General features: G+C 46.1%; 47 protein-coding genes (1 of these 47 running past the window's edge). 7 read left to right on the forward strand and 40 right to left on the reverse strand.

Annotated features, from left to right (window positions below):
• Positions 1 to 42: 42 nt before the first annotated feature.
• The 8 genes from GPL15_RS01250 to GPL15_RS01285 form a co-directional block, all read right to left on the reverse strand.
• Positions 43 to 1044: a reverse transcriptase family protein gene (locus GPL15_RS01250; RefSeq protein ID WP_215695213.1), complete on the reverse strand. Its 1002-nt coding sequence runs from the start codon at positions 1042 to 1044 to the stop codon at positions 43 to 45.
• Between the two features lie 279 nt (positions 1045 to 1323).
• The gene (locus GPL15_RS01255) at positions 1324 to 2382 is read right to left on the reverse strand and encodes an N-acetylmuramoyl-L-alanine amidase family protein (RefSeq protein ID WP_215695214.1); all 1059 of its coding nucleotides are present in this window, start codon (positions 2380 to 2382) and stop codon (positions 1324 to 1326) included.
• 135 nt (positions 2383 to 2517) lie between these two features.
• Positions 2518 to 3426, reverse strand: a complete 909-nt coding sequence (locus tag GPL15_RS01260; protein WP_215695215.1) for a D-isomer specific 2-hydroxyacid dehydrogenase family protein — start codon at positions 3424 to 3426, stop codon at positions 2518 to 2520.
• A 132-nt stretch (positions 3427 to 3558) separates the two neighbouring features.
• The gene (locus GPL15_RS01265) at positions 3559 to 4344 is read right to left on the reverse strand and encodes an aspartate dehydrogenase domain-containing protein (protein ID WP_215695216.1); all 786 of its coding nucleotides are present in this window, start codon (positions 4342 to 4344) and stop codon (positions 3559 to 3561) included.
• Between the two features lie 137 nt (positions 4345 to 4481).
• Positions 4482 to 5384 (reverse strand): DMT family transporter, encoded by a 903-nt coding sequence (locus GPL15_RS01270; RefSeq protein ID WP_252198022.1) that lies wholly within the window; start codon positions 5382 to 5384, stop codon positions 4482 to 4484.
• A gap of 106 nt (positions 5385 to 5490) precedes the next feature.
• On the reverse strand, positions 5491 to 7359 hold the full coding sequence (locus tag GPL15_RS01275; protein ID WP_215695217.1) for an AIPR family protein: 1869 nt from the start codon (positions 7357 to 7359) through the stop codon (positions 5491 to 5493).
• A 204-nt stretch (positions 7360 to 7563) separates the two neighbouring features.
• Positions 7564 to 8622 carry a Gfo/Idh/MocA family oxidoreductase gene (locus tag GPL15_RS01280; RefSeq protein WP_215695218.1) on the reverse strand — a complete coding sequence of 353 codons (1059 nt, stop codon included), beginning with the start codon at positions 8620 to 8622 and terminating at the stop codon, positions 7564 to 7566.
• A gap of 116 nt (positions 8623 to 8738) precedes the next feature.
• Positions 8739 to 9221 (reverse strand): low molecular weight protein-tyrosine-phosphatase, encoded by a 483-nt coding sequence (locus GPL15_RS01285; protein ID WP_215695219.1) that lies wholly within the window; start codon positions 9219 to 9221, stop codon positions 8739 to 8741.
• A gap of 170 nt (positions 9222 to 9391) precedes the next feature.
• On the opposite strand from GPL15_RS01285, the gene GPL15_RS27225 reads away from it, so the two are divergent.
• The 3 genes from GPL15_RS27225 to GPL15_RS27235 all read left to right on the forward strand — a co-directional run bounded on the left by GPL15_RS27225 (position 9392) and on the right by GPL15_RS27235 (position 10522).
• Positions 9392 to 9469, forward strand: coding sequence for a putative holin-like toxin (locus tag GPL15_RS27225; RefSeq protein WP_227030990.1), 78 nt, complete (start codon positions 9392 to 9394; stop codon positions 9467 to 9469).
• A gap of 471 nt (positions 9470 to 9940) precedes the next feature.
• Positions 9941 to 9991, forward strand: coding sequence for a hypothetical protein (locus GPL15_RS27230; RefSeq protein ID WP_233460676.1), 51 nt, complete (start codon positions 9941 to 9943; stop codon positions 9989 to 9991).
• A gap of 417 nt (positions 9992 to 10408) precedes the next feature.
• Positions 10409 to 10522: a putative holin-like toxin gene (locus GPL15_RS27235; RefSeq protein WP_275950446.1), complete on the forward strand. Its 114-nt coding sequence runs from the start codon at positions 10409 to 10411 to the stop codon at positions 10520 to 10522.
• 258 nt (positions 10523 to 10780) lie between these two features.
• On the opposite strand, the gene GPL15_RS01290 is transcribed toward GPL15_RS27235, so the two are convergent.
• From GPL15_RS01290 to GPL15_RS01395, 22 genes are all read right to left on the reverse strand, one after another.
• On the reverse strand, positions 10781 to 13294 hold the full coding sequence (locus GPL15_RS01290; protein WP_215695220.1) for a tetratricopeptide repeat protein: 2514 nt from the start codon (positions 13292 to 13294) through the stop codon (positions 10781 to 10783).
• A gap of 12 nt (positions 13295 to 13306) precedes the next feature.
• Positions 13307 to 14455, reverse strand: a complete 1149-nt coding sequence (locus GPL15_RS01295) for a hypothetical protein (protein ID WP_215695221.1) — start codon at positions 14453 to 14455, stop codon at positions 13307 to 13309.
• 61 nt (positions 14456 to 14516) lie between these two features.
• A complete protein-coding gene (locus GPL15_RS01300; RefSeq protein ID WP_215695222.1) occupies positions 14517 to 14795 on the reverse strand; it encodes an HD domain-containing protein in 279 nt (92 codons plus the stop codon).
• Positions 14796 to 15340: 545 nt separating this feature from the next.
• Positions 15341 to 17200, reverse strand: a complete 1860-nt coding sequence (locus tag GPL15_RS01305; protein ID WP_215695223.1) for a zinc ribbon domain-containing protein — start codon at positions 17198 to 17200, stop codon at positions 15341 to 15343.
• A 368-nt stretch (positions 17201 to 17568) separates the two neighbouring features.
• On the reverse strand, positions 17569 to 18555 hold the full coding sequence (locus GPL15_RS01310) for a D-isomer specific 2-hydroxyacid dehydrogenase family protein (RefSeq protein ID WP_215695224.1): 987 nt from the start codon (positions 18553 to 18555) through the stop codon (positions 17569 to 17571).
• Positions 18556 to 18558: 3 nt separating this feature from the next.
• Positions 18559 to 19260, reverse strand: coding sequence for an RraA family protein (locus GPL15_RS01315; protein ID WP_215695225.1), 702 nt, complete (start codon positions 19258 to 19260; stop codon positions 18559 to 18561).
• 25 nt (positions 19261 to 19285) lie between these two features.
• Positions 19286 to 20584 carry a sodium/glutamate symporter gene (locus GPL15_RS01320; protein ID WP_215695226.1) on the reverse strand — a complete coding sequence of 433 codons (1299 nt, stop codon included), beginning with the start codon at positions 20582 to 20584 and terminating at the stop codon, positions 19286 to 19288.
• 18 nt (positions 20585 to 20602) lie between these two features.
• On the reverse strand, positions 20603 to 21526 hold the full coding sequence (locus tag GPL15_RS01325) for a hydroxyacid dehydrogenase (protein WP_215695227.1): 924 nt from the start codon (positions 21524 to 21526) through the stop codon (positions 20603 to 20605).
• A gap of 263 nt (positions 21527 to 21789) precedes the next feature.
• Positions 21790 to 22650: a MurR/RpiR family transcriptional regulator gene (locus GPL15_RS01330; RefSeq protein ID WP_215695228.1), complete on the reverse strand. Its 861-nt coding sequence runs from the start codon at positions 22648 to 22650 to the stop codon at positions 21790 to 21792.
• Positions 22651 to 22804: 154 nt separating this feature from the next.
• A complete protein-coding gene (locus GPL15_RS01335; protein WP_252198030.1) occupies positions 22805 to 24166 on the reverse strand; it encodes an MATE family efflux transporter in 1362 nt (453 codons plus the stop codon).
• A 43-nt stretch (positions 24167 to 24209) separates the two neighbouring features.
• The gene (locus GPL15_RS01340; protein ID WP_215695230.1) at positions 24210 to 25628 is read right to left on the reverse strand and encodes a sulfatase-like hydrolase/transferase; all 1419 of its coding nucleotides are present in this window, start codon (positions 25626 to 25628) and stop codon (positions 24210 to 24212) included.
• The gene (locus GPL15_RS01345) at positions 25625 to 26536 is read right to left on the reverse strand and encodes a hypothetical protein (RefSeq protein WP_215695231.1); all 912 of its coding nucleotides are present in this window, start codon (positions 26534 to 26536) and stop codon (positions 25625 to 25627) included. The genes GPL15_RS01340 and GPL15_RS01345 overlap by 4 nt, the downstream gene beginning before the upstream one ends.
• The gene (locus GPL15_RS01350) at positions 26506 to 26874 is read right to left on the reverse strand and encodes a D-glucuronyl C5-epimerase family protein (protein ID WP_215695232.1); all 369 of its coding nucleotides are present in this window, start codon (positions 26872 to 26874) and stop codon (positions 26506 to 26508) included. Before GPL15_RS01350 ends, GPL15_RS01345 begins: the two co-directional genes overlap by 31 nt.
• Positions 26875 to 26897: 23 nt before the next feature.
• Complete coding sequence (locus GPL15_RS01355) at positions 26898 to 28307, reverse strand: alpha-glucosidase/alpha-galactosidase (RefSeq protein ID WP_275950447.1); 1410 nt, start codon at positions 28305 to 28307, stop codon at positions 26898 to 26900.
• Entirely contained in the window at positions 28276 to 29187 is a 912-nt protein-coding gene (locus GPL15_RS01360) for an HAD hydrolase-like protein (RefSeq protein WP_215695233.1), read from the reverse strand. Before GPL15_RS01360 ends, GPL15_RS01355 begins: the two co-directional genes overlap by 32 nt.
• Positions 29184 to 30059: a carbohydrate ABC transporter permease gene (locus GPL15_RS01365; RefSeq protein ID WP_215695234.1), complete on the reverse strand. Its 876-nt coding sequence runs from the start codon at positions 30057 to 30059 to the stop codon at positions 29184 to 29186. The genes GPL15_RS01360 and GPL15_RS01365 overlap by 4 nt, the downstream gene beginning before the upstream one ends.
• 11 nt (positions 30060 to 30070) lie before the next feature.
• A complete protein-coding gene (locus tag GPL15_RS01370; RefSeq protein WP_215695235.1) occupies positions 30071 to 30985 on the reverse strand; it encodes an ABC transporter permease subunit in 915 nt (304 codons plus the stop codon).
• Between the two features lie 3 nt (positions 30986 to 30988).
• The gene (locus GPL15_RS01375; RefSeq protein WP_215695236.1) at positions 30989 to 33310 is read right to left on the reverse strand and encodes a helix-turn-helix domain-containing protein; all 2322 of its coding nucleotides are present in this window, start codon (positions 33308 to 33310) and stop codon (positions 30989 to 30991) included.
• Positions 33311 to 33344: 34 nt separating this feature from the next.
• Complete coding sequence (locus GPL15_RS01380) at positions 33345 to 34904, reverse strand: extracellular solute-binding protein (protein WP_215695237.1); 1560 nt, start codon at positions 34902 to 34904, stop codon at positions 33345 to 33347.
• A gap of 128 nt (positions 34905 to 35032) precedes the next feature.
• On the reverse strand, positions 35033 to 36172 hold the full coding sequence (locus GPL15_RS01385; protein WP_215695238.1) for a uroporphyrinogen decarboxylase family protein: 1140 nt from the start codon (positions 36170 to 36172) through the stop codon (positions 35033 to 35035).
• Positions 36162 to 38321 carry a GH92 family glycosyl hydrolase gene (locus GPL15_RS01390; protein WP_215695239.1) on the reverse strand — a complete coding sequence of 720 codons (2160 nt, stop codon included), beginning with the start codon at positions 38319 to 38321 and terminating at the stop codon, positions 36162 to 36164. The genes GPL15_RS01385 and GPL15_RS01390 overlap by 11 nt, the downstream gene beginning before the upstream one ends.
• Positions 38308 to 40413 carry a beta-galactosidase gene (locus GPL15_RS01395; RefSeq protein ID WP_215695240.1) on the reverse strand — a complete coding sequence of 702 codons (2106 nt, stop codon included), beginning with the start codon at positions 40411 to 40413 and terminating at the stop codon, positions 38308 to 38310. Before GPL15_RS01395 ends, GPL15_RS01390 begins: the two co-directional genes overlap by 14 nt.
• Positions 40414 to 40620: 207 nt before the next feature.
• On the opposite strand from GPL15_RS01395, the gene GPL15_RS01400 reads away from it, so the two are divergent.
• The 3 genes from GPL15_RS01400 to GPL15_RS01410 are packed head-to-tail and all read left to right on the forward strand — an operon-like array spanning position 40621 to position 41993.
• Positions 40621 to 40866, forward strand: coding sequence for a permease of phosphate ABC transporter (locus GPL15_RS01400; RefSeq protein WP_215695241.1), 246 nt, complete (start codon positions 40621 to 40623; stop codon positions 40864 to 40866).
• Complete coding sequence (locus tag GPL15_RS01405) at positions 40863 to 41093, forward strand: hypothetical protein (RefSeq protein WP_215695242.1); 231 nt, start codon at positions 40863 to 40865, stop codon at positions 41091 to 41093. Before GPL15_RS01400 ends, GPL15_RS01405 begins: the two co-directional genes overlap by 4 nt.
• Before the next feature lie 21 nt (positions 41094 to 41114).
• Positions 41115 to 41993, forward strand: a complete 879-nt coding sequence (locus tag GPL15_RS01410; protein WP_215695243.1) for a DMT family transporter — start codon at positions 41115 to 41117, stop codon at positions 41991 to 41993.
• A gap of 30 nt (positions 41994 to 42023) precedes the next feature.
• On the opposite strand, the gene GPL15_RS01415 is transcribed toward GPL15_RS01410, so the two are convergent.
• The 5 genes from GPL15_RS01415 to GPL15_RS01435 form a co-directional block, all read right to left on the reverse strand.
• Positions 42024 to 42791: a response regulator gene (locus GPL15_RS01415; protein WP_215695244.1), complete on the reverse strand. Its 768-nt coding sequence runs from the start codon at positions 42789 to 42791 to the stop codon at positions 42024 to 42026.
• Positions 42784 to 44550, reverse strand: coding sequence for a sensor histidine kinase (locus GPL15_RS01420; RefSeq protein ID WP_215695245.1), 1767 nt, complete (start codon positions 44548 to 44550; stop codon positions 42784 to 42786). Before GPL15_RS01420 ends, GPL15_RS01415 begins: the two co-directional genes overlap by 8 nt.
• A gap of 135 nt (positions 44551 to 44685) precedes the next feature.
• Positions 44686 to 46209 carry an extracellular solute-binding protein gene (locus tag GPL15_RS01425; protein ID WP_215695246.1) on the reverse strand — a complete coding sequence of 508 codons (1524 nt, stop codon included), beginning with the start codon at positions 46207 to 46209 and terminating at the stop codon, positions 44686 to 44688.
• A 20-nt stretch (positions 46210 to 46229) separates the two neighbouring features.
• Positions 46230 to 47105, reverse strand: coding sequence for a carbohydrate ABC transporter permease (locus GPL15_RS01430; protein WP_215695247.1), 876 nt, complete (start codon positions 47103 to 47105; stop codon positions 46230 to 46232).
• A gap of 15 nt (positions 47106 to 47120) precedes the next feature.
• On the reverse strand, positions 47121 to 48023 hold the full coding sequence (locus GPL15_RS01435; RefSeq protein WP_215695248.1) for an ABC transporter permease subunit: 903 nt from the start codon (positions 48021 to 48023) through the stop codon (positions 47121 to 47123).
• 193 nt (positions 48024 to 48216) lie between these two features.
• Here GPL15_RS01435 and GPL15_RS01440 point away from each other — a divergent pair, with 193 nt between their 5' ends.
• Complete coding sequence (locus GPL15_RS01440; protein WP_215695249.1) at positions 48217 to 50325, forward strand: right-handed parallel beta-helix repeat-containing protein; 2109 nt, start codon at positions 48217 to 48219, stop codon at positions 50323 to 50325.
• A 247-nt stretch (positions 50326 to 50572) separates the two neighbouring features.
• Here the strand turns inward: GPL15_RS01440 and GPL15_RS01445 are convergent, their stop codons facing one another.
• The 5 genes from GPL15_RS01445 to GPL15_RS01465 form a co-directional block, all read right to left on the reverse strand.
• Positions 50573 to 53245 carry a TetM/TetW/TetO/TetS family tetracycline resistance ribosomal protection protein gene (locus tag GPL15_RS01445; protein WP_215695250.1) on the reverse strand — a complete coding sequence of 891 codons (2673 nt, stop codon included), beginning with the start codon at positions 53243 to 53245 and terminating at the stop codon, positions 50573 to 50575.
• Between the two features lie 284 nt (positions 53246 to 53529).
• Entirely contained in the window at positions 53530 to 54039 is a 510-nt protein-coding gene (locus tag GPL15_RS01450; protein ID WP_215695251.1) for a DUF4411 family protein, read from the reverse strand.
• Positions 54033 to 55202 (reverse strand): ImmA/IrrE family metallo-endopeptidase, encoded by a 1170-nt coding sequence (locus GPL15_RS01455; RefSeq protein WP_215695252.1) that lies wholly within the window; start codon positions 55200 to 55202, stop codon positions 54033 to 54035. Before GPL15_RS01455 ends, GPL15_RS01450 begins: the two co-directional genes overlap by 7 nt.
• Before the next feature lie 330 nt (positions 55203 to 55532).
• Positions 55533 to 57275, reverse strand: a complete 1743-nt coding sequence (locus tag GPL15_RS01460) for a CocE/NonD family hydrolase (RefSeq protein WP_215695253.1) — start codon at positions 57273 to 57275, stop codon at positions 55533 to 55535.
• 63 nt (positions 57276 to 57338) lie between these two features.
• A protein-coding gene (locus tag GPL15_RS01465) for a tripartite tricarboxylate transporter permease (protein WP_215695254.1) crosses the window boundary here: on the reverse strand, positions 57339 to 57671 show its final stretch. Its footprint extends 1164 nt past the window's final position; the window shows 333 of its 1497 coding nt (coding positions 1165–1497); the start codon falls outside the window, past its right edge; it ends in the stop codon at positions 57339 to 57341.

The raw sequence follows: 57671 nt of genomic DNA on the forward strand, positions 1-57671 counted from the left end.
GAAGGGATTTTCGAAAAAGCCTTGAGGGTTTAAAGTAAACCCTCAAGGCTTTTTCGAAAATCCCTTCACGCCTGATGTTAAATCCCCAAGGCATCCAATAAAATCCCTATCATCCTGATTCACCTGCAGTACATAATTCACCTTCCCAATCAGCCGCAGCCGGTATCTCTCAATCCCGGCCTCTCCCAAATCCAGGTATTTCCTATCCCCGATTCTCTCCAAATGCCCCCGGATCCCATATTTCCTGCAAAAATAAATCTCCTGTCTCAATTTTCTCCGGTATTCTTTTGAAACCTGGGGTTTACAGTTCACCACCACGCCGGTCACATTCTGCTGCTGCCCTCTGCTGATAACCCGCGTCTTTTTCCGGTTTAACTGGAATCCCATCTCTCCTAAAAATGCCCCGGCCTTTCGCTTCACCATCTCAGCATCGAAATCCCCGGAAAATGTCAGATCATCGCAGTACCTGCTGTAACTGATCCCCCGCTCCTCACACCAAGCCCCCATGGATTCATCAAACGGCTTCATAACCAGATTGGAAATGGCTGGAGAAGTGGGCGCTCCCTGGGGCAGATAATCATAATAACAGCACAGATAAGCCAGCATCGTGCCTACAGCCGGAGGGAAATACTTCTTCGGAAATGAACTCTGCAAAACCTGCTTAAATAATATATTCTCAAAAAAGTTTTCAATATCCAGTTTCAGAATCTTCTCTTTCCCCACATGAGGCGCCGCGTTATCTTTCAGCTTTGCCCCTTTATGATATGCCGTGGCATATCTGGAAACGGCATAGTCTTCCAGGACATTATGCAGAATCTTTTGCTGGATTCCTTTTAAAAGCGGATCAGGCACCAGCAGACGGCGTTCGTTCCCGCTCCGTTTTTTAATGACTGCCGTATGGTAATGCTTTTCCACATGATTGCTGACAGCATAAAGGCAGGCAAGTTTCTTGTCATCCGGCCACCCGCTGTCTCCAACGAGCTCCAGTGACAAAAGAAACTCCCTGCACTGTTCTGCTGTACAATATTTCCATAAATCCGACATCTTTTTTCAATGCCTCCTGTAACATAAAAACAGCAGGCGCAATACTAAAAAAGAAGATACTGTATATGCGGAGATGTACAAGCCGCAGGCGTAAGCACACCAGAGGCGCCAAAAGCGCCGCAGGTGTGCGGTTGTACTTCGCAGCATATACAGACTTTGCTCTGAATAACATGAACCCGGCGGCGACTCGCCGCCGGGCCGGAAGCTATTTAAAGTTTACCGGTAACACTATTGCTCCTGCTGTTTTATATTCTATTTGATTTTACTGTATATCATTAATTAGTTTACTCTGGCTCCTGATGCATTTACATAATAGCCGTCAGGCGTCTGCCTGTTTGCATACATCGCGCCGCTGCGGTCCATGTAATACCAGTTTCCATTGATGTACTGCCATCCTGTCTGCATCACGCCGCTGCCGTTCAGGTAATACCAGTTTCCATTGATGTACTGCCATCCTGTGGTCATAGCGCCGCTGCCGTCCAGATAATACCAGTTTCCGCTGATATTCTGCCAGCCCGTCAGCATATAGCCTTCCCAGTTGAAATAATACCATACATTGTTGATCTGTTTCCATTCATTCTTTGGATAGCCGCCGCCGGCATATGCATACCACCAGCCCCGCTGGTTCTGCTGCCAGGTTCCGCCTCCGCCGTGATAACTCACATTGTCTTCGTCTACATAGTAATCATCAGAGAAATCTGTCCATTCCCCAGCTCTGTTGTTATAATCAGAAATGGCCCGAACCTTAAATGCATAGCTGCCTTCCCGGCTGATATAGCTTCCAAAATCATAAGAAGTATTGTTTGTTGTAACAGTAGTTACAGATCTCTCATCCTTATACAGACGCACTTCATAGCTCTTAGCGCCTTCCAGGCTGTCCCAAACCGCTGTGGTTCCAACCCATTCATAATTTTCCACTTCACTCAGTTTACCGCCAACTCGTTTCAGCTCCACTTTCAATTCCATGGTAACGCCGTCATCATAAATCTTGGCTCTGTCAAACTCTGCATTGCAGCCGGATAATGAAAAATGGCTTTTAGAGGTATACGAAAACTTATATCCGTCTCTTGCCGTCAGATCCACTCTTACTACAGGCAGGTCTCCCACACTCCATGTGTCCACATCATTGATATATTCCACATTGTCAATATAGAACTGATTGCTGGATGTGTTGGCCTTCACACTGCCCACCGATTCTCCCGATTTTGGCTCTTCATCATAAGAAAATGTAATCGTAACTTTGTCGATCTTCTCGACGGCCAATACCGACATGCTCATACCGATTGTCATAGCCGCTGCCAACGCAACACACATCCAATTTTTCCAACTCTTCCTCATATCACTGCCTCCTCCATCTAAATATCCTTTTAATCTCATGGTAATAAAATGTATTGCTGCCATTTCTTACAAATTATCTATTTATATTGTAGTATAAGAGCTGGTATCAATCAATTTCTTTATTATTAACAAATATTACAATTTATTAACTAAATATGAACGAATATTATCCAGAACCTTCCTGGACAGCAGTTCGAAGGCCTGTTTCGTCCGTCCAGCGGACATTTTTACACACACAACATTGGGCTGGCTGACTAAAATGCCCTCTGGGTCGCCGATCGCTCCTTCCGTATCACAGCAGAAATAGTTATCCGGCGATTCCAGCCATTTTTTCAAAGCGTCCAGATCAAAAGCCGGGCCAATTGAGGTATTAAACAGGATTTTCCGGTTTCCAAGCAGGTTAAACTCCTCTTCGTGAAGTAAGATCACATTTTTATTCAGACAGGCAAACACCACCTGACTGTCTTTCAACAGATCATGCAGCGGTTTGTATCCGATGCCCTGATTTTCCTTTTCCGGTTTTCTGGTTCTGCTGTAGTAAGATACTTCCGATCCCATGAACTGAAGGGCGTCAGCGATCATACCTCCGGTCACTCCCATGCCCAGGATGCCCACCTTTAAATCAGTCAGTTCAATGGGCTGGTCGCTCCACATTGGAAAATCATAGCCGTGAAGCATGCGCACAAGCTGATACAGCACATATTCCACCACACCCCGGTCCCCGTAGTCCCGGATGCCCAGCACGGTTATCCCTTTTGTCCTCGCATAGGCGATATCCACATTGGCGCTCTCTTCCGAATAAAGGCTGCAGCACATGCCCACATACCGGATGTTGGGGCAATGTTCAAATATGTATTGGTTGATCTTGGAAGTATAGCTGAGAAGCACCCCGTCCGCATCTCCGATCCGGCGCACGATCTCATCATCACCGGCCGGCACATCATCAAACATGACGATTTCGTCCGCATACTGTTTTAATTCTTCTTCTCCCCATGGTACAAGGCTTACAGGCTCGATTGCCACTAATTTTTTAAAACGTTCCATATTCGTCTCTCCTTTTTCTCTGCCATTCCGGCATGTTCAAACAGGTCCTGATTCAGAATATGTCTGAAAATTCTACGATCCACATCTGACATGAAGTAATTTTCAGATACATTCCGGTTAAAACATGGTTGGTTAAAACATAATCGGTGAAACCAGATTGCGAAGCAGGGCCACAATGCTCCATCCCGCAATTTCACTGGTTCTGGAATAGATATCCACAACCGCTTTTATTCCGTCAATTTCCGCTGTTATCTTGTGGTCATCCCCTGCCATCCCCGGCACGCTGTAAATGTTCACGCTTGTCTTCTCCGCTCCGGCGGTTGCCAGTGCGGTCGCCACAGCTACATTCACTTTTGTAGGAAGCAGGCTGATGGCCTTTTTCGCGTTTCCTTCAAACACGTGAGAAGTTTCACTGTCACTCATCAAATGTTCTTCAAACAAAGGCGTTCCTTTTAAAGAAGCCGGCCCTTTTCTCGTCTCAATACCCGATGTCACGGTTCCCATCAGCGAAACAGTTCTCAGCACGTCAAAGCCTCCAATGGCTCCCGAAGCAATATGTACTTTGGCGCCATGTTTTCGGGCGGTTTCAATGACCCTCTCATAAAACTCCTGATCCGCAAATGCGCCTATGGACAGCACTGCAAAACTGCACCCATTTGACAAAATCTTTTCCGCGTAATCCCTGACCGCCTGACCGGACGCCGCTTCGGCAATGTAGTCCGGTTTCAGCTCCAGCAGTTCTTCTATGGTGTCACAGGCTTTACATCCAGCTTTTGCAGCCATCTCTTCCGCTGCCGCACGGCTTCTTCCCAACACGCCCACAATCTCATATTCTGCCAGCAGGCCGTTGTTGTATGCGTCCACAACGATGTTGGACAGATAACCGCATCCTAAAATTCCAAGTTTTAATTTTTCCATTCTAATTCCTCCATGCCGGAGCGTTTTTTGCAAAGGCGCGCGCTGAGAATTTCAGATTCTCAGCTGCGATTCAAATTTGTGGCTCCGGCCAAATTTGGGTGTGAAAAATAAGCCATCAGGATTATTTTTCACACTCCCTACCTCGTGATTTCTTTATACTTTTTCACTTCCAGGCGGCCATTATTATACAGGAACATGATCACCGCCATACTACAGATTATAACATAGCCGCACCAGCTTAACCAGTCCGGAACCTGCCCGAATATAAAAAGCCCCAACAGCGCTGAAAAAATAATCTGAGAATAATCGTAAACGGAGATTTCCCGGGCGGGCGCGTTGCAGTAAGCCGCAGTGATGGAAAACTGTCCCCCTGAAGCCGCCAGGCCTGCCAGCATAAGCATTCCCAATTGAAAGCCGGACATGGGATGATAGCTGAAGATCAGGTACGGCAGCGTCACCAGGCAGGAGAAGCCGGAGAAGAAAAAGACGATAAACGGCCCTTTTTCCCCTCTCTCCCCCAGGGAACGCACCAGTGTATAGGCAGCGCCGGAACAGAGGCCGCCTGCCAGCCCGATCAGCGACGGCACCAGATCCATATTCACAAAGGTCGGCTTAATGATGAAAAGGCTGCCGATAAATGCCCCTGCCACGCAAAGCCCCTGGGCCAGTTTTACCTTTTCTCCCAATATTAAAAAGCTGAATATGATGGCAAAAAACGGAGACATTTTACTCAGCATGGATGCGTCGGCCAGCACCAGATGGTCAACCGCGTAAAAATTGCACAGAATCCCGATTGTCCCAAAGGTGGAGCGCAGGATCAGCCTGGGTAAATTGGCTTTCGGATCGCTGATCCATATACGCTGCCGTTTCATCACCGCAATCGCGAAGAAAAATGCCACCAGATTCCTGAAAAAGCTTTTCTGTACCGAGGGCAGATCCCCCGCCATCCGCACAAATACGTTCATTACCGCAAATGAAAATGCGGATAAAATGATATAGATGATTCCTTTATATTTTTTGTTCAAGTTGATCTTGTTCATAGTTTGTTATATTCCTGTCAGCTCTATTTTTGATACCCTGTTTCTCTTACCTCTGTTTCTATTACCTCTGTCTCTATTATCTCTGTCTCTATTACCCCTGTCTCCATTACCTCTGTCCCTGCTCCACAGTCACCGCCGCCTGCTGTCCGGCCAAATCTGTTTCCCAGAAGGAGTAATTTTTAATATCTTCATTTACGGTCCGGCCTTTATAATAACCGTCGAAATTGTAGTAATAGCTGGTTCTTCCATCCTCTTCCACCGTATAATTGAAATAGTCCCAGTTGGATGTCTTAGAAGTAATATACCCTTCGAAAGACAGCCATTTTTTTAATACCGCATCCGTCAGGCTCCGTGCATGTTCCTGGTACTGAGTGGGGGAAAGGGCGGGATCGTATCTCCGGCAGACTACATTTACCACCGCATATTTTCCATAGCGGAGCGAATTGCCGTATGTATTGATACCAAATTTATTATTCGCACTTTTTTCATATTTCTTCTCAATTTCATTCAAATACTGGTGGCAGAAAAATCCAAACATATAAATCCGGTAACCGTCTTTTTCTTTGAACAGCTCCTCGAAACTTTCCTTTCTGAACAGAGTGTCATCCCCGTTTCTTCTGGCTTTGGCTGCATCGCCTTTGACACTGGCCGCGATCCTGATGAAAATGGACCGGTTCACAATGTTGCCGGAATCAATATAATTCTTTTCCTCCCCATCATAAAATTCCCCGCGTTTCCTGTCATAAAAATAGCCAAATTCCTTATAGATCCGATCCTGATATTGGATCTGCATGCTGTCATTGGCCCGGCGGTCAGCCTCGTTCACCGGGGACTGTTCATTTGTCGCCTTTGACAGCTCTTCAATCAGGGCCCGGCGCTTATCTTCTTCTATGTTATCGTCTAAGAAGGTGATCACCTTTACCATGACCTCTTTTTCCTCAAATACGGAAAGGTCGTCTTTATGATTTCGGTAAATACAGGACAAAGTATATGCGGTCTGCCCTCCATTGATGATCTGAGGATTGGTGATCAGCATCTGGGCCTGGTCCTTGATTCCGATCTGGGAGTTGATTTCAGTGCCGTCGGAAAGGATGGTGATTCCGTTGTTGTACAGCGCAAATTCATTGGTCGTCTTATTTACGATGGTCTTTTCTATCTTCGTATTAATGTTATTTTCTTTCAGGCTCAGATAACAGCGCGGGTTGTATTTTAAAATGGAATTCTTAAATTTATCCATGAGTTTGGCGATCTCTAATACAGGAACAAATAACACCATAATCTTGCATTTGCTGTATTCTGTCTGCACAAAATACACAATTCTTCCGTCATTTCCTTCTTTATTGCTCAAAGACAGGTTGATCCTGATCTCATCCGCATTGAAGCAGCAGCCGGTCACAATGGGAAATACCAGATTCGTATAACATTTTTCATAATCGAACACTTCCGCAGGTATACCGCCGGTGAGACGGAACAGATCTTCTTCATCCACCCGTTTTAAATTGGCAAGGATAACGACCCGGTAATTATACCGTCCTATATCACCGATTTCGCTGATATTTTTCTGCATGGCCCGGATTTTTTTATTATATTCATGGCCGTTCCGGTCTTGTTTTTCCCCTTTTGTAATTCTGAAAATGTCCATTTTCAGAATTTCCGTCATATCGATTTCCTTCTTTTCAAAATTATCCTTGCTGTCCCGGAATTTGGACTGGATCAGGATAATCTCTTTTCTTTCCTTATCGATATAATAAGCGTCAATCCCCCCGTCATAGGGGTCATCTGTGATAAAATTTTCCCGGTCGGTAAAAGAATCCAGACCATATCTCACCTTGAAAAACAGATGGATAAATGACCGGGATCTGGCCTGGTTCATCAGTTCTTTATCATCTTCCGCCGGATAATACCGTCTGTAATTCGTCGGCGCCTCATTGCGGAGTTCATCTAAAATTCTGACTAAGATATCGTACTTATCCATATAGATCCTCTTTCGTATTATTTAATCCTCCATGCCGGAGCATTTTTATGCGCAAATTTTACTAAACACAAATTTTGTTAAACGCAATTTTGCGTTGGCACGCGCTGGGAATTTCAGATTCTCAGCTGCGATTCAAATTGTCGGCTCCGGCACAAATTTGGGCGTGAAAAAATAAGCCCTCAGGATTATTTTTCACGCGATCGCTCACTGCCAGATCTGGGGAGCGGACTCCACGGTCATCCCCGGATTTTCCAAAGCCTGATTCATAAGGATCAGCGTATAGGCATCCTGAAGCGCGTCGGCTAATGGATAGACCTGTATGCCGTCTTCAATAAATGCTTTCATGCCCAGCATGAAAGCGGCAATGGCAGTCTCATCCTGGGGCATGACTGGGCTTATGAAAGGATTTTCATAGAGCGTTTCATTTTCTAAGGCAACAGAACAGATTCCGGAACTGTCCGCAGCCCGTTTTACCGCAAGCTGCTGCGTTACCGGCCTGAAAGTTTCATCCGTATAGCGAAGTGTCAGGTCATCCAGTTCCCCTTTCACCCCCTGGACATTCAAATGGCGGCTTCTGATATAGGAGTGGTACTGCACTCCTGAAAAATCATAGAAAGCCGCTTTCCCATTTTCAAATTCAAATGTTATCCTGATCCGGTCCCTGTCCTTTATGCTGCCGTCCGTCACATCACCGGCTCTTGAGCTGGTTTCCATTACCGGAAATGTGAAGCGTTTTCCGCAGAGTTTCATAGGAACACTTACGTCTGTATTTAAAAACTTCCTGATCAGGCTGGCCCCATGGTAATCATGGGCCAGGGAGATATTCACCGCATAGGGGTCTCCAAGGTATCCCCGTTTTACCGCCTCTAAAGCGGCCGCTATCATTGGGTATTTAAAATATTGTTCTGCCACCTGTATTTTGGCGCCGTTCTGAGCCATTTCCCATATCTGGTTAAGCTCGTCGAGGGTGAGGGCGGCGGGTGTTTCGCACAGCACCGGATACCCCTTCTGCGCCCATTTTAAAGTGACCTGGCAGATGGACGGCTTGCTGACCGCCACCACAACAAAATCAGGTTTCAGGGCTTCGCATTCTTCCTCGGATGTGGTGGCGTAAAGACCGTATTCCCGGTTCAGTTTCTGAACCTTTTCTTCCGTCCGGCATAAAACTGCCTGCAAATGAAAGAGTTCCGGGTAATTGGACGCAATTCTGGCGTAAAAAAGGGAGCGCCAGCCGGAACCTATGATGATGAAGTTAAGTTTCATGTTTAATTTCCTCTTTTGCTGAAATTTTATTTGGTTGTTTTCCGCTTTTGTTGTTTTCTGCTTTTGTTGTTTTCCGTTTTTGTTGTTTTCCGTTTTTATTGTTTTCCGTTTTTACCCTATTTCTCTTTTTCCTGAAGCATCTTCAGGAATGCCCGGCATCCTTCGCAGATATCTTCATAAGTCACATCGAAATTACCGGTATACCAGGGGTCCGCAATGTCTCTTGGCCGGTCGGAAAAATCCAGCAGTCGGTACACTTTATGATCCGGATCGCCTCCTAAGATTCGGAGCATGTTGGTGATATTTCTCTGCTCCATACCGATCAGGTAGTCGTAGTCTTCATAATCCTTCTTCTTTAACTGAACCGCCCGGTGGCCGCCTACAGGGATGCCTTCTCTGCGCAGTTTATCTCTGGTTCCGTAGTGGACGGGGTTGCCGATTTCTTCGGTACTGGTGGCGGCGGAATCGATGTGGAAGAGGTGGGCGGTTTTGTGGGTGTTTACCATGTCTTTTAGAACGTATTCAGCCATGGGGGAGCGGCAGATGTTGCCGTGGCAGACAAAAAGGATGTTAATGTTATTCTGAAATTGTTTGGTCATACGCGAAATCTCCGTTACTTTTTGATAGCTAAAGTCTACTATAAATTTGTCCAATAAACAAGAGCTGGTTTCCATTTGTATCCTTTACAGGCAGTTAATCCTTTAGTAAAATGTGAATAGGCGGTTCCTACTGCTGGGTGACTTCCATCTCCGAAAGGGGGTGGTATGACATGAGTACATATGAGACACTTTCTTTGATGATTGCGTTTGGGGTACTTGTTGTTATGATTATAGGTACAAAAAAATAGTCGCCCAACCTACCAAGTTTAACGACTATTTTTATAACGGTTATTCTTTGGAAGCCACTCGCTGGAGTGAACTGCCTTTTTTGTACCTTTATTATAAACCAATTTTGGTTTATCTGTCAATCATGATTTTTCAGTGCCCCACTTGCACTTTTTCTTTTCATATACATTCAATCCTATTGGAATGCCCCGGAGCATATTGCCGTGGCAGACGAAAAGGATCTTGATGCTATTCTGAAATTGCTTATTCATGCTCTATTTCTCCATATCTTTTTGATAGCTAAAGTCTGCTATAAATTCAGGCTTTGAACAAGTCTTCCAACAAGTATTTCAGGCAAGTATTTCTTTTCCATCCTTCTATTTACAGCCTGTTTACTGTCTTGTATAATGAAAGCAGGCAGTTCCTACTGCCGGGTGACTTCCATCTCCGAAAGGGGGTGGTTTAACATGAGTACATATGAAACACTTTCTTTGATGATTGCGTTTGGGGTACTTGTTGTTATGATTATAGGTACAAAAAAATAGTCACCCGCCGTCCAAAGCTATGTGACTATTTTTAGAAACTTAACTTTTTGGAAGCCACTCGCTGGAGTGAACTGCCTTTTTTGTACCTTTATTATAAGCCATTTTCGGCTCGTCTGTCAATTATGATTTTTCAGTGTTTTTCCCACATTTTTCCTTTCATACACATGCAATCCTATTGGAATGCCCCGGAGTATATTACAGTGGCAGAAGAAAAGGATTTTAATGTTATTCTGAAATTGTTTGGTCATATACTCTATCTCCGTTATGTTTTAATAGCTAAAGTCTACTATAAGTTCATATTTTGAACAAGTGTTTCTTTTTATTCCTCCATTTACAACCGTTTTCCTATCTTGTTTAATTGAAGCAGGCAGTTCTTACTGCTGGGTGACTTCCAACTCCGAAAGGGGGTGGTTTAACATGAGTACATATGAAATACTTTCTTTAATGATTGCGTTTGGGGTACTTGTTGTTATGATTATAAGTACAAAAAATAGTCACCCGCCGTCCAAAGCAATGGTGACTATTTTTTGAGTTAAAATTCTTTGGAAGCCGCTCACTGGAGTGAGCTGTAACTCCTTTTCATCTCCATTCAATCCAATCAGAGTGCTTCGCAGTGTACCGCCGGGTGGCTCCCATCTCCATAAAGGGATGGGCTATAATGTCTGCATTTAATGAACTTATAGTCATTATAAACGTGGCAATGTTGATTGCCGCAATTCTGGTATCTATAGATAAACACAAACTTGCTGATGTCTGGCAGGCCATCACTGCCATAATTACTATCTTTCCTCACCATAAATCAATTTTGACAGCCAATGCTATCTGTTCAAATAACTCTTTTAAGTCCTTTTTTTCCTCATCCGAACCAGTTATGTATGCCAGTTTTTTTCCATCTGCATACACATAACCATCACGTACATCGATACTATCAGCTTTAGAAAGTTCCTCAAATGAAACATAACTCGTATATGATTCAAATAATCCCCTACAGTAAATTCCATTTTCAGTTATAGCGAAACCATTTTTTCCAGTATTAAAAATTGTATCATCATGTGCTAAATAGACGTCCTCATAAAGAATTCCCAGCGTATCTTTTAATTTATATGTGGGATCAAATCTGGCTTCATTATGCATCAATTTAAACAGTTCACAGGATGACTTGATTGTTTCATATGTAAAACTGTTTATGATTTTTGAAGAGTTTTTCCGTGACTTAGAACCTTCTCCATAGAATTCATTCAGCCATATATCTGCCGTTTCCCATCCCTGTTCCGAAGATTTTCTCAGCCATTCTTTTGCCAGTTCATCATTCTGTTCAACAACAATTCCTTCATGATAATACTTTCCAACATTTGCCTGCGCTTTCATATTGCCTTGTTCCGCTGATTTCATAAACCACTTAAATGCTTCTTCCTTATCTTGCGAAACACCTTGTCCATTATCATATCTGCAGCCCAAGCGGTTTTGCGCATCATCATAACCATTTTCCGCAGCCATTCTAAACCATTTTACCGCTTCGATATAATCATTATCTTCCATTGCAATAATACCTAATTGGGTTGTTGCATAATTATATCCGCCATCAGAAGCTTTTTTATAATATTCCTTTGCCAGCTCATAATTTTGATCTGTTCCTCGTCCACAATAATAACAGTTTCCCAGATTTGACTGCCCCCGAGTATATCCAAGATCCGCTGATCTTTTAAGCCAGAGAAATTCCTGAGCCTCATCAATTGGAACTCCGTACCCCTTATTATACATGATCCCAATCATGTTTGCCGCTTCCGCGTTTCCTAAGCTGTACGCTTTTTTAAATAATTCCAATGCTTTATCGTTATTCTCATCCGTACCGTTACCGTAGTAATAGCAGTACGCCAGGTTCAGATATGATTTAGCGTACCCAATTTCAGCGCCTTTCTTATACCATCTCATTGCTTCGTTATAGTCCTGATTAACATATGTTCCATTATAATATAGGTCCCCAATTTTATCTATGGAACGCCAAAATCCAGCTTCAGCAGATTTCTTCAGCCATTTGAATCCTTCTTCCTCATTCTGCGCAGCACCATATCCGCTAAAATATAAATCAGAAAGCTCATTTTGGGCATAAACGTCACCGCTTTCTGCCAGCCGCAATGTTGGTGCAAACATAGTGTCAAATATATTTTTTCTTTCCTCCGAATCGCGTGGTAAACAGTAAGCCACATTTAGAGATGCCAGTGTATCACCCGATTCATATCCCCTTTTACGCCATTTTGTTCCTTCCTCGTTATCTTTGACAACATGGCCATATGGCTGGACATAAAACTCTCCTAAAAAATACATTGCACGTGCATTTCCTTTTTCAGCCAGTGTTTGAAACCGTTTAAATGCCTCATCCAGCTTACAATTAAAATATAATTGTTCTGCTTCATCCAATTCTGAATCCGCCTGTATCCCCGCAATTGGAATCAAACCATTCTTGACATCGATTTTACTATTTATAAAATCATCGTAAATTTCATTAATTGATAAAGTAATGGTATCATCAAGACCTTCATTTTTTATAACTTCTTCAATTAGCACTTTTTTGTTCTTCATTTTGCGAGCCATATCAGGTAAAAAATGGTATGACTCCATCATCCCGAGAATGATATCAGCCATGAAATTTCCACGTATTGTACCTAACTCCAGGTAAATTTTTCCGGCTTCTTCCATCGGGATTTCTGTAATGCTTAACAAATAATCGGCCAGCAATATTTCATCGTCATTTATGATGTTCTGCTCTAAAAGGCTTCTCTTAATAATATCAAGTTTTCGTCCATCCTCTATAATTCTGTGATCGAACTGTGATAAAACATTACAGATAGAAACAATAGCCGCTTTGCCGGAATAAACACCCTGGTTAATCTCGGTTACAAGCATATGGAAATTGTCTACACTGTCAATTTTTTCATTTAATTTGCCTACAAATGCGCCTAACATCTGTTTAAGCTGCAAATGATCCGCATATAATTCATTTAACTGTGTTCCTAAACTCATCATGACTTCATGATCAATACAATTTCTATTATATAATTCTGCAATGGCCTCCGACATATATGCATTTAATTTATCATGATTTTGTTGTATTTCTATTTTGGTCATTTTATTTTTACCAGAAACTGTCCTTACCATTCTTTGAAACCAGTTTTGTGATTCCATGGCAGAAGCTTTATGATCCGTATCATTCATAAGCGCAGTCATACCTGATAAAATCATATTAATCCGCCCGGATGATTGCTGCGCCAGATAATTAATGTCTTCCATTGTAACTACATTCATTTTTCTTTCTCCCTATATTGAATCATATAAATGTTTTAAATCGTCATTCATCATCATGCTTTGTTTCTTCAATTCCTGATGAACCATATTTTGTCTGCTGATTCCCAAAACAAAATCGTAATACTCTTCTGACGCCCTCTGCATACTATCGGTAAGATCATCATAAACATTCTCAAGGCTTTGATAATATTTTACATTTGAAAGTATCTGTTTATATTGCCCGCGTCCAAAACATGGGGCAATTACTTTGTTAACCACTCCTCCAACTATGAAAGCTACAGGTATGGTAATCAGAGATGAGGCACCGGCTGCTGTAATAGCCGCCGATACCGGAACCATCAACCCGGCTGTTGTCCCAGCCGTCAATCCGGCATCTCCACCTGCTTTTAAAATTTCTTTCAGATACTCATCATCTGAAAGCTGACCAGATTTCCATGATTTATAAGAAACAATGGCTTCCGTTCCTAAACCAATCACACAGCCGACAACGCCGGCTTTTGCCATTGTAACCGATACATTTTTAATATTATATGTTGTATATGCCTTTCCACTTTTTATCTGTTCCAACCTGTCATTTGTATTCTTTTTAATGGTCTGACTATCCTGGAATTGTTGAACGTTTTCGTATCCATTTCCTTTTACCACATCCACTTTCTCCGCATTTGTCACAACCGTCATGTCTTTTGGTGTATTTTTTAAATCAGGATTACTTTTGCTTGTGTATGCCTTCATCTGATATTCCGTGCTTTTTCCGGTAAATATGTTCTTTTCAGTAACATCACTGGCTGCTCGGTTTGCAACATCGCCTGCATTATATGTTTTGAATATATTCTTGATATCTCCTCTCTGAGCAGTCATCCAATCCCACTCATACCCTTTTCCCTGGAGCTGCTTAATTAACCACTCCTCTTTTCCGGCTCCTTGAGCAATATATTGATTCATTGTTTCCGCACTATTGAATATCCCAGATCCACTATAATTTCGATTCATCCACTTCCAAAATTCAACATTATTTGTCAGCGCATTACTGGTTTGAGCGGCTATGGCGGCCTCCCCCAACTGTAAGGCTTTTTTTCCGGCGGCAAGCTCACTTGTCTCCTTAACCATATTCATAATATCATTCTGGGAAACATTCAAATCCCCGTTCTTACTTTCTTCCATACCAATTCTCCTCCTATTAATTTAACACTTTTTATCTAATCAACAGATTGTCCCACTGCCTTTACACCTTCATTAGAATTGGCAGAATCTCTTCCGCCAGTTGCGCGCCGTATATATGGTGTTCTTCATAGTACTTATAATCGGTAATTGAAGCAATGTCATGAAGCCATGCCGCTATTGTCACAATCTCTATGTCTCCACCATATTTTTCGGCAAGAAAGACGCTGTTCTTTACAACCGCCTCAATATGATAATAAATCCCCTCGCCGAAAAAATTGTCCGGACTTTCACATCTCGTTTTTACTTCTGATTGCAATGCCTGAATGATATCTTCCCTCATCCCTGTCTCCTTGTTCTGACAAATTATTCCGTTCAATCCCTTTGTCATTCTTTTTAAAAATGGATTATAGCTGCCCTAATTATACAATATTCGACAATATTTAAGAAACAATAATTTCCCTGATTCTCTTAAAACATCCAATATAATTTTTTGCATTTAATTTAACCTTTACTAAAAGAATACAGACCAAATACATTTACATATATTCGGCCTGTTAGTTATTACGGCATTCTATTCAGATCATCTTTGGGATAACCTCCACAGAGGATCGATACATCAGCATAACAAAAAATATTGCTGCCTTTAACACTTAATATATCAGGGAATACAATACTTCCAAACCATAATCCTGATGATAAGTCCATGAGACTTCAATGCCTTCCCCCTTTTTATGGCCGCACTTAGGGTAAAAGGCCTGATCGGAAGTAAGTTCCGCGCCATACTGAACACAATCCCCTTTTGTACGGTAATCTCTGTCGATTGATAATGTTGTTCTATGTTCTTATTTTCGTCTTCGTTCATGTACCTTCCGACCATCTAAAAAGCTAATAACTTATAGTATCTTGGATCATGACCTCCATTTGGTTGTTCTTCATCGAACCGATATTATATAGTATATTTCCATAATCATTTTCCTTCGAATACTGAACTATAATTGGGTTTGTACTTGAACACATGCCATAATCATTCTGTTTCAAAGTATATACATTTGCAGCAATCTTTTGAGGTTCTTCGAGACCTTTTTTATAGTAATACAAAGTACCGATCATGCTATATCTATCCGTTATGTCCTGCATGTCTGTCAAATAAAATATAGTATCTGCATCCTCTGTCATATAAATTCTGGAATGTCCCCCAAAATCATTATATATTTTATGTAACCGGTAAGTATCATCATTTGTATCCCAATAATATAGCCCTTCTGCCTTAACAATGTATGCCGTTGAACCATCTTCTGAAACCATAAAATAATCAATCTCAGTTGTAATGCAAATAGAATCTGATATACCATCTTGTTCAAAATCCGACACGCAAAAATCATTATCCTCGTCTTTATAGAAAATCCTATTTCCCTTTATAAAATACCGTGACTGTGTATCAAATCCCGTCCATTCAACATCACCATTCATATCTAATTTATATAATTTAGAGGCAAAATAATCTTTAATTCTTCTTGCCTCTAAATAGAAGAAATCAGTACTGCCTAAGTTGTTTTGCATCCTGTTGCCATTATCATCTAATATATCATTTACGTCCATTGATCCACTCAATGATAATTCTTTCACCTCGTTATCCTTAGAAAAAAGTAACTTATTAAAACCTCTGCATGTGACAATAAAACCCTTGTCGAAGAAAACAACTTGCGTGTTAGAACTGGATTCTGGTTTTCTCTTCCATCTTGCTATTCGTTCCGGAACATTATCTTTCATCATATAAATCAATAATTCATATTCTCTTTCTTCTGACCAGATTATAGTTTTACCATCAGCACTGATTCCAGATATATGTCCATTTCCTCTAATACTGCATAATTCTTTAACCGTATCCTCTCCTTCAATGTACACCGACAACTTTTTTTCATCATCTATTCTTGCAAAAGTTAATGAATTATCCGCAAATTTTATACCATCTGAACTGATTCCAAGTTCAACCCGAGCACCAGTTTTAAAATTATAAACATGTACTTTGTCCATGCCTTTATCACTGCTATATGCATATCCTACCTGTTCTTTATAAAATTTTTTTGCATCTGCAATGGTATCATTATAAGAGCTGGAAAATTCTTTTTTTAATTCACTAAGTGATCTTTTAATTCTATAGCTTTCACTCATATCTTTTAGTATATTTTCTGTTGAAACTTTATCAGCAACGGAATACATACACCAATCGTCAGTGATATTAATTATTCGGTCAACTTCAGAAGAAATTAATATTGGTTCACTATCTACGGATGCAACATATTGTAATGATCCATCAAAACTGAGCAAAACAAATTTACTATGGTCTGGTGTACTCTTTCCACTAGAGTAATTACCATCAAATGATATGATCTGTTCATCCATGAAAAAATAGGCTGTTCCGTCATTACTAGTAATTGCAGAGACGCTTCTGGATTGATGTTTTGTATTCGAATAGTTTTTATTTTGTAAAAAGGCCCAAAAAATACCGGCTGCAATACAAACAGTTAAAACGACTATCATAACAGCTACAATAATTTTACCTTTCTTCTTCCCCTCCATTTTAACTGTTTCTTTAGATAAATCAACCGTTCTTTGCTTTTTTCTAAACACAACGGATAATTTTGCCTTTTCTTTTTGCGAACTATAATTCCCATTCACAGCACCGCATTCCGGACAATGCAAATCAGACGATCTGAGTTCTGTTCCGCATTTCATACAATACATACCGTTCCTCCATTCACTTTTACGCTTCTCTTCAACTTTTTCATATGCATGCTTTCGGAAAATTAACTAAAATTTCAAACTATAGCACTATCATATCGCAAAATTATGAGAAAAACAATAAAACTCATAATAATAGTTGCTAATTAGTCAGAGCTAATAACACATATGTACTATTGATTTAATCAGATACCCCATACAAAAAACCGCATACCTTTCTAACAATCTCCAAATCAATTGTTAAAAAGGTATGCGGTATCATCCACCTCTGCGCCTTGACAGTCCCCTCTATGTTTTTCACTTATCACTTATCTTTTTACGTACCTTCTACTCATGGTTTAAACAGCAATTATTCTCTCCCCCATCACCTCTCAAATCTCATCCCAACACTTCTCCCCTGCTTCCATCGCCAATATATCCCGAATCCCACACTTCACCATAGAATCAACCGATGTCTGCGTAAAGAATGCCATATGAGGTGTCATGACCACGTTGCGGAATTGTCTTAGATAAAAAATATTCCGGTTTGCAAGGATGTCAATTCTATGGTCTCCGTGTACGATCCCATTTTCCCCTTCCACCGTATCCAGCCCGAGAGCGCCTATTTTGCCGCTTTCGACTCCCTGGATCAGGCTTTCCGTGTCGGCCAGTTCGCCTCTTGCGCAGTTTATAATGACAACTCCGTCGCGCATCTTTTTCAGGCTTTCTTCATTTATCATATGATAAGTGTCCGGCAGATAAGGGAGATGAAGCGTAAGCAGATCGCTTCTTTGGAACAGCTCATCCATGGATACATATTCTGCATATGGTTTTACAGCATCATTTTCATAGGGATCATATGCCAGGATTTTACATCCGAAGCCCTGGAGGCAACGGATGACCTGGAATCCGATCTGGCCGGTTCCCATCACGCCTACCGTCAGGGAGCCCAGATCCGTTCCTAAAAGGCCGCTGAGGGCGAAATCATTGACCTGCCCCCTCCAAATGCTCTGCTTATACTGTCTCAGGCACATCAGCATCATCATAACCGTGAATTCTGCCACACTGTTAGGGGGATATGTTGCGAAAGCACAGCGGATGCCGATTTTCCTGGCATAATCCACATCGATATGATTATATCCTCTGGTTCGGGTCGTTAAGTACCGCACTCCGAGTTCGTAATAACGGTCCAAAAGTTCCTTGCCGATCCAGGTCTGCCCGGATACCGTAACGCCCATGCACCCTTTCGCATGACCGGCGTATTCAAGGCCGGGTTCCTCCCGGATAATGGTCACGTCAACGCCCGTCTCACTGCAGACCTGCTGCAGCACGTCCAGTTCATCGTCACGGACGCCAAATGCACATATTTTTACAGCCATAACCTATTCCTGCTTTCCATACACTTCAAAACCGCATTTTTCGATATTATTATCGATCATTTTAAAGCCGGGGCTGCTCTCCCACTTTCCTTCCCGGATGAGTTGGTCAAATTTAGCCTCGCGCTCCACAACAGCCTTTGCCTTTTCAAGGAGTTCTTTTGCATCCTCCGGACGGATCACTACAACGCCGTCTTCGTCTCCGACGATGATATCTCCCGGATGGATCACCTGATCGGCACAGGCAATGTCTGTGTTGATTTCACCGAAGCCATTTTTATACGGACCTCTTGGAGTTACTCCGCGGGAGTAGACCGGGAAATCATGTTCTTCCAGATACTGGATGTCACGTACACAGCCGTCCACAATGAAACCGCCTATTTTCTTATATTCTGCGAACTGATACATGATGTCGCCGCATACGCTGTGTGTTAAGTCTCCGCTGTCATTTACAACGATCACATCGCCCGGCTTGGCCAGTGCGATGGCTTTGTTAAACAATAAGTTATCCGCCATGGCAGACTTTACGGTCAGGGCCGGCCCGCAGATTTTTCTGCATTTGCCCTGTGGTTTTATGGAAGAGTGCAGGCAGAACAGCCTTCCCATACAGTCTGAAATATTGGCAACGGGAATATTGCGGAACGCTTCTACTAATTCCGGGTCCGGCCTTTTAAAATCCTCATAAATTCGTAATCCTGGTGTTGACATAATATCTTCCTCCTATTTATCATAATTATTTTTTTCGTAATGCAAATTCTCCAATTAAAAATCCCACAACCACCACAGCCGTTCCAATTCCGATCACGAGCAGATCGCTCTGCATGGCCAGCATTGGAAGCACTGCAACCATCAGGGAAGCTACCGGCCCCATAACGCCGGCCGATACGCCGAACGAATCATAGGCGGATGTTTTGGTTTCCGGATCGACGCAGCGCCCCAGCGCAAGCCCTGTTGTGGATGAGCCAAGGGCCTGGCCGAAAATGATCAGCATGGTTTCAAACCAATCTTTTTTGATCCAATGTCTTCCTAAAACAAAGCATATCACGATGTTCAGCACAATAATAATGGCAGTATAAACCACAATCGGCAGCCAATATGTAGATACAATTTTCAGATTCAGGGTTGCGACTGCCGATGTAACACAGATATCAAGGGCCACGCTGGAAATTGTGCTGATGGACTTTTTATCCACATATCCGTCTAAATGACATTTTCTCATGACAAACCACAGAATTGCCGCTCCAACCATTCCATGGAGGAAACTGGGAAATTTATTAAAAAATGGTGTGATTCCGCCCAGAATCCCAAATATCTTACCTCCAAACCAGATGGAAACAAACAGCAGTCCTAACTGAAGGGCCAACGAGTTTATTCCGCTGCCGGATACATTTTCCAGACCGATGGGACTTTGCTTCTCTTTTGGGATGACGCCGCCGAAGCTGCCGAAGTCCATGCTTCCTTTGGAAGAGGCCCAGCCCTTACGAACGCCGAAATTAATGATAAAAACTCCTACGATCATAGCCAGCATCAGACCGGCTGTGGCAAATACAATTCCTAACCCCAAGGTGCCTTCAATTCCATATTCCTCAAAAATAGCGCCCACGCTGGCCGCCGTACCATGGCCGCCGTAAAATGCAAACACGCCCAGGATTCCCCAATGCTCAGGCATTCCCTTCCATATTCCGGAGAACAATACCCCTGCCAAAACTCCCACTGCCACCTGAGCAAAATAGAGAACCACGCAGATATCAATGGCAGCCGCGTAATTGCACAGACTGCTTTTTGAAATGGTATTGCCCATGAACATGGCCGTCATAACCAGCACAATCATAGGACTTGCCATTGATGCAAATGACTCCGGCATCTCAATCAGTCCCAACACCTGGGGCCCTGCGATCAGGGCAATCAGGCCTCCGAGAACCGAAGCCGGAATAAACAGTTTCTGAATCGGCTTTATTATCTCTCTCAGCAAATAGCCAATCATTAAAAAGCAAAACAAGATCCCCAAATCATTAAATACAGTACCAAACATGTTCACCCCTCCTGTGTTTTAAACAACCAGTCCGGCTGCTTCTTTTCCTTCAATCACCCTGATGGCATTTTCCACAACCGCCATTCCAGTTCTGTACAGCGCCTCTTCCGTATTACCGCCGATATGCGGTGTTGCGGAGAAGTTATCCAGTGTCAGCAGTTTACTGTCTTTGGAAAGCGGTTCCGATGCGAATACATCAAATGCCGCTCCACGGAGTTTTCCGTTTTTCAGCGCCTCGTAAAGATCGTCCTCATTTACGATTTTTCCGCGGGCCGTATTGACAAAGACCGCATTTTTCTTAAAATGGTTAAACAGTTCTCCGTGAATCATATTCTCTGTTTCCGCGTTCAACAGAACGCTGATGCTCACCAGATCCGCGCATTCCAGAACCTCTTCAATGGTATCCAGCTTCTTCATTCCACGCTTTTTGGCCTCTTCGGACGATACGAAAGGATCATATCCCACAACCTCCACATGAAATGCGGCTCTCATCATGTCGGCGGCACACTGATGGATTCTTCCCATGCCGATCAGCCCCAGAATTTTCCCGCTCACTTCAGTTCCCAACATATCCGGAGGCGCAATTCTGGTAAATTCTCCCCTCCGCAGCTTCGCATTTGCTTTGTAAAGATCCCGGCTCATCTCCAGGAACCTTGCAACAATCATCTCGGCAACAGAAGCCGTATTCGCACCCGGGGCATTCAGTACCCGAATCCCCAATTCCTTTGCGGCATTTACATCAATGGTGTCAAATCCAGCTCCATGTCTGGCAATTACCTTCAGATTCGGCGCTTTTTCCATCATCTCCCTGGTCACCTTCACGCCGCGGACAATCATTCCATCCAGTTCCTCTGGATGTTCAAAATCCCTGATGACATTTGCAGCCGATTCCAGATGCTTTACCGCCTCCGGATGAATAAATTCACTCAAATAAATATTCATTGATTCTACCCCTTTTCTCATTCTAAAGCAGTTACTTGTTTTTTCTTTATCCGGATTAAAGTATTTTATTTAATTATAGCAGTTGCTTTACTTTTGTCAATAGTATTTTAAACTATTTACTTTACTATTTTTATAGTATAAACTTTAAAAAATGCCCCATGACCCTATATCACCGGATGAAATCCGGGAATACACAGAGTCACGGGGCAATCTGAATCAAAATGCCGCTTTCCATATTAAATTGTAAACATTTAGCTCCTGCTTTAACAGCGGAATTCTTCCGTATACTGGTCAATTTGATTCCACCGTTTTTCCGTTTTCCCTCCCAGCCGCTCTGCAAGTTCTGTAAATAAATATTCATATACCGCAGCCAGACCAACGATTGAACTGAAAAAGCTGGTACTGTCTGTTATAAAAGTGAGAATTTCATCCGCAAATACTGAAATAGGTGATATTTTACGGTCTGACATCAAAATTATGTGGAGTCCATTTTTTTTCGCCATATCGCAGATTGCAACATCCATTTTGAAAAAACGGGACTGGCACATAAAGATCAAAGTGTCCCCCTTTCGTGCGCTGCTCAACTGCTGAAGGATGTTATTATAATCCCCTGCGATATGGTATGCGTAATCCACCAAATAGCTCAACCCTAAGAAAAAACGTTCCGCCTCTCCGTTTAAATTCCTGGTTCCAACAACAAATACCTTCTTGGAATTGAGAATCTGCCCGATCACCCGTTCATAAAGCTTCTCAGAGTTCTGGGATAAAGAGCCCTCAATCACATCAACAGCAGTCTGTAAATAGCTGTCCCGCAGAGATCCCGGCCTTCTTTTCTTCTGATTGTTCTCCATCCGTTCCTGAAGATTCCGGTTCTCCTCCTGCTGTCTCCCTACTTCCTGAACCATACGCTGATAAGTTTTATTTTTAAATTCTGCGAATCCCTCATAACCAAGTTTCCGCACAAAATTAAGAACGGACACCTCGCTGACGCCCGCCCCCTCTGCAAATTCATGCAGGCTTTCCTGACAGATCATGTACTGCCGTTCCACACAGTACCTGGCTATCTTTTCCTGGCTTCTGACAAATGTATGTTTTCCGAATTCCTCCGCGAATATATCTCCCATGTGTCTGATTCCTTTCCACTGCCTCTTTCCCTCATTTCTTTCTAGTTTAACCTTCTTTTGCGGCAATGTAAAGTGTTTGCTTTAAAATACTGTCACTATTACTGCTGATTCATAAAGGCCGTACCAATATAGGAAGCGTTCATCCATACAGTTTTCATCCCTCTACCAACAGCTTTCTCTTCCTCCAGGCGCCGCTGTAATAATAAATCCCATTTACAAGCACCACTGCAAGTCTTGCCATATTACTGCCCAGGAAAAAGCCTGTGACCCCCATATCCAGGAAAAAGCCGAAGAAAAAGCACAATCCGATCCGAAACACCACCCCATCCAGAAAACCGCTCAAAAATCCCAGTTTAGCATTGCCGGACCCGATGGTAATAATGGAATAGGAACAGGAAAAGACCGCCAAAAAGTAAGTAACAGCCGCTATCTGCATGAACGGGCGGCTGTAAGCGAGTACGCCGGCATCATTCGTGAACAGGCGGAAAAATGCCATAGGAAACAGCAGTGACAGCACAGCCAAAACGGCCGCAACCGGCATGGTTATTTTTACAGAGGACCGGACCACATCCCTTGCCCGGTCCGCAAGCCTTGCTCCCAGATTTTGTCCTGCTACAGCCCCTCCGGCCTGCTTAATGCTCTGCGTCACAACATTACACAGCGTAATGATCCTGTCTCCAATGCTGTAAGCGGCTGACTGAACCAGCCCGAACGAATTCACATAGCTCATCATGTACAGCTGGGTTATATTGATAATTGCGCTCTGAGCCGCCGAAGGCCCTCCCACCGCCAGCATGGTCTTCATCTTTTTTCTGTCAATGCGAAAGCTGGACCGCTTAAAGTCAAAACCGAATTGTTCCCGTTTCCGGTAAAGCATTACCAGAGAGACAAAAAACGCCACGCTCTGTCCAATGATCGTGGCCAGAGCCGTTCCCACGGCTCCCATGTCAAAACCGATGATAAACACCAGATCCAGCACCAAATTGGACGCGGCCGCTACGGCAATAAATTTCAAAGGATTTATGGAATCTCCCATCCCCCGCAGCACCGAACACACCGCGTTATATCCGAATACCAACGGCAGCCCCGCGCTGGTGATGAGAAAATAACCCAATGCAGCAGAATAGGATTCTTCCGGCACATTCAGCCAATCCAATATAGTTCGGGAAAATAACATGCACAGAATGCTGATTGTAACAGAAAAAAGCGCAAGCATACAAAACATGGTTCCAATCGTTGCGTTTATTTCATCTTTCTGTTTCGCCCCAACCTGTTGAGAGATGAGCACCTGCCCTCCGGACGCCAGCCCTGTGCTCACTACGGTAAATAGGTTCAGCATCTTACCGCCCTGAGCAACGGCAACTGTACCCACACTCCCCACATATTTACCAATTATGATCATATCCACCGTATTATAAATGCTGTTCAATACGCTGGCAAGTAAAAACGGCGTCACAAACTTAAACAGAATACCGGTTACATCTCCTTGAGTGAAGTCTGTCCCTAATTTGTTCATTTCTTTCAAGCAGAATCCCCCCGTTTCATTTAACCTTCTATCACTAAATTTCCGGCCCGTATGGAGCCAGCCGGAGAATTGGATAGTCTGACTCCAACAAACTTTTATCTCCGGTTTCACGCAGTTTAGTCCATAAAATTCCGACCATATATTTAAGGATTTCCCTATAAGAGGGATTGTCTATAAGGTTTTTCAACTCATAGGGATCTTCTTCCAGATCATACAGTTCATCTTTATCAAAGCCATTGAAAACATATTTATAGCTGCCGTCCCATACAATGCGCTGTGTGAGCATAATTCTTCCTCCAAAATATACCGCATAGCAGCAGTCAAATTCCCGGTCATATTCCTGCGGATTTTCAAGCACCAGCTTACCAGACCTGGAATCTCTGGTTTCAATGAGAGGAGCGCCGCATAAATCCAGTACGGTCTGGCAGACGTCAGCCAGTGTCAGTTTAGCATGAGAAACAGCATTTCTTCCACACCCCGGAGCGGACAGAATGAGCGGTATGTTATAGATCAGTTCCGAAGCGGATATATTCTTACTGTAAAGCCCTTTTGCCCCCAGCAGCTCGCCGTGATCCGCCGTGAGTACTATAATCGTATTTTCGCTCTGGCCGGTTTCATCCAGTTTATCTATCAGACTTCCGAAAAGCTTGTCGATTTGGGTTATCGACGCATAGTAACAGGCCGCGGCTTCTTTTTTCTCCCAAACCGACAGACCAGCCCATGCCCTTCCGGCTTTTTTATACAAATACGGCTGGTTCTCCAGGCTGTCAAAACAGCTTGGGTGGAGCTTTATCTCACTCACATCATACATGTCATAGTATTCTTTTGTACAGATGAACGGATCATGAGGCTCCCGGGTGCTGACCATACAGACCCATGGCGCCTCTTTGTCCCGGCGGCTCTCTATAAAACGAATTCCGCAGGACACCGGCTGAAACATCCTCATTCCTTCATCCCCACAGTTTCTCACACCATAAAACAACCGTTTTTCATCATACCCTTCCGGTCTGTCCAGCGTCTTTTTTATGATGTAGTCTCCCTCAGGACTGTCTTTGGATGTACAGAAATCTCTTTTTGAAAAATCTTCATTTGTATACTGCCATCCAAAACGTTTGGGCTGATTTGTATGTTCCACGTGCCATTTTCCAAAATACCCTGTCGTATACCCCTGATCCCTCAAGATCTGAGCGAAATGAGGATGTTCCTCACGCAGACATCCCTGATCCTCATCCATGTTATGAGTTACCCACAAAACGCCATGATTATGAGGCAGAAGCCCTGTCATAAGACTTGCCCGGGATGGAGAGCAGACCGCATTCACTGTATGCGCTTTATCAAAGGTCACACTTCGTCTGCGGAGTTTATCAATATTCGGAGTTAAACAAGCAGGGTTATATAAAGCATACGCCGAAAGCTGGTCACACATTAAAAAGAGAACATTTGGGTTTTTCATTTTTCCACCTTTTCATCCAGATGAAACATCTCCATATATCGTACCGCCGCCTGTACATAAAAAATAGTCCCCAGATCTCTGATCTGATACGGCAGTTTATCACTTCCACCGGGCGGAAGCACCTTCTCCACAATCACCCCCAGCAGATTAGGGTCCCCGGTTTCATACAGCTGCATTTCCATACAGAAACACAGCGCGTTTTTTGCCGCTTTAAGCCACTTCACATCTTTTTGCTCCTCATATAAACGCATCATAAAAATTGCCGCGCATGCGGAACCGCTGGCAGCATGTCCGAAGGATTCCGTATTGAATTCACGGTTTGTCCCCCGCATCATTCCGCCGTCAAGTCTCAGCATTCTGCGGGTAAATTCTCCGCTTATGAGCGCATTTTCAAAGTAAACGGAATCGCCCGTAAGCTCATATACGTCCAGAAGCGGCATTCCCCACCAGTAGGTCTGCCGGGGATGAAACAGCCCCTTTTCCGGCTTGCATGGCGCAAAATCGATCCAATTGCCCGGCGGATTCTGCTCTTTTATCAGGCGGTCCGCCGTTTCCAGGGCGATCTGTTTGTATCTTAAATTCCCGGTCTTCTTAAACAGCCTGCAGAAAATCCCGTCGTCCAGCAGAGGCCTGCCGTCACAGCCTGCCTTTACCCTAAAAAAATTCGGTACGACCGTCTCATTCCTGACCGTAGAAAACGAATCCCAAAACAGCCCGTTCTGCTGGTAGGTAAAACGGATCAGAAACTCAGCGGCTTCTATCAGCCGTTCCCAGGCTTCTTCGTCCTGTTCCAGTTCTGCCAAATCCATCAAACCGTCCATGCATTCAAGCACGGCGGAGGTATTCACCATATCATTTCTGTTTTCATACGCTAAGATCAATCCGTTAAGCGGATTTTTTGTTCCCATATCTGATACCTGTATATGAAATGGCTGCCTTCCCGGGCTGCGTTTAAATATGTCTCATCGCCTGTGAGGCGGTATGCCCGTACCAGCGCTTTGACGGCCTGTCCGGTATGCCACATGGGACAGTAAAAATCCCATTGCCGGAACGATGCAGAATATTCCCCTTTCATTGCACCTTTCCAGTTCTGGTAGATATGGTTCTTACTGTTTTTCTCCTCTGTCAGCCGCTCTGTCTTCATCTGCGCTCTGTCGGTCAGCCAGCGGCACGCGGCTCTCAGCGAAGTTTCCATGTGCTCCGGCGACAACAGGGCATTATCATCCCTCGTTAAATTCAGTCCCATTTCTTCCCCCTAAAAACCTTCTCTCAGCAAAGCCATTCCGGCAGATATTTCTTTGTATTCTCTATCATAGCATCGAATAACTTTCCCGCCTCATCAGGCCGTATTTTCATGGACGGATCATTGATAAACGCCTTGAAGATCAACTCTTTATCCTCATTCCTGTACCCCCGGACTATGGTTTCCTGGTTCATCACATGGCGGAGCACCAATACCCGCACTTCCTCCGGTAGGGAGCCGGCTATCACCGGGCGGACATCCTGGCTGTCAAAGCTGGCGTTGGTTTCGACCACGCAGCCCATAGGCAGATCCTTCATCTGGCCTGTATTGGGAAGATTCACATTGGTTACAATCGGCGCCAGGCCTAAAAGCGCTTTCATCTGGGCCACGCCTTCCTCTCCGGACGGCTTTAACCCGATCTCCTCTTCTCCTTTCTCCAGCGCAAGGCTCTTTTCATACAGTGTTACGGCCCGCTCTTTTCTCCAGGACACCGGGGTGAGCGAAAATTTCCATTCCTCTGCCAATTTGGGGCTGTCCAGATACCACTGCGGCACAAACTCCGCCAGATGCCTGTCGCCTGCGGCCGCGATCAGGCCGAATTTGCGGAACAGGTCAAATTTCACCCTCTGCATGGACTGGAAATATTGATTGAGCCAGTGGCCCTTTTCAATTCCCGCCACGCCCTCTTTATAGTGTTCCTCAACAAACTGTCTGTAATAGGGCATAATATCCTGATTTTTGTAAAATGCCCTGTCAATCCAGGTAAAATGATTGATGCCCAGCACATTGATTCTGATATCCTTCTGGTCAACATCCGTTTCCCCTGTCATCATTTTATAGACATTGGCCAAAACCCTCTGGGTCCCGAAAATCTCATGGCAGCAGCCAAATGCCTTGATTTGAGGATATACCTCATATAAGAACCTGGTGCATAAGGTCATGGGATTGGTATAATTAATCAGCCATGCGTCCGGACAAATTTCACGGATTTTCAGAGCCAGCTCCTCATAGATCGGGAAGGTCCGCAGCGCCCGGATCAGCCCTCCCGGCCCAACCGTGTCGCCTACCGACTGGTAAATTCCGTATTTTTCCGGCTCATGCACGTCCGATTCCATCTCATCAAATGTCCCAGGCAATATGGAGGCGATCACAAAATCAGCTCCGTTCAGAGCTTTCTCCATGCAGTCCACCGCCTGATACTTCCACTTTCCAACCGCATCCTCCCGTTTGGATACCCGGTTTCCGATCCGTTCATTCCTCAGCGCCCGCTCATAATCGATGTCGTAGAGGGCCACCGTCCCATGCAGATCCGGTTCCAAAGCCAGATCGGCCATTAACTTCCACGCCCATCCCCTGGAACCGCCTCCTATATAGGCTATTTTTATATCATAAGCTTTTTTTCCATCATATCTCATATTGTATACTAACCTCTCCATCCAGCGTTTCCCATAAAACACAGGCCGGCTGCGCTTCCATAAATTCGCCGATCAGTTTTCGTTCCCATTCTCCTTCATATCTTCCGTCTAAAAAGGCGTCAAAGACTTTCTCTGAAAACTCTTTCCATGATAATGCCTCATCGCGCGGAACAATCGGGTAGAACAGCATTCCGTTTTCTTTGGCCGCTTTCAGATCGCCCGGGGAATCCCCGATCATCAGGGCATGTCCCTGTGGATATCCCTTTTTTCCTGCCGCTGAAAGCTGTTTGATCTTTGATCCGTGTTCCTGTCCTGCGCATAAATCCATATATTCCAAAATCCCGCACTGGCCCCATTCGAATTCCAGCGCAGAAGAGGCGGCGGCGGATACGATCATGGTATCACAAAGCCCGGACATCCGCTCCAAGGCCCGTTTCACATGAGGAAACGGCTGGTTCCCTTCCGATTCCTTTTTCATTCTCCTGTCGCCTTCCTCGCTCCAATAAAGCAGTTCCTCTAAGAATGTGCCCTTCTGCGTTTCCATATAACGGCGCAGTTCCTGATTGGAGTAGGATTTGGCAGACCGGCAGAAATCTTTAAGCCCCTCGTAAGCGGGCAGCTCATGGAAATGATCTTTCATATCCTTCCGGTTCTCCATCAGCCGGAAGGTCTCAAGCAGGGCGGGAAAACGGTTCGTCCCCCGCAGGCAGGAGTAGAGATTGACAAATTCAGCCGTTTCCGTAAACTGCTTTTCGATCCCCTTCAGCCCCCATACCTCTATGGCTAACGGGATAAATACCTTCTTATGCTTCATTTCCATGGTATTAAACACACAGCCGTCGGAATCCACTCCGACAAAAAACTCATGCCCCGGTTTAAATGTTTCTAACTCTGTCATCATCCCTTCACCGCTCCTATCATAATCCCTTTTGTAAAATATTTCTGTAAAAACGGATAAACACATAAAATAGGCACAATCGTGACGATCACTGTGGCCATTTTCAGATTTTTCCCCATGGTCACTGAAATGGCCGCGTCATTGGCCACGTTGTCAATTAAAATTTCACGAAGGAGCACCTGAAGCACCTTCTTTGATTCGCTCTGGATGAACATGGTAGCCTTTAAAAATTCATTCCAATGGGCCTCCGCATAGAATAAGGCGATGGTAGCCATGATCGGTTTGGACAGAGGCAGGGCGATTTTAAAAAAGTATGTAGTCTCATTGCAGCCGTCTAATGCTGCCGATTCCCTCAAGCTGTCCGGAAGCTGTTCAAAAAAGACGCGCATCAGTATGATATTTCTCGTAGTCGCCAGCGTGGATACAATCAGGGACCAAAGGCTGTCCATAAGTCCCAGTTGTTTCACCAGAATATACTGGGGTATGATGTCTATTTTAAATGTCATAACAAAAACCAGAAGGTAGCCCACCAGCCTGGCCCCCGGCACCTTAACGGACAGCGCATAGGCCATCATCGCGGTCACCAGCAGAGACAAAATGCTGCCCACAGCGGTTACGAACACGGAGTTTACAAAGGCGTTGCTGATATCCGGATTCTGGAACACCGCCTGATAGGCTTCCAATGTTATTTGACGGGGAATCAGATGAATCACTCCGGTCTGTGAGGCAATCCATTCCGGCTCCAGCGACAGACAGAGGACATTGACGAAGGGGAAAATCATTAAAATACAAATTGCTGAAAATACGCTGACATTGATAAAATCAAATACGCACGCTTTGGAGCCGCATATCCTTTTATTTCTTTTACTCATCATAGGACCTCTCCTCACACTACAGAATTGCCGCTAAGCTTTTTGGATATTTTGTTGGTGACCAGAACAAGGGTCACTGACACCAGTGATTTAAACAGGCCAAGAGTTGTTGCAAAAGACATGTCTCCCTTTACAATTCCCATGTTGTATACATACGTTCCCAACGTTTCCGAAACTTCCGCCACCACAGGATTGTACATAACGAACACCTGATTAAATAATTCCAGCACCTTGCCCACCTGCAGAATGGTCACCACAGAGATCGTAGGCAGGATCAGCGGAATCGTAATACTTTTCATACACTGCATCCGGTCCGCCCCGTCTATCCTGGCCGCTTCGTAAAGGCTGGAATCGATACCGGTTACGGCAGCCAGATAGATGATGCTCTGCCATCCCGCGGATTTCCAGGCATAAGTAAATACCAGCACTCCCCGGAAAAGATCCGGTCTTGCCGCAAAGAAAATCGGTTCTATTCCAAACAGTCCCAGAAATTCATTCACAAGCCCGCCCTGGGGAGATAAAAGCGACAGCCATATTCCCCCGGCAATCACCCAGGATAAAAAATGGGGAAGATAAACGGAGGTCTGCACAAATCTGGCAAAACGCCTGTTTCGCAGCTCGTTAATAAACAGCGCTATGGCCACAGGAACCACCATGCCCACCAGAATATTGCAGAAACTCAGAATCAATGTATTGCCCAGGGCCTGTCCGAAATATTTCGTGGCGAACAGACGCCTGAAATTGTCAAGCCCTACCCATTTTGCATTTTCCAGACCGCCGAATACGCTGTATTTTTTAAACGCGATCTGCAGGAAATACAATGGATAGATGTTAAATACCAAAAAAAACAAAATTCCCGGAGCCATCAAAAGATAGGCAAAACGGTGCCGGACCACCTGACGGTATAACTTTTTTATCCTGATACCCATATTCTATTCCTTCACCTTTTTTCTGTATTCATAGGGAGTCATCCCTTCTAATTGTTTGAACGCCCGCCCGAACTGGTCGCCATTTTGATACCCTGTTTTTAACGCAATCTCATTGATATTAAAATTGCTCTCAAACAGCAGCTCCTTGGCCTTCATCATGCGGAACCGGGTCAGATACTCTTTAAAATTCTGTCCTGTCTCTTTTTTAAACAGGCGGCTGATATAGCTGCTGGTTAAATCCAGACGCATGGACATTTCGTCTAAACTGAGCGGTTTTTCATATTCATTATGTATTATGTCGATCACCCGCTCTATGTTGGGATCGATTCTCTTGGCGCTCATGTTCTCTCTCTGGATTTTATCGATCATATCGCACAGATAATCCACAATTTCATCGGAATCTTCAAATACTTTTTCAAAATTAACAAGAGTATAGGCCAGTTCGTTGGCAAGCCCCTGCATATTTTCCTGAGTAAGATATCCGATCAGAATTGATATGATATCCTTGTAAAAATAGCCGTACTGCACCGCAAAAACCACGTCATTGCGCAGATATTCCCTAAGTTCCACAATAACCTGTTTTACATTCTGGAACTTCCCCGCCTGAAGGTTGTTCTTTAAAAATGTCTGATAGGGGTATTCCGGGGTATGATAATCTTCCGTTAAACGCTTGAGCTCACTGCTCAATATCATGGAATCGGCTCCGAGCACATAGCTGTACTTTCTGGCATTATTCACATCATGATAGGAGCGGTATATATTTTCCAGCCCCCTGTAATATTCTCCGATCAGGACCGTGGGCGGGAAATGATAGTTTTCTTTAATAAAGTCCTGGATGATTTCACATTTTCTTTCGATTTCCCGCTCCTTATCCGTCCCGTATTCCGCCTCTTTTAAACCGGTCAGCACAAGGATCTGCTTCGAATCCTCGTAAAAAGCTTCCTGAAAGCACATATCCTGGAACTGCTGTTTTACAAAGGCTAAAATATCACGTTTTAAATCTCTTTTTTCTTCTTTCTCCATACAATAGGTGGCTTTTGTATAACCCTTTGCAAACGAGATGGAAACGGCCGCAAAATAACCATTCATAGGTATTTTGTAATTCTCCGCAGCCTGGCTGATTTCTGTCAAATCGGTGATATCCTGGTTTACCAGGCGGATTAAGAAATAGTTCTTCAGCCTCTGCCGGTTGTCTTCTACCACTGACTTCAATACCTCATTCTCACTGACCACAGATTTATGGACGTCCATCTTTCCGACCATATCCTGGACCGCAGCCTGTACAGCCTGAACATCCGGCGTTTTTCCGTAAATATAACCGCGGCCATATGATTTTTCCCCATTCTTTTCCCCGAGCAGCAGATCCCTGATCACCTGGATCGGGGTGTTCATCTCACGGGCCAGAAGGTATGTAATAAATACCATGGATGAAATGATGACTACAAATACCAGAAGCAGGGTATTCGTTATATTCTTAATGGAATAGTCGATTTCCGCCACCGGGATCACCGACATATAACGCCAGCCAAACGCTTCGGAGACCACGCTGGAAACCAGCAGTTTTTCCCCATTGGCCACACAGTTATAGCTGCCCGGTTCCGGTTTCAGCCACGGCCGCCGTTCCGCCTGGGCAATGTGGTAGATATCCTTACCTTTAGAAGTCATCAATGCGTCTTCCGGCCCGAAAACCAGCAGATATCCGGTCTTCCTAAGGCAGACCTGCTCGATATTGTGCAGAAATTCCGACAGCTCCAAATCGATCATAACGGCTCCGCTGTACTGCCCGATGCTTTTTTCCAGAAGCCTTACCATCTGGATTGATTTTTGTCCGCTCCCGTTCTCAGAGACTACAAAAAATCCGCGGTCTCCGGCTTCATATCTTTTTTCCAGTTGTTCCTTGTTTTCCATTGAAAGCTTATGAAGGATCCCTTTCTCCTGTGACAGAAGGAGGTCGTTATCCCTGCTGTAGATGTAGATATCCTTTAAATAGCCGTTTCCTTCTTTTACAACATAGATTGTATTGATAATTCGGTTGATCGTCTCAGCGCTTTTATAAACGGACAGATCCACCTTTCTGTTGACGAACTCGATAACGGCCGGATCGCTGATCAGCATATCGGAAAGGTTCTGCACATCATCTAACGATTTATCGATCACCTTTTTCGACTGCTCCAGCATTTCCAGATTGGTCTTACCGATTTCCTGATTCATATTTGATACAAAGACCCGTCTTGAGATCGCAGTGAAGGCGGTCAGCGGCACCAGTATAACAGCCACCAGTGTAATAAATACCCTGATAAAATAACTGCCCTTCTTCTGTTTCATAAGCGCCGCACCGTCCTTTTCACTGATTTAAATTTTATTCCATATTTACATTCGCGTTTAATTCTTCCAGAGCGTCTCTAAGGCCCAGCTTTTCCACTGTTGCGATCAGTTCCGGGTAGGAGGATACCGGTTTTTCTCCGATTATCACTTTTGCCAGGAATTCTGTAGCCGCCTTATTCACGTCGCTGCTGATCTCCATTGTCTTGGGGCTGGCTTCCATATAACGCACCGGATCCTTCACAATCGTCGTTCCCTCAAACGCTTTTTGATATCCGTTCATCTGCACATCTACAACCGGCGGTTTTAAATCAAAAACGCTCGTATAGACCAGATATTCTTCTAACAGCATCTGAACATCATCCGGATTTGTAAACACCATTTTACCATCCTCGATCGTATATGTCTCACCTTCAAATCCATAAGCGCGGACAAAGATTCCTTCCGGCCCGTACATATACATCAGCAATTCCATCGCCCGTTCCGGATATTTGCAGCTTGCCGTCACATATTCCTTCTGAGCCCTGTTATCCGCTACTCGGTACATCATACCTGTTCTTGCCTGGAAATTGGGAAGTACGCCGATTTCTGCATCTGGCTGGAGCTTGCGCAGTTTTTCCTGTCTGCTCTTGGCCTGGAAAGGTTCCTTAAACGCCATTCCCGTCTTACCTGTTACAAATTTCTCTTCATCCGTGGACTTGGAATCCACGATCCATTCTTTGTCCAGAACGCCATCCTGATAGGCTTTATTCAGCCAGGTTAAGGCCTCTGTCATACCTTCTTCATCTAAAATAGAAGATTTAAACATCTTTTCATTTTCATCGTAATACAGCCCCATTTCCAGGGTAGGCCTGGCATCCACAAAAAGCTGCCAGATCGGATTTGTGGTGGTAAACGCTCCGATCATTGTGAATCCCACCGTATCATCCTTGCCGTTTCCATCCGGATCCTCATAGGTAAATTTATATAACATATCATATAATTCATCCGTATTAGACGGCGGCGTCTGATACCCTACTTTTTCCGCCCAGTCGGTGCGGTACAGCATCGTAACCGGCACCTTGTTAACCGTCGGAATCGTGTAAATCTTACCGTCGTATTTACAGCTTTCAAAATATTCCGGCGGAAGTTTGCTGTAATTCGGATCCTTTGCGACAGCCTCGTCCATCGGCAGGATCGCATTGTTTTCCACAGCCTCAGCCAGTCGTTCCGATGTGCTGATAAATACGATATCCGCAATGTTGCCGCCGGCAAAGCCTAAATTGACCTTTTCATCATAAACATTTTTATCCACATCTTCCCAAACCAAATCGATCTGGAGTTCTTCCATGACTTTTCTCTTAATGGCTTCGACGGCAGTATCCGACAGCCCGTTTTTCGTCATATAACGGATCGTTACCACTTCTCTCTGGCCTTCGGTTTCTGTCTGGCCTTCCTCTTTCCCCTGTTCTGAACTTCCCTGGCTCGCCGTCTCCTGGACAGTTCCCTGGTTCCCGCTTTCTTTTTTCTCGCTCTTACCGCAGCCTGATAATCCGCTTACCGCCAGCACTGCTGCCAGCGCTGCTGCCGTTATATGTTTCAAACTTCTCTTTTTCATACGTTTCTTCTCCTTTTTATTCTGTGCGGGCCCTCACATTTGTTTACATTTTACTCGTTCATCCTGGTATAAACAATCTGTATTTGTTGTTATTAACCGTTATTTTTTTACATTTCTGTAGTTTTTTGTCAGTATTTCCCATACTTTCTAACTGTTTCCAGGGCTTTTAAGTAATTTCCGGTTTTCGCTCCGTACTGCACCGAATTTGTGGAGCCGAACAGAAACCCTCCGGCCGGCATCAGGATATCCAGGTTTCTTCTGACTTCCTGTTCCACTTCATCCGGCGTTCCCTGCACTAACGTTTCGCACTGCACGCCTGTCCAAAGCGTGAGCCTGTCTCCATAGAGTTCCTTTACCCTGCGGTTATCCATGCCAGCAGATTCCTGAATGGACTGGTAGCCTTCATAACCGGCTCCGATATAATCCTCCAGAATATCCCAGATTCTTCCGCAGCAATGGAAGAAGGGAATCATTCCATGTTCCTTCATGGTGTCATTTACCCGTTTCATCAAAGGGAAAAAGATTCTTCTGAGGGTATCCGGCGACACCATGCATCCGCTGTTCATCCCGAAATCATGTCCCTGCATGCCGATTAACACATTGCTCTTGGCACATCGTTCAATGATTTTCCGGTTATAATAGGCCGCCGCGTCTAAGAGCTTCATGATCTCCTCTTCCTCAGACGCCAGAATCATCATCTGGTGGGTATAATCCCCCAGGAACGGATCCATGAGGCATTTATAGATATCGATGCTCCTGCATAATACGGCTCTCTCCCCGCCGTATTTCTGCCCAAAATAGTCGATCAGTTCAAATTGTGATTCTTCCAGATGATCCGCCCTGTAGTACAGCTTTTCAATGTCCTCTTCCGAAATCTCTTCCTTCCCTTCCTCCCGCTGTACGCATTGGATGGAATCGTTGCTGGCCGCATAGCGGTATACTCTTCCCTTCCGGTCCCTCCAGCAGCCGTCTCCCGATAAAACAGGGGGATCTTCCACCCGGTATCCTTTCGGCGGGACTAATTCCACAGTCACCAGATCATAATCCAATTTCTCTATCAATTCCGAATAATCGCTCTTAATGCTGTCCACAACTTCATCTCTGCGGCCTTCCCAATAGGCTAATGTGGATGCTCTTCTGTTTCTGAAATACGTTTCCCTTCCGATTATCTCCCTCACATGATCATGGTCAATTCCCCATTCTCCTATGGGAACCCGGTCCGGTTCCCTGTGCATGACCGTCTCCCTCACCCGTTCTTTAGAATTCATACCCGTTCCTCCCGAAATCCTCAGGCCGGTCAGACAGTTCGAAGCTTATTACGGCGCCGCCGGATATTTCCGCGTGTTCCACATAAGGCCGTTCTAATTCCTTTCCGTCTATCCAGGCCCTTTTGATGTATTTCTTACCGGCCGCTTTATTTTTCACTTCAATTCTGAGTTCTTTGCCCGTGTTTCCCAGCCGCAGCACGGTCAGGTCAAAAACAGGGGCGCATAATAAATATTTCGTCTGCCCCATTAACGGATAGAGCCCCATGGCCGAGCACATATAAAACGCGCTCTGGCAGCCCATATCCTCGTTATCTGAAAGTCCCTTCCTGCCTGGTGTAAAATAAGTTTCCATGCATTCCCGCACTCTCTCGCAGGCTTTATCCGGTCTTCCCGCGAACAGATACAGCCAGGGAACGTGCAGCATAATCTCCTTGGAACGGTAATGCCCCTCGTCAAAAAAGCGGTCCAGATGTTTTACAAACGCGTCGTTTCCTCCATGCCGTCTCACCAGTTCCGGAAAATCCTGCCAGGCATGAAATGACCAGCAAAGGCTGTAGGCTTCGTAAAAATAAGGATCAAAAGAATGGTGGGAATGGTAATACCGCGCCGGGTCAAAGGGCTCCACCCAGCTCCCGTCCGGGTTCTTAGGAGCAAAACATTTTAAATCATCTCTCCATAAATTCCAGATTTTTTCGGATTCTTTCTGATATTTTACTGCCAGCTCCTCATGTCCCAGCGCTTCGGCAAGCTTTCCAATACACCAGTCCTGATAGGTATATTCTAAATGCCTCGATACGCAGTTTCTGGGCACATCGGTAGAAAGATAGCCTAACCGGTCATAGTCCTCCGTAAATCTTCCGTACAGCCACGTATCCGGCGACGCTTCTTCATGGTTTTTTCTCATAAATTGAAGCGCTTTTTCATAATCGATCCCCTCGATCCCTTTTCTCCTGGCTTCGGAAAACAATACGTCCGCCGAACTTCCGCCCTGTATCATGGCGCTGTGCCCGGCGATCCAGGCGTCCGGCAGCCAGCCGGTTTTATCCGCAATATCCAGCAGACAGTTCAGCATATCCCGCTCCAGTTCCGGATCAAACAGGGTGACCAGGGAATTGGCGTTTCTCACGCTGTCCCACAGGCAGTAGTAGTCATTAAAATGTCTGACTCCGCTCTTCCATCCTGAAAATTCCTGATCCGTCCCCAGATCCGACGGCCCTGCGAGCAGCCTGGCAAACAGGGAATAGAATAATCCTTTCTGTTCCTCCGTACCGCCCTCTACATGGATTCTTTCCAAATACTTTTCCCAGGTGCTGAGCGCTGCCTCATGAACGGCGTCAAAGGGCTGGGACGCTTCCTCTTCGATATACTTCCTGGCATTGGCTATGCTGACGAATGAGATTCCTACCGAAAAGCCCACATCCTCACGGTCAAACGAAACCGTCGCGAAACAGTTTTCACCGAATGCGGACCTCATCGGGTAGAAACCGCGGTTATTCCCCAGCATGCAGCCCTTCATGGGAGCATCGAACTGAACGGCAAAATATACGGAATAGGGAAACTGATGGCCCCATCCCCCCACAAAGTCCCCTCTGCCGATGATCTCCGTGTCTGAGAAATGTTCCACAAAACCGCCAACGCTGGCCCCTGTGCCGTCTATTCCAATATGTCCCCGGCCGGGCTTTGATTCGCCGGGCAGTTTTCCGGCTGTCTGGATCACTGCCCCGGCATCAATCATCACGTTATGACTGACGTTTTCGGGAAACCGGTAGCGGTGGCATCCCACATGATGTGAGGCAGTCAATTCGATCTCTATGTTATTACGGGTCACCGCATGGTAATATCCTGCATGGGCTTCTTCTAATTCCAGCTCCATATATGGAGCATGGGCCACGGGTTCGCCCAGATACGGCGTAATCCCCACATTGCCGTATCTGCTGCCTCCGCCGCTGCCTCCTATGTGGGTATGGCTGAAGCATTTTACCGGGCGGCCCGTGGTATATCCTCCGGTATCCTGAGGGTATATCATATCCGCGCCCATCCGCACCACGCCATAAGGCAGATAAGGGCCGCTGAAAAAATTCCCTTTTTTGTCCACTCCCATAAAGGGATCCACAAGGCCCGCATGATTATATGTATTATGATCTTTCATCTGTTTTTCTCCTTGAAATTATCAGACTGTGTAAAGGACCGACCTCTTTTATGGCCCCGCATTCCCGTTCCCCTTGATCGGTCAGCTCTTCCCACGTTCCGTCCAACTTTAATTCTGCGCTGTAATTCCGGCTGAAATTGCTCACAAAAACAATTTCTTCCGTCTCATTCTCCAAAGTCCTTATGGAAAGATTATTGCTGTTTTTACTGATTTCTACGGACGGGTTCACACCCGCGCCACGGATGAGCGACTGATACAAGCTGATATAAGCGCTTCTTCTTTCACTGGCTTCCAATTCTTTTTCCGGGTCAGGCATTTTATCATATTTCCCGGCTCCCATGGAAAAGAACAGGCCGGGAACCGTCCCGATCAAATATGCCCTTCCTTCGCCGTAGTCATGGGAAACCCCGCATACACCGCCTTCCTCATCCTCCATCAGCGGGTCGCCGCCTTCTAAACGGTAAGTCTGTTTCAGATAAGTCCCATAACCGTGCAGTTCCTCTTTCCCATTCTTTATTGTCACGGGAAAATCTGCCGGCATATTGAAAAACATGTCTTCTCTGGCTCCAAAAACCTGGTCTAAACCGGCGCCCGGCTGGACGTCATACAGCCATCCCTGTTCATCCACATAAGCCGGACGGCCTTCACAGATCAGGACGCCGCCGTTTTTTACAAATTCCGCCAGCCGGTTTCCCAGCTTTCTGGATATCAGATATGTCATTGGAATGACAATCACCTGATAGGCGTTGAGATTCTGGTCCAGCATCATCTCTTCATCCATCACATCGGCCATATAACCGGCGCTGGATAATATGGCCTTGGTCCCATGTACGGCCAAAATGCTCTCTTTTTCATAACCCGCTTCTTTCCCAAGCCAGATATTTTCCGTCGGATAATAAAGAAGAACCGGCGCTCTGCCCGGCGCGGCGCTTAAAATCCGGTTCTCATACCGGTTCATCAGCCGCTCCACCTTTTTGGGAATTTCCGAATAGACCAGTTCGCTCTCATCCACGCGTAAAAATGTCTGGGAACCTGTAAATTTATGGGGCTGTTCGAATTTTGGAGCTTTATGCCGGAAATAAAAAATGCCTTTCGCCCCCGCGCTTATCAAATCCATGACGCACAGTTCCATCATTTTAGGATCAACAGAGATGCGGCTGTAAGTGCCGTACTGCCCCGCAGGCGTCTCCCCGATCCATAGATCTTTGTTCTGGATTCCTGCGATTGTTCTGGAATAATCGAGGATGAGGTTCTGGTAATATCCGGGTTCCTGATAGGTAGAGGAATAGATGTCAATCACCGCCAGGTCACAGGGCTTAGCGATCCGGTAATGGGAACCCATCATATTCGGCGTTCCGTAACTATTATGGAACACAGGTTTCCGGGTATATTTTTTTACGATTTTCACGGAGCTTTCCACCAGCTCCTCAATCGACCAGTTCTGATACGCCCGGCTCATGAGATAGTGGGGAGTGATTCCCTTTGTAGGAGCGCCCTCGCTGGAATTATAAGGATATATTTCTTCAAATGACTGGTAGAAGACGCCCCACTGTGCGTTCAAATCTTCCAGTTTATCATGATAGCGCGCCTTCAGCCATTGCCTGAACCGTTTTCTGGTTGAATCGCAGTCGCAGACCGGAACATTGTACCGCATCTCATTTCCGATCTGGAAACTGCAGACCGCCGGATTCTGGTCATAGTGTTTTACGATTTCAGCGATAAATGCCTCCATGTGCGTCCTGTATTCCATGTGGTCGAAACATGCGCTCTGCACGCGTCTTTTGCTGGCCCTGCCGTCGGTATCCCTCATCTTTAAATCCGGATATTTGTAATACAGCCAGAACGGCGTATCGTTGATTCCGATTCCCATGCATACCTTCATGCCGTTTTCTCCGGCCAGCCTGACAAATTCGTCCAGCTCTTCAAAATCATACCGGCCTTCCTGATGTTCAATGACCGACCAGCCCGGCCAGATTTCCGCTGTCCGCACGTAATTGATCCCCAGTCCGCGCATCAATTGGAAATTGCGGCTGAATTCTTCTCTGGGATAGGCGTAATGGTAATAAGTATTGCCTTGAATGAATTGGTTCATAATCTCCCCCGTCTCCTCCTGATATTTTCTTGCTCTTTCATTGTATCCGGGCCGGCTTTCTGTCTTCAACCCGTAGAATTTTATAATTTACGTGAATATTTGACATTTTGGGATAAAAATGTTTTCCATTGCCTATTCCCTAAAAACTTGTTAAAATAAAGATAGGAAGCCCAATTGAATCCCTCAACTGCAAAGGAGGCTGTATTTATGAAAACATTGACCAGCTCTGCCAACGAATTTATCAAACAATGCCAATGGACAGATCTTGCGCTTTTAAAATTCTGCCTGTGTGCCATGGGAGTTTTAATCGGATTAGGTGTTTCAAAGAAGAAGAAAAAACCTGTATTTATCGCCGCGCTCGTTATTTTCCTCATCACCTATATACCGGTCATGGCTAAATATCTTCTTGTATTAAGGCGGCATGTTACTGACTGTGTGGAGGACACGTTATGAACCCAATGATATTACTGCAGTTTCAGGGGGCTTGGGAGCGCTTTAAGAATCATCATCCCAAGTTCCCCTTATTTATGAAAGCCGTATCGGAAAACGCCCTCAAGGAGGGCAGCATTATCGAGATCACGGTCACCACCCCTGAAGGCAGGTCATTTCAGTCAAACCTGAAGTTATCCGCGGATGATCTGGAGCTCTTTGAACAAATGAATCAGTTGTTCGGAAAATAAAATGAATGGAACTTTTTAACTATGAACTATTTTGAAAAACACCCCATGATCATGATTGTGATCGGTATAATCGGAATCTCGTTGTCCGCAATTTTTGTGAAGTATTCCCAAGCCCCCTCAGTGATTACAGCCGCCTACCGCCTTCTCTGGACGGTGCTGCTCATGTCGCCGGTGGTTCTGTGTAAAAAAAACAGGAGGGAAGAACTGATAGCCACTAATCCTAAAACAGTGGCATTATGTGCGGTCAGCGGGATTTTTCTGGCCCTCCATTTTGCCATCTGGTTTGAATCTTTAAACCATACCTCTGTGGCCAGTTCCACCACCATCGTATGTACGGAAGTGATCTGGGTTGCGCTGGGATTTTGTCTGTTTATGAAAGGGAAAATATCAAAAGCGGCGGTGCTGGCGATTCTCATAACCATTGCCGGAAGCATTTTAATCGCCCTTTCCGATTCTTCCACCGGGGGCGGGCACCTGTACGGGGATGTGCTGGCCTTTGCGGCTGCCGTATCCGTGGCCGTTTACACGCTGATTGGGCGGGTGGCCAGAACTACCACATCCACCACCATATATACGTACATTGTATACATATTCTCAGCCATAACCCTGGTGCTCATTGCGGTTATGCAGGGGCTTCCGCTGACCGGGTATGGGAGCAGCGGGATCATCGTGGGACTTTTGCTCAGCATCTTTTCCACGATTTTGGGGCACAGCATTTTCAGTTGGTGCCTCAAGTTCCTATCACCGGCATTTGTATCCGCATCCAAGCTGTGTGAGCCTGTGGTAGCCGCATTGTTTGCCGTTGTGCTTTTTCAAGAGATACCAAAGCCGATGCAAATACTCGGCGGAGTCATTATCATCGGAGGAGTTGTTTATTATTCAAGAATAGAATCCCGGTAAAGGAAAACGTGGAGAAGGTTAGCCATCGGGCTAACCTTCTCCACGTTCTTCTTTCTTCCTTTTTTTATATTCCTGAGGCGTCACCCCCGTCCTGTTTTTAAACAGCGTGGAGAAATACTGCACGCTCTGATATCCCAGCCTGGAGGCGATTTCATAAGTTTTCAAATTGGTCATATCCAGCAGCTCCATGGCCCGTTCGACCTTGATCTGCTTGACGGAATCGGAAAATGGCATCCCTGTCTTTTCCTTAAAATACCTGCTGAAATACGAAGGGTTCATATGCAGGTACTCTGCCACCTCCAGAAGGGACAGTTCCTGTTCCACATGGCTTCTCATATATCTCAGGGCGCGGTCTATGGCGCTCCGGCCTTCGCTTTTGGACAAGTCGTCCTCCTGGCTTAAATCCTGCTCCTTTCCCCTGATCTTATCCAGCCTTCGCCTGACCCGGGCCACCTGTTCCATCACTTCGCTTTTCAGGACCGGCTTCACGATATATCCGGCCACTCCCAGCTCAATGGCCTTTTTGGCATACTCAAACTCCTCGTATGCGGTTATGATCAGGAATTCACAGTCCGGCAGCAGCTTTTTCAACTGTTCCACCGCCTGCAGGCCGTCAAATTCCGGCATCCTGATATCGGTCAAAATGATATCGGGCTGGTATTTCAGCGCCAGCTCCACCAATTCCCTTCCGTTTAAAGCGGTGGCCGCCAGCTTGACGCCGCACTCTTCCCAGGGAATCGTATTGGAAATTCCCTGTAGTACGATCTTCTCATCATCAGCAATTATAATCTTATACATTTTCCTCCCCCGGCATCTCTAATACTACTCTCGTCCACTCGTTCCAGACGCTGTCAATGGTAATCGAAGCGTTTCCATGGTAACGCAGCTCCAGCCGTCTGGCAATGTTGACCAGGGCAAAATACTTTTTGCCATCAGCCGTCCCGTCCTTTAACGCCTCCCGTATTTCCAAAAGCACATGTTCTTCAATCCCCTGCCCATTATCCCATATTTCGAAGCGCAGGCGGCCGTTATACAGAGTGCCCGACACTTCGATCTCAGTCATACCTTCCTTATACCTGGCCCCATGCCCGATGGCATTTTCAACCAATGGCTGCAAAATCAGATTTGGTATGCAGAGAGGCAGAATCTCTTCATCGAAGCAAATATGGCATTGGAACTGGTCGGCAAATCTCACCTGCTGAATCCACACATAATACTCCAACTGCTTTAAATTGTCCGCAAGGCAGATATCCTGGTTCCCGTAGTTCAGCGCCGTCTTGTAATAGCCTGCTGTGGCGCACACCATCCGCTCCATGCCCTCATAATCCTTCTGTTCTATCATCCAGATCATGTTGTTGAATATATTGTAGAGGAAATGGGGGTTGATCTGCGACTGGAGCAGCCGGTATTTGAAATCCTCTTTTCTCAGCCGCTCTTCCAGCACCTCCCGCACCAGCCGCTGGAGATTCGCGGCCATGTGGTTGAATCCCTGGAAAATCTCGCCGAACACATCGTCCCTCTGCTCCTCTATGTTCACCCCGAAGGTTCCCTTTTCCATCTCCTTCATGGCGTTCATCAGCACAGCCACGGGCTGGGACATTTTTTTATCGGAAATACGGATGATCACTCCATAGGCCGCCGCAAACAAAAGGATGACCGCCGCCGTACAGGCAGCAACCGGCAGCAGATTGGGGCGCAGGTCGTGTTCTTTGTAAAAACAGTAAACCGATAGCCCGGTTTCTTCCTGCCCCTTTTTGAGGGCCGCGTATTTCGTGCCGTTGTACTGATAACGGTACAGGCGGCCGGACGCATGTTCCATCTGCCTGCCGATCCCCTCCGCCCCCTGCCAGAGGTTAAAATGTTCCTGTTCCATATGTAAGGGCGGCAGATATTCTCCGTTAAAAGAGATCATGGTGCCCTGGGAGCCGTCTCCCGGCGCCAGGTAGTTATACAGCTCGTTCACCGGAATGCCCACACAGAGAATCCCTTCTTTCCGGCCTGTCAAGGTGGAATATACCGGGCGCATCAGCGTCACCACATTTTTATTCCTGTGAAAATAGGGGAGGAAATGGTCCTGATAATCCATGACCCAGCCGCTCCCGTCCGTCTCCCCGGTGATCCTGTCATAATACATCCTGAACTCTTCTTCCAGCCCGTAAAACACCCCTTCGTTGGACGTAACCAGGTTTCCCGGCCCCGACAAATAGATATCCGCCCAGGAAACAGCGCTGACATTGAGCGCCATATTGGCCAGATAGTCCACGCAGTCCCGGTAAAGGAGATAATCCGGCTTGCTCTTATAGTTCTTCATCAGGTTCTGTACCTCAGAGCTGGTCCATATGCTGGACGCTATGGTATCCGCCTCCGCCATGATCCTCTCCGTATAAAACAGGCTTTGGCTCAACTGGCTCTCCTTCTCGTCCCGGATCAGCTTCCTCTCCCGGTAAGTATAATAGCCGATCAGAATCACATTGATGCAGACTGCCGCAATCACCAGAACCGTCAAAAACTGCAAGTAAATCACCCGCATATATGATGTTTTTTTCTTTCCTCCCATACCCCCGCCCCCTCTCATCGTTTCATTATATCAAATGAACCGTATGATTTCACCCGCAGGGGATTTCCAATTTATGTAAATGCCCCCGGGAAATGCCCTGACGCCTGGCAGATATCTGCCAGGCGTCCAGTCTGTCTACTGATTCAGTTCTTTCAGCATGGCGTCTCCGTCAATGCTGTTCCAGAAATTCTTATAATTGTCCATTCCCTCTTCAACCGTAACGCTTCCCAGCACGATTTGTGACACAATCTCTTTCCATGTGCTGGTGATGGATGCGGAGCACTCATCATACAAATCGGATTTACCGGAAGGGATCATATATTTCGGCCCTTTTACTTCCAGCGACTTTTCGATCATTTCCTGCTGGGCAGGAAGAGAGGATTCCAAATCCGCGCTGAGTTTAAACTTCAGGTCGAAATCCCCGATGAAGGAATCGTACAGGAAGGAGTATTTGGGGGAGTAACCGGAATTAGCAGCCTTCTCCGTTGCTTCCAGATAACCGTCTCCATTAATGCTGTAATGTTTTCCTTCCACGCCGATATTAAAGAACGCCGGATACATTTCCGGGTCCATGACCATGGTTTCGATTACGTCAAATGCTTTCTGAGGGTCCTTGCAGTCCGCGGATATGCTGAACGCAATCTGCACGGATTCATTTAGGCATCCGCCGTCGCCGTTTGGCCCGTAGAGACAGTAAATCGGGAACACATCGCTCTCCTTGCCCGCTTTGGCGCTCTCTCTGATATAAGTTGTATAGTTGGTCGTATAATCGATATCGCAGGCGGCCTTTCCAATGTACATGTATTCCCGCATGGTAGCCATTTCCGTGGTGATAAATTCCTGATCCAGTACGCCGGAATCATAGAGTTCCTTCAGATAATTAAGGGCTTCTGCCATCTGGGGTTCCTGGAATCCGTCCACGTATTCACCGGCCTCATTTTTATACACTCCCGCATAGGCACCAAAGGAGTTCATAAAAAATTGGAAGTTATCTATAAATTTAGGAAAACTGAATGGGATGATGCCCGTGCCTTTCAGTTTCTGCATTTCCGTCATAAATTCTTCTGTGGTAGGCGTGTTGGAAAGCTCAATTCCGTACTGTTCCATGATATCCTTTCTCAGAAACAGGACCTTCATCTTTGGATTCACATAGGGCACATGGTAAATCTGGCCGTCAATGGCCAGGGCATCATATAAATCCTGGCTGATGGTGGACAGCTTTTCCGAATTTTTGATATAATCATTCAGGCAGAGGACTTTTCCCCTGGCCGCATAGTTGGGAAGACGGGTCATAGCCTGTGACACGTAGAAGATATCCGGCACATCGCCGCCTGATATCATGGTTTCCAGCTTGTCATTGTAGCTGGAACTGGGCGGGATGATCGCTTTGATCTCGGTTCCCGTCTTTTCCTCCAGCATATCGATCACCGCCTGCTGCAGCTCCGGATCCGTGCTCAGTCCAAATGTGTTGTCCGATGAGCACAGGGTCAGAGAAACCGGCTTTTGCTCCTTCTCCGAAACCGCCCCAGAGGTCTGTCCGGCAGACGCTCCCGAAGTCCCTTTTGGCGGCTCTGCCCCGCCTTTTGCACATCCGCCCAAAGCGGCCGCGGACAATGTAACCGCCAGTGCTGCTGCTGTCATTTTTCTGATTACTCTCATATCATTTCCCCTTTTCCTTTTTATTCTTTAACTGAACCCAGCATCAATCCCGTAACAAAATATCTCTGTACAAACGGATAAATGATGAGCACAGGAAGCATCCCCAAAACCATGACCGCCATTTTGGTGTTATCGTAAACCACGTTATTTTCCCCGAGGGAACCGTCTCCCTGGAAGACCAGCGCCCGCAGCATGACCTGCAGCGTATATTTTTCACTGCTGTTGATGAACATCACCGCCTCCGTATACCGGTTCCAGAAGGATACGAAGTAGAACAGGGTGACCGCCGCCAGAATGGGAACGGAAACCGGCAGGACGATTTTCAACAGCACCGCGATATCATTGCACCCGTCCAGCCTGGCTGATTCCATCAGGCTCTCCGGGATGGATGACATATAGTTTTTCACAATTATCAAATTAAATGTAGAAACCACGAACGGCAGAATCAGGGAAAGATAGGAATCGATCAGCCCCAGATTCTTAATCAGCACATAAAACGGCATGATCCCTGCTTCAAATACCAGCGTAATGGATACCGCCCTCATAAAAAACCGGCGGAACACCAGCTTTTTCTGGGCCAGGGCAAATCCCAGCGGAACCGTGACCGCCATGGCCGCCGCCGTGCCTCCCACCGCCACCAGAAGCGAATTATAAAATCCCTTCATATAGCCGCTGGACAGCACTTTTGCATAGTTTTTAAATGTAATGGTTCTCGGCATCATCAGATAGACGCCCCCCATCACATCCTTATCTTCCGCCAGGGATGTGATGACGATGTTCCAGATGGGAAGCACCACAATCGTACAGACCGCCGCCAGGAACATGCCGTTGAAAATCCGGTATCCAATCCTCCATTTAGATTCTTTGATTCTTCTTTTACTCACTGCTTGTTTCATCTCCCGCTTTCCCTCCTAAAGAATTGAATCATCCAGAAAACGCTTGCTGAACCAGTTAGTCCCCAGCACCAGGCACAGGCTGACGATTCCCGTAAACAGGCTGATGGCAGTTCCATAACCGATATTTCCTGAAAGGATTCCCTCCCTGTACGCATAAGTCTGGAGCACATCGCTGGCAGAATACACGGAAGCGTTATACATAACCAGAACCTGTTCAAAGATCAGGAGCACATGGGACAGGTTTAAAAGCAGCATGGTCACTATGGTACCCTTTATGCTGGGAATGGTAATATACCACACCTGGCGGAATCTGTCGCAGCCGTCAATGGCGGCCGCCTCATAGAGCTGGGGATCCACTGTGGATAAAGTGGCTACATAGATCACCGCTCCATACCCCATCTGCCTCCAGATATAGGAAACGATCAGCACCAGCCGGAACCAATGGGGATCTGCCATAAAATAAATGGGATCATGGCCGAAATACTGTAAAAGCTGGTTTACGGCCCCTCCTGACGGCGAAAGCAGGGTTACAAACACGCATCCCACCACGACCCAGGAAAAAAAATAAGGTATGTAAATCATAAACTGCACAGACCGTTTCATAAACAATGATTTCAATTCATTAATCATCAGAGCGACCAGCAGCGGAAACGGAAAATAAAAAATGATATTGCACAGGCTGATGATGATCGTATTTTTAAATGAATTCCAGAATACGGTCGACCGGAACAGCCGGCTGAAATTCCGTATTCCCACAAAATCCACCGTCTTTTTGAAGCCATAGTTTGTGAACGCGAGGGCCAGGCCGGTATAGGTAGCATATTTAAAAATCAGGAACCACAGGATTCCGGGAAGCATCATGAGCAGCAGATACCTCTGGGCATACATGGTTTTCCATATACTTTTCTTCTCTTTCATTTCTTGTCTCCTCTTCACTTTTTCTGTCGACACAATCATTGTACAATAGTTTCAAGCGGGCAGAAACATCACATTTTTTACATTTTGTTCGTTATTTTTACCTCCTTTTTAAGTTCCTGCAAAAGGCTTGACACCGCGTCTTTCCTGCTGTTATATTTTTGTTCAACACAATACAGAAAGGAAAGGGATATACATGCGGCCATCCAAACGTTCCCTGCCCCTGTGGAAATCAACCACCTTCGGGCAGTCCACAGACTTAAATTTTCATACCGGAGTCCTGCCTGGGAAAACAGGCGTAAATGACGTGCGGCCGTTCGGGCAGACGGTTCCTCTGGTTCCTGAAGCGCCGGCTCCCGCTCAGGATATCATCATCGAATCAAGGGGCGGGAAGATCCAGCCGGTCCACGACGGGCTCACTTTTTACTATACGGAAATACCGGCTACACAAAACTTCATCCTGAGCGCTGACATTACCCTGCTCCAGCTCGGCCCCGAGGATCATACGGCCCCCAACGGTCAGGAGGCCTGCGGAATCATGATCCGCGATGTAAACGGGCCCCAAAGGCAGGACCCGTTCATTCCCGGCTATGAAGAATATCCGGCTGCCAGCAATATGGTCATGCTGGATTTTGTCGCCTCCGGACGGACATCCAATTCTCCGGCATCCCTGCAGGCAGCGGCCCGGTACGGGGTGTTTGATCCATCCGGCAACAGCGGCGTCAGTTTTCTCACCCGGACGCTGGAGCCGGATTTTGCCCGCCCTGCCTCTCCGGATGGTAGCGGACAATACCAGGCGGCGGCCCGCCTGTGCCTGGAACGGAATGATACCGGTTTCCTTCTTTCTTACCAAGGTCCGGATCAGGAGGAAATCAAAACCTTTTCCTTTGATGACCCCCAAATTGCCCCTAACATCATGACAGCCATCGATTCCGGACGGATGTATGCCGGATTTTTCGCCGCCCGGAATGCCCGGATGGAGGTTCGGAATATTTCCCTCACGTTTCTCCCGTGTACATCGGCAGCCCTCACGCCTCCGAAGCGGTTTCAGGCCCCGGCGGTCCCGGCTCTGATCCGCACCTCCCCGGACTGGTGCAATAACGGCAGTTACTGCGTGTCCGTCATGGCCAGCGTCTCTGGACGTCTCACCATAAAGGCAGGAGGCAGAACAGAATGCAGTTTCATGCCTGTAACTCCCGGCATCCAGACACAGCACATGATCCCGGTCATCAGCGCCCATACCATGGTTTCCGTTATTTTTACAACAGAGGACGGTGCGTCCCTGTGTGAAGAAATGACCGTCACACGCGGACATTTCAGCCATGACTTATATGTATCCCCCAATGGCTCTGATCTGGGAAGCGGCTGCCCTGACGATCCGTTATCCATGGACGAGGCCGTACAGAGGCTGGTTCCCGGCGGCACTCTCCATATGCTTCCGGGCGTTTACCCTCCTGTCAGAATCCCCATGACCGCATCCGGCACTCCCACAGACCCCAAAAAGATCAGAACGGAGGGGCCGGTCATCATCCGGCCTTCTTCCAGCCATGATGTACTGTTCTCCCTGGATTCCAATTATTGGGATATAAGCGGCCTGGAACTGGACGGAAAAAGCCAGTTTGGCATATCCGGCTTTTTTATTCACGGGAGCCATAATGTGATTTCAGACTGCCGGGTGCACCATACCATGACCCCGGCCAGGGACGCTGGTTTCATGGTCAGCACCATCCGGCCCCAGAAAGCATTCTGGCCCTCCTATAACCGTCTGATCCGCTGTGAATCCTACGAAAACCGCGATAAAACGAATCAGAACGCGGACGGCTTCGCATGCAGGACCGGGGCGGGGGACGGGAATTGTTTTATAAGCTGCCTGTCCCACGATAATTCTGACGATGGCTTTGACCTTTACAACAACATAAACGACGGCCCTAACGGCCCGGTTCTGCTGGAAAACTGCATTGCCTACCGAAACCACTGCAATGGGTTTAAGCTGGGCGGAGAAGGCCGGGAGGCCGCCCACACCGTCCATAACTGCATTTCTTTTGAGAACGGGTTAAATGGGTTCAGCGATAATTTCAATCCCGGCCAACTGCTTGTGGAACACAATACCGCATATGATAACGGCCAGTATAATTTCCTGTTCCGGCCCAGCCCTTATAAAAAGGGGCCTGACGGAGAGCCGGTTTCTGACTGCATCCTCATTGGAAATCTGTCCTTTTATACCGGAGCGGCAGAAGAACAGGAAGAACGGCCCCGTGATTATGTATCATCGCTGCATCAGGATGGCAACCGGTTTATCCTTTGATTGAGAGGGGTTTTAGGACATGAAATGTAATAGTTCAGACGGCTCATCTTCTTGACCGAAAAGGCCGGTCAGGAAGCATCGGATGCCCATCCGATGCGAAAAATGATAAAGAAAACTGCTTACAAGCGGGCTTGACGCAGTTTTCTTTATCATTTTTCCCGCCGTCTGAACTGTTGCTATAAAATAAAGAAGAGGACTGCTGCATGTCACATTCGCGTCATGCAGCAGTCCTCTTCTTTACGATATTCTACTCACCAAATTCCGTTTCCAGCCCCTTAAACGGATAATTCTTATCACCCGTCTTCTGCCCTAAAAACTGCTCTTTTATCGTCTTCCCCACCAGTTCAATTTCACCAAAAAGCTCCTGCGCCGACATCCGTTTGGCGCCCTGGCCCCATATGATAAGCTGTTCCAGGGCATCCGATGTGGCAACAGTCACGTGATATTTCTTCCCGATCTGATGGACCGTTTTTTCAATATACTGATCCGCCGTCTCCGCCTCTTTCGTATAGACCACGAAGATATTATGGTACGGCTGGACTTCCCCTGGATTGCCCTTTACCTTATAGGCGTCGAATACCAGAATCACCGTATTCTTTACATACCCCTGGTAATTGCAGAGAATGTCCATCAGGCGGCCCCTGGCGCCTTCAATATTGTCTTTTGCCAGCTCCTTCAGTTCCGGCCAGGCGAAGATTATATTGTAGCCGTCCACCAGCAGGTATTCTTCGGCATTTACCGGTTTACTGGGTTTGTACTGGTAATTGCGTACCCTGGGCGGGCTTTCCGGGCGGTTAAAACGGTTCCTCTCCCGTTTTATCGGTCCGTAAGTCCGTTCAAATATGGCGTCCAGCTCTTCCGGGTCCGCCCATCCGGCTTCTACGGAACGGTAAGCGGGTTCCTGCCTCATTTCCGGCTTCTGCCGCCCCCGGCCCAGATTCAGCCCGCTGTCCAGATGGGCATATTCTTCCACCTGATCCCAGCTCACCACAAATCCCGCCCCATGGGAGCAGAACACGGAGCCGGTGGGATTTTCCGCGTCCTTTTCCGAATCATAACCGATGGCTGCGATCACCTCCTGGGCATTATGGCAGGGTTCATAGCCCCGCAGCGAGCAGAACAGGCGGCCTCTTCCCCTTGAATAAGACGTCACTTCCGTCTGATAATCCCGCATGGCCACTACGGGAGCAGTGCCCTTCAGCACCGTCATATCCCCGTCTGTCACCGGGTCCTGAAATGTGCCGTACATCTTCTGGATATCCGTCATCGCCCGCCCCACCTGCTCCGTGGGAATCTCCAGGTTAAATTCATAGACCGGCTCCAGCAAAATGCTCCTGGCCCGTTTCAGCCCGTGGCGGACAGCCCTATAGGTGGCCTGGCGGAAATCCCCGCCCTCCGTATGCTTCTGATGGGCCCTTCCTGCCACAAGGGTGATCTTCATATCCGTAATTTCCGAACCGGTCAGAACTCCCGGATGAATCCGTTCTTCCAAATGGGTCAGAACCAGCCTCTGCCAGTTCCGGTCCAGCATGTCCTCGCTGCAGGCGCTGGCAAACTGCAGCCCGCTGCCCTCTTCCCCCGGTTCCAGAAGCAGATGGACTTCCGCGTAATGCCGGAGAGGTTCAAAATGTCCGATCCCCTCCACCGGTTCCCCGATGGTTTCTTTATATACAATGCTTCCCGTTCCAAATTCCACGCTGACGCCAAACCGTTCCAGGATCAGGCTTTTTAAAATCTCGATCTGGACTTCCCCCATCACCTGGGCGTGGATTTCATCTACGGATTCTTTCCATACGATGTGGAGTTCCGGCTCTTCTTCCTCCAGCTGTCTGAGCTTGCCAAGCATGCTGTGCACATCACAGCCTTCGGGAAGCTGTATCTGATAGGTGAGAACCGGCTCCAAAAGCGGCACCTGCGCCTCTTCCTCACAGCCCAGCCCCTGCCCGCTGAATGTTTTACCCAGGCCCAGAACCGCACAGACCGTTCCGGGGCCTGCTTCCTCCACAGCCTGAAACCCGGAACCGGAATAAATCCTGATCTGATCCGCCTTTTCTTCCCATGGCTCCCCATTTTTATCGCTGCCCTTTATGGGCATTTTAACTTTCAGGCTCCCGCCTGTGATTTTCATATAGGTCAGGCGGTTTCCCTGTCCGTCTCTGGCTATTTTAAACACCCTGGCTCCAAACTCTTTTGGATATTGGGGATAGAGGGTATATTCCTCAAACCCCTGTAAAAATTCTTCCACGCCAGTGAGTTTAAGGGCGGAACCGAAAAAGCAGGGGAAAATCATCCTGGTCGCGATCCCATAGGCAATTTCAGGCGTTTCCAGTGTTCCGGTTTCCAGATACTGTTCCATCAGCCCTTCTTCGCACATGGCCAGATTCTCCAGGAACAGTTCCCGGTCCTGATCCCGGCCGAAATCCACACATTTTTCATCCAGCCGCTTTTTTAATTCATCCATCAAAGCCTGACGGTCCGTTCCTTCCTGATCCATTTTATTGATGAATAGAAAAACGGGGATTTCATACCGCTTTAACAGTCTCCAAAGCGTCTGGACATGGCCCTGAACCCCGTCCGCGCCGCTGATTACCAGCACCGCGTAATCCAGCACCTGCAAAGTCCGTTCCATCTCCGCCGAAAAATCCACATGGCCCGGCGTATCCAAAAGCGTGACCTGCTTCTGCCCCACGGTTACCTGGGCCTGCTTTGCAAAAATGGTGATCCCCCTGGAACGCTCCAGCTCATAGGTGTCCAAAAACGCGTCTTTATGATCCACCCGGCCCATTTTGCGGATATTCCCGCATGTATATAAAATGCTCTCCGCCAGCGTAGTTTTCCCTGCGTCCACGTGGGCGAGGATGCCGGCACAGATATGTGTTTTATATTGATTGTCTGGTTTATTTTCGTGAGTATCTGGCATCGAAAATACCCCTTTCTCTTGTTTATAATCCTGTAAATTATAACATAGGGAGGAACATAAGTCGATAATACTTCTATTTCCATCCTCAATTTGTGTAACAGTTTTCTTTATCACTTTTCACATCGGATGGACATCCGATGCTTCTTGACCGGCCTTTTCAGTCAAGAAGATGAGCCGTCTGAACTATTACCAATTTATAATTATTATTTCAGTACTTAACATTCTGATACAAAAAGCCCGGATCTCCTTGCGTATTTAAGGAAAACCAGGCCTTAACAAATTACTCATAACCGAACTCCCGCACTTCTCATAAAATAATATAAATCCTCACATTTAACATTAAACATTTTGGCAATATCAGGTATTTTAGGTCTATTTGTTGCATTTGATATGATTCCCAATGGTTTCTCAAAGGTAATAATCGTATACCCATATGTAGATGCTGCTGCTATAAGCCACGGATCAGCAACCGTCTCTTTAGACCACTCTCTTAACGCTCTCTCTGTATACTTCTCACTAGTTTGAATATAATTCAATATATTTGCATAAACTCGCAATACATCAGAACTCTTCCTGCTACATACATTCAATTCCTCAATTGATTTTAACCAAGCTGTTAATTCATCATCTCCTTTCAGGATTTCAGCTTTAACGGAATCTAATATTGCCACGCTCTCAGTAGATAATAACGGAACTAGCTGGCGCCAAAATCCTGGTGCCAAATCAAACGGATAGAAGTTTTCATACGGTGTGATTAGTGAATTAGCATCCAGTAAAAATTTTTCCTCTACCATCTAACACCTCCAATCTCATCAGCAAGTCTGGAAAATGTCTTCCTATTAGTATTCGTCAGCCTATAAGCGTCCGTGTACTGAGTTCTTCCTTCTTTCGCACTGCCCGCTAATGCCCTAATAAATCTGTGATCCAGCTTAGCCCCCATATTTTTATAATAGTCACCGCCGGAACTCTTTTTATTCCTCTGCTCCTGCCACTTTTTATAATCTAAAGTTAATTGATCTACCAAATCTGCATAGCTTTTTTTAGAAATAAAAGAGCTGTCCAATGCTTTACGAACAATCACATACTGGCTGCATTTAAAGTATTTAGCTAAATCAGCTACCTTATCACGCATATCTAAGGTTTGTTCTTTCCACTTTTTGTAAAACAGTTTTTGAGGTACAAGTATTTCTGCTGCTGTTTCATTGCAGACTTTCTCCAAAGAACTTACATTCTCAGTATTTCCAAACTGGTCATTATATAAACTCTCTGTGCCTGTCCATATATGTGCCAGCTCATGCAAAAGAGAGAATATCTTTCCCCCCTCCGTATCGCATGTATTAATAAAAACCAGAGGCGCATATCTGTCTATTAGCGTAAATGCTCTAAATTCACTTATCGACAATTTTCTACGAGTGTTCTGACCTACTATACCACTCATCATCACCAGAATGCCCGCATTTTCACATCTTTCTCTTAGATATTTAAAAGATCCGGTAATTGAATCAGTCTGATTAAACCAATCCTCTTCCAGATTCAAAACTCTTCTAATATCGTCCACAATATCATCTTTATTTGCTTCTTTATTATATTTTCCCACAAAGGACAGCTCTTCTGCCCCATTATCTCTTAAAAATCCTTTCATCCATTCCTGCGCGTCCGACATCGCATCAACTGTATCAAGCAAATTTCGGCTCGGTTCTTGCAGTCCCATACTTTCAACAGTACGAAATTCAATAATTTTACATTCATCTTCAGGAGGGGTTTTTAAAAAGAAATAGCCAAATGGAATATTAATTTTCTTGCTTACATCTTCAATTTGGTTAAAAGTAGGCACTTTTTCACCAGACTGCCACTTCAAGAGCAATTCCACTACAGAATTGTTTACATCATAAAACTGTACTTTCTGTATCATCCAATTTAAAATACTTGGTTCAATCTTTAAATTCATTCCAGCCATGGCGTCACCTCCTCTTAACTATATTATATGCGTTTTTTCTTAGTCTAGCAATCGATTTTTTACGGCAATATTTTCGCAGATATTTAAAAAAGCGCCGGTTCAAGCCTAACTCGAAACCGGCGCCATAAAGGGGGCGCTTTAATCAATCGATCATTTTAATTCCTCCATGCCGGAGCAGTTCATGCGCAAATATTGCTAACGCAAGTTTTGCTAACGCAAATTTTTGCGTTGCGTAGGCGCGCGCTGAGAATTTCAGATTCTCAGCTGCGGTTCAAACTTGTGGCTCCGGCACAAATTGGGGTGTGAAAAATAAGCCATCAGGATTATTTTTCACACTAATCTAAACTCCATATAAGAAGGATAAATCTTATTATGAAAAACCGTCAGCTCCACATCCCCTTCCGGCTGCAGGAAATAAAATCCTTTTTCCGCACACGTAAGGGAAACCCGGAGCCTGTGGCCCGCTTTCACCACATAATGAACCGGCATCAGGTCAATTTCCAGCCGGTAAGGCCGCCCTGGCAGCAGCTTCTGTTCATCCAGTTGGTTTCCCCTGTGCCATGGCAGGTTTAAAAAGTCATAAGGCGGCACATGGGTCTGCCGCTTGGACGCCCTTAAATGCCCGTCTGTCATCTGTCTGGAACCGCCGTCCGGGGAAACGTCCGTCACCGTCACAAACAGGTCGGTGTCCTCCGCCGAAGCGGCGATCCATACCGAAGCCAGGCCATGGCCGGTGATATGAACCGGCTTATCAAAGGCTTCTGTGGTATAGGTAACCGCCTTCTTTTCCAAATCTGCCGGACAGGGCGTCTCCACCCCGTCCCCGATATCGAAAACCGCTTTATAACTGCTGCTGCCTTCCATCTCTTCATAAGGCATGCCGGTCAGGGTTCCGTCCAAAGCTGATTCAATAGTCCCCGACGGCTTCCCGCTGAGATAAAAACGGATCGGTTTTTCCCCGAAAACAGGCCAGTCTTTTACAAACGTCCAGTCCTTTCCCGGTTCTCCATTAATAGTTTTTATGTAAATGGGATCTTCCTCCATGATCTTGTTATCGATCCCTTTCAGCCAGTAATCATAAAATCTAAGATGTTCTATGACCAGGCTCACTTCCCGTTTTGGCCGGGTATGGAACCATGGCCCGATGATCATCTTTTTCGGCAGGGTCAGATTCCGGTACATGATAACCGTATCCCGGCGGAATACGTCAAACCATCCGCCCATCAGGTAGACAGCCGCGCTTCCGCTGTTGATCCGGTCTTTATAGGTGCTGGCGCTGACCTGGTTCCAGTACCGGCTGTCACTGTCCTCACACCAGTCATCCCGGTTTTTCAGGTTTTGAAACAACGGAATCTGTCTGTCGTTATAAATATGCTGTTCTGCGGCTTTTTGAAGCAGAGTGCGTCCCTCGTCCCCATCCACGGGAACGGCTGTCTCCATATCCTGCCTCCAGTCCTGATCCGGCTGGCTGCCGAAGGCCCTGGCGATTCCGCCCCGTACCCAGCCATCGTATTTGTTGAAATCCGTCATGCAGACACAGGCAGCTTTCAAATGGGGCGGACAGGTTCTCAGCACCTCAAGCTGGGTCTGTCCGGTATAGGAAGAGCCGAACATTCCCGTGCTGCCGTCGCAGAAGTGCTGAGAGGCGAACCACTCGTTGATCTCATAGCCGTCCATGGCTTCCTCCACACTGTTTGCAGCCCAGCGCACTCCTTCAGAAGCTTTTGTGCCGCGGCAGTCGGCGTATCCTACGATATAGCCATGTGACGTGAGCACATCCACCATAATATCCCATTGTATATTCTCCAAATCATCCCCAGCCGGATCCTCTTTTAAAGTCCTTCCCGGAATCAGACGGCCGTTTTCATAGAGGGCGCGGCCATAAGGCGTCAGCCGCCAGACCACCGGCAGAGGTTTTTCCTCCACAACGCCATTTTTAACCGGCCTGTAATAGTCCACGGCGATCCTGGTGCCGTCTCTCATGGCCACATATTGGCTGAACCGTTCTGCCCCGTCATACTCCGGGGCGGAATAACCGGAATATCGGCCTGGCGCGGATATTTTCTCTTCCATTTCAAACCTCCTTACTCACTGCATCTCCAATATTTCCCGCACACACCCTCTGCCCATGCAAAATCAGCTTTTCCCATTCTTCAGTCTCTCTTTTATCCTGTCACCAAACAAATTCCATACAATACTGATCATGGCCGCAATCAAAAGTACACAGGAGACAGGTCTTGTAAAGAAATCCAGCAGCCCATGTTCACCATAGTTAAATGCCCGGCGCAGATTCGTCTCCAGCAGACTTCCCAATATATATGTCATCATAAACGGCATGACCGGAATCTTGAAATATCCCATAAATACCCCCAGCAGACATGCAAACAGGGCCACTAATACGGAAAATACATTGTTCGACGTCAGATAAGCGCCCAGAAATGCCACCACAATGATGATCGGATAGAGGAA

The organism is Clostridium sp. MCC353, assembly GCF_018785315.1.
Classification (GTDB): domain Bacteria; phylum Bacillota; class Clostridia; order Lachnospirales; family Lachnospiraceae; genus CHH4-2.

What these genes read in the sequence shown, in the direction of transcription:
- GPL15_RS01410 (WP_215695243.1), top strand. Translation starts at nt 41,115, where the DNA reads ATGAACTATTTTGAAAAACACCCCATGATCATGATTGTGATCGGTATA.
- GPL15_RS01285 (WP_215695219.1), bottom strand. Translation starts at nt 9,221, where the DNA reads ATGACCAAACAATTTCAGAATAACATTAACATCCTTTTTGTCTGCCAC.
- GPL15_RS01320 (WP_215695226.1), bottom strand. Translation starts at nt 20,584, where the DNA reads ATGTTTGGTACTGTATTTAATGATTTGGGGATCTTGTTTTGCTTTTTA.
- GPL15_RS01305 (WP_215695223.1), bottom strand. Translation starts at nt 17,200, where the DNA reads ATGTATTGTATGAAATGCGGAACAGAACTCAGATCGTCTGATTTGCAT.
- GPL15_RS01280 (WP_215695218.1), bottom strand. Translation starts at nt 8,622, where the DNA reads ATGAAACTTAACTTCATCATCATAGGTTCCGGCTGGCGCTCCCTTTTT.
- GPL15_RS01350 (WP_215695232.1), bottom strand. Translation starts at nt 26,874, where the DNA reads ATGGGACTGAATTTAACGAGGGATGATAATGCCCTGTTGTCGCCGGAG.
- GPL15_RS01295 (WP_215695221.1), bottom strand. Translation starts at nt 14,455, where the DNA reads ATGGAAGAAAGTAAGAACGGGGATTTGAATGTTTCCCAGAATGATATT.
- GPL15_RS01425 (WP_215695246.1), bottom strand. Translation starts at nt 46,209, where the DNA reads ATGAGAGTAATCAGAAAAATGACAGCAGCAGCACTGGCGGTTACATTG.
- GPL15_RS01380 (WP_215695237.1), bottom strand. Translation starts at nt 34,904, where the DNA reads ATGAAAAAGAGAAGTTTGAAACATATAACGGCAGCAGCGCTGGCAGCA.
- GPL15_RS01370 (WP_215695235.1), bottom strand. Translation starts at nt 30,985, where the DNA reads ATGGGTATCAGGATAAAAAAGTTATACCGTCAGGTGGTCCGGCACCGT.
- GPL15_RS01300 (WP_215695222.1), bottom strand. Translation starts at nt 14,795, where the DNA reads ATGAGGGAAGATATCATTCAGGCATTGCAATCAGAAGTAAAAACGAGA.
- GPL15_RS01335 (WP_252198030.1), bottom strand. Translation starts at nt 24,166, where the DNA reads ATGAACAAATTAGGGACAGACTTCACTCAAGGAGATGTAACCGGTATT.
- GPL15_RS01365 (WP_215695234.1), bottom strand. Translation starts at nt 30,059, where the DNA reads ATGATGAGTAAAAGAAATAAAAGGATATGCGGCTCCAAAGCGTGCGTA.
- GPL15_RS01395 (WP_215695240.1), bottom strand. Translation starts at nt 40,413, where the DNA reads ATGAACCAATTCATTCAAGGCAATACTTATTACCATTACGCCTATCCC.
- GPL15_RS01315 (WP_215695225.1), bottom strand. Translation starts at nt 19,260, where the DNA reads ATGTCAACACCAGGATTACGAATTTATGAGGATTTTAAAAGGCCGGAC.
- GPL15_RS01260 (WP_215695215.1), bottom strand. Translation starts at nt 3,426, where the DNA reads ATGGAACGTTTTAAAAAATTAGTGGCAATCGAGCCTGTAAGCCTTGTA.
- GPL15_RS01435 (WP_215695248.1), bottom strand. Translation starts at nt 48,023, where the DNA reads ATGAAAGAGAAGAAAAGTATATGGAAAACCATGTATGCCCAGAGGTAT.
- GPL15_RS01345 (WP_215695231.1), bottom strand. Translation starts at nt 26,536, where the DNA reads ATGGGAACAAAAAATCCGCTTAACGGATTGATCTTAGCGTATGAAAAC.
- GPL15_RS01430 (WP_215695247.1), bottom strand. Translation starts at nt 47,105, where the DNA reads ATGAAACAAGCAGTGAGTAAAAGAAGAATCAAAGAATCTAAATGGAGG.
- GPL15_RS01445 (WP_215695250.1), bottom strand. Translation starts at nt 53,245, where the DNA reads ATGCCAGATACTCACGAAAATAAACCAGACAATCAATATAAAACACAT.
- GPL15_RS01290 (WP_215695220.1), bottom strand. Translation starts at nt 13,294, where the DNA reads ATGAATGTAGTTACAATGGAAGACATTAATTATCTGGCGCAGCAATCA.
- GPL15_RS01310 (WP_215695224.1), bottom strand. Translation starts at nt 18,555, where the DNA reads ATGGCTGTAAAAATATGTGCATTTGGCGTCCGTGACGATGAACTGGAC.
- GPL15_RS01405 (WP_215695242.1), top strand. Translation starts at nt 40,863, where the DNA reads ATGAACCCAATGATATTACTGCAGTTTCAGGGGGCTTGGGAGCGCTTT.
- GPL15_RS01275 (WP_215695217.1), bottom strand. Translation starts at nt 7,359, where the DNA reads ATGGATAAGTACGATATCTTAGTCAGAATTTTAGATGAACTCCGCAAT.
- GPL15_RS01360 (WP_215695233.1), bottom strand. Translation starts at nt 29,187, where the DNA reads ATGATGACAGAGTTAGAAACATTTAAACCGGGGCATGAGTTTTTTGTC.
- GPL15_RS01270 (WP_252198022.1), bottom strand. Translation starts at nt 5,384, where the DNA reads ATGAACAAGATCAACTTGAACAAAAAATATAAAGGAATCATCTATATC.
- GPL15_RS01415 (WP_215695244.1), bottom strand. Translation starts at nt 42,791, where the DNA reads ATGTATAAGATTATAATTGCTGATGATGAGAAGATCGTACTACAGGGA.
- GPL15_RS01385 (WP_215695238.1), bottom strand. Translation starts at nt 36,172, where the DNA reads ATGAATTCTAAAGAACGGGTGAGGGAGACGGTCATGCACAGGGAACCG.
- GPL15_RS01355 (WP_275950447.1), bottom strand. Translation starts at nt 28,307, where the DNA reads ATGGAGAGGTTAGTATACAATATGAGATATGATGGAAAAAAAGCTTAT.
- GPL15_RS01375 (WP_215695236.1), bottom strand. Translation starts at nt 33,310, where the DNA reads ATGAAACAGAAGAAGGGCAGTTATTTTATCAGGGTATTTATTACACTG.
- GPL15_RS01400 (WP_215695241.1), top strand. Translation starts at nt 40,621, where the DNA reads ATGAAAACATTGACCAGCTCTGCCAACGAATTTATCAAACAATGCCAA.
- GPL15_RS01325 (WP_215695227.1), bottom strand. Translation starts at nt 21,526, where the DNA reads ATGAATATTTATTTGAGTGAATTTATTCATCCGGAGGCGGTAAAGCAT.
- GPL15_RS01440 (WP_215695249.1), top strand. Translation starts at nt 48,217, where the DNA reads ATGCGGCCATCCAAACGTTCCCTGCCCCTGTGGAAATCAACCACCTTC.
- GPL15_RS27235 (WP_275950446.1), top strand. Translation starts at nt 10,409, where the DNA reads ATGAGTACATATGAAATACTTTCTTTAATGATTGCGTTTGGGGTACTT.
- GPL15_RS01420 (WP_215695245.1), bottom strand. Translation starts at nt 44,550, where the DNA reads ATGGGAGGAAAGAAAAAAACATCATATATGCGGGTGATTTACTTGCAG.
- GPL15_RS01390 (WP_215695239.1), bottom strand. Translation starts at nt 38,321, where the DNA reads ATGAAAGATCATAATACATATAATCATGCGGGCCTTGTGGATCCCTTT.
- GPL15_RS01450 (WP_215695251.1), bottom strand. Translation starts at nt 54,039, where the DNA reads ATGGTAGAGGAAAAATTTTTACTGGATGCTAATTCACTAATCACACCG.
- GPL15_RS01330 (WP_215695228.1), bottom strand. Translation starts at nt 22,650, where the DNA reads ATGGGAGATATATTCGCGGAGGAATTCGGAAAACATACATTTGTCAGA.
- GPL15_RS01250 (WP_215695213.1), bottom strand. Translation starts at nt 1,044, where the DNA reads ATGTCGGATTTATGGAAATATTGTACAGCAGAACAGTGCAGGGAGTTT.
- GPL15_RS01340 (WP_215695230.1), bottom strand. Translation starts at nt 25,628, where the DNA reads ATGAAAAACCCAAATGTTCTCTTTTTAATGTGTGACCAGCTTTCGGCG.
- GPL15_RS01265 (WP_215695216.1), bottom strand. Translation starts at nt 4,344, where the DNA reads ATGGAAAAATTAAAACTTGGAATTTTAGGATGCGGTTATCTGTCCAAC.
- GPL15_RS01255 (WP_215695214.1), bottom strand. Translation starts at nt 2,382, where the DNA reads ATGAGGAAGAGTTGGAAAAATTGGATGTGTGTTGCGTTGGCAGCGGCT.
- GPL15_RS01455 (WP_215695252.1), bottom strand. Translation starts at nt 55,202, where the DNA reads ATGGCTGGAATGAATTTAAAGATTGAACCAAGTATTTTAAATTGGATG.
- GPL15_RS27225 (WP_227030990.1), top strand. Translation starts at nt 9,392, where the DNA reads ATGAGTACATATGAGACACTTTCTTTGATGATTGCGTTTGGGGTACTT.
- GPL15_RS01460 (WP_215695253.1), bottom strand. Translation starts at nt 57,275, where the DNA reads ATGGAAGAGAAAATATCCGCGCCAGGCCGATATTCCGGTTATTCCGCC.